Annotated in this window: 58 protein-coding genes and 1 riboswitch (1 of these 59 only partly in view); of the genes, 36 read left to right on the top strand and 22 right to left on the bottom strand. The window is 51.7% G+C overall.

Annotation, left to right across the window (positions count from 1 at the left end; genetic code table 11):
• Positions 1-1577, top strand: partial view of an aminotransferase gene (locus M2118_RS03045; RefSeq protein ID WP_280794498.1) — the 3' portion only. Its footprint begins 1285 nt before the window's first position; the window shows 1577 of its 2862 coding nt (coding positions 1286-2862); its start codon lies off the left edge, out of view; the stop codon is at positions 1575-1577.
• 3 nt (positions 1578-1580) lie between these two features.
• On the opposite strand, the gene M2118_RS03040 is transcribed toward M2118_RS03045, so the two are convergent.
• Complete coding sequence (locus M2118_RS03040; protein WP_280794497.1) at positions 1581-2774, bottom strand: class I SAM-dependent methyltransferase; 1194 nt, start codon at positions 2772-2774, stop codon at positions 1581-1583.
• Between the two features lie 130 nt (positions 2775-2904).
• Between M2118_RS03040 and groES the strand changes: the two genes are divergently transcribed.
• The 9 genes from groES to M2118_RS02995 all read left to right on the top strand — a co-directional run bounded on the left by groES (position 2905) and on the right by M2118_RS02995 (position 10584).
• Positions 2905-3201 (top strand): co-chaperone GroES, encoded by a 297-nt coding sequence (groES, locus tag M2118_RS03035; protein ID WP_110232760.1) that lies wholly within the window; start codon positions 2905-2907, stop codon positions 3199-3201.
• Positions 3202-3328: 127 nt separating this feature from the next.
• Positions 3329-3862 carry a hypothetical protein gene (locus tag M2118_RS03030; protein ID WP_280794496.1) on the top strand — a complete coding sequence of 178 codons (534 nt, stop codon included), beginning with the start codon at positions 3329-3331 and terminating at the stop codon, positions 3860-3862.
• Between the two features lie 172 nt (positions 3863-4034).
• Positions 4035-4985 (top strand): EamA family transporter RarD, encoded by a 951-nt coding sequence (gene rarD, locus M2118_RS03025; protein WP_280794495.1) that lies wholly within the window; start codon positions 4035-4037, stop codon positions 4983-4985.
• A gap of 77 nt (positions 4986-5062) precedes the next feature.
• Positions 5063-5866, top strand: coding sequence for an ABC transporter substrate-binding protein (locus tag M2118_RS03020; protein ID WP_280794494.1), 804 nt, complete (start codon positions 5063-5065; stop codon positions 5864-5866).
• A 243-nt stretch (positions 5867-6109) separates the two neighbouring features.
• Positions 6110-7423: an ABC transporter substrate-binding protein gene (locus tag M2118_RS03015; RefSeq protein WP_280794493.1), complete on the top strand. Its 1314-nt coding sequence runs from the start codon at positions 6110-6112 to the stop codon at positions 7421-7423.
• A 228-nt stretch (positions 7424-7651) separates the two neighbouring features.
• The gene (locus M2118_RS03010; protein WP_280794492.1) at positions 7652-8965 is read left to right on the top strand and encodes an ABC transporter substrate-binding protein; all 1314 of its coding nucleotides are present in this window, start codon (positions 7652-7654) and stop codon (positions 8963-8965) included.
• Positions 8966-9230: 265 nt separating this feature from the next.
• Positions 9231-9620 carry a helix-turn-helix transcriptional regulator gene (locus M2118_RS03005; protein ID WP_280794491.1) on the top strand — a complete coding sequence of 130 codons (390 nt, stop codon included), beginning with the start codon at positions 9231-9233 and terminating at the stop codon, positions 9618-9620.
• 78 nt (positions 9621-9698) lie between these two features.
• On the top strand, positions 9699-9896 hold the full coding sequence (locus M2118_RS03000; RefSeq protein ID WP_280794490.1) for a hypothetical protein: 198 nt from the start codon (positions 9699-9701) through the stop codon (positions 9894-9896).
• Positions 9883-10584, top strand: a complete 702-nt coding sequence (locus tag M2118_RS02995; protein WP_280794489.1) for a Fic/DOC family protein — start codon at positions 9883-9885, stop codon at positions 10582-10584. Before M2118_RS03000 ends, M2118_RS02995 begins: the two co-directional genes overlap by 14 nt.
• A 59-nt stretch (positions 10585-10643) precedes the next feature.
• Here the strand turns inward: M2118_RS02995 and guaA are convergent, their stop codons facing one another.
• The 6 genes from guaA to guaB are packed head-to-tail and all read right to left on the bottom strand — an operon-like array spanning position 10644 to position 17954.
• Complete coding sequence (gene guaA / locus M2118_RS02990; protein WP_280794488.1) at positions 10644-12209, bottom strand: glutamine-hydrolyzing GMP synthase; 1566 nt, start codon at positions 12207-12209, stop codon at positions 10644-10646.
• A complete protein-coding gene (locus tag M2118_RS02985; RefSeq protein ID WP_280794487.1) occupies positions 12206-12736 on the bottom strand; it encodes a DUF3817 domain-containing protein in 531 nt (176 codons plus the stop codon). Before M2118_RS02985 ends, guaA begins: the two co-directional genes overlap by 4 nt.
• Before the next feature lie 9 nt (positions 12737-12745).
• Positions 12746-13504 (bottom strand): SURF1 family protein, encoded by a 759-nt coding sequence (locus M2118_RS02980; protein ID WP_280794486.1) that lies wholly within the window; start codon positions 13502-13504, stop codon positions 12746-12748.
• On the bottom strand, positions 13504-15258 hold the full coding sequence (locus tag M2118_RS02975; protein WP_432418375.1) for a glycerol-3-phosphate dehydrogenase/oxidase: 1755 nt from the start codon (positions 15256-15258) through the stop codon (positions 13504-13506). The genes M2118_RS02980 and M2118_RS02975 overlap by 1 nt, the downstream gene beginning before the upstream one ends.
• 2 nt (positions 15259-15260) lie before the next feature.
• On the bottom strand, positions 15261-16424 hold the full coding sequence (locus M2118_RS02970; RefSeq protein WP_280794485.1) for a GuaB3 family IMP dehydrogenase-related protein: 1164 nt from the start codon (positions 16422-16424) through the stop codon (positions 15261-15263).
• Between the two features lie 27 nt (positions 16425-16451).
• Positions 16452-17954: an IMP dehydrogenase gene (guaB, locus tag M2118_RS02965; RefSeq protein ID WP_280794484.1), complete on the bottom strand. Its 1503-nt coding sequence runs from the start codon at positions 17952-17954 to the stop codon at positions 16452-16454.
• 263 nt (positions 17955-18217) lie between these two features.
• Here guaB and M2118_RS02960 point away from each other — a divergent pair, with 263 nt between their 5' ends.
• The 8 genes from M2118_RS02960 to M2118_RS02925 all read left to right on the top strand — a co-directional run bounded on the left by M2118_RS02960 (position 18218) and on the right by M2118_RS02925 (position 24693).
• Positions 18218-19567: a branched-chain amino acid ABC transporter permease gene (locus M2118_RS02960; RefSeq protein ID WP_280794483.1), complete on the top strand. Its 1350-nt coding sequence runs from the start codon at positions 18218-18220 to the stop codon at positions 19565-19567.
• Between the two features lie 11 nt (positions 19568-19578).
• Positions 19579-20565 (top strand): branched-chain amino acid ABC transporter permease, encoded by a 987-nt coding sequence (locus M2118_RS02955; protein WP_280794482.1) that lies wholly within the window; start codon positions 19579-19581, stop codon positions 20563-20565.
• Positions 20558-21508 carry an ABC transporter ATP-binding protein gene (locus tag M2118_RS02950; protein WP_280794481.1) on the top strand — a complete coding sequence of 317 codons (951 nt, stop codon included), beginning with the start codon at positions 20558-20560 and terminating at the stop codon, positions 21506-21508. Before M2118_RS02955 ends, M2118_RS02950 begins: the two co-directional genes overlap by 8 nt.
• The gene (locus M2118_RS02945; protein WP_280794480.1) at positions 21508-22266 is read left to right on the top strand and encodes an ABC transporter ATP-binding protein; all 759 of its coding nucleotides are present in this window, start codon (positions 21508-21510) and stop codon (positions 22264-22266) included. Before M2118_RS02950 ends, M2118_RS02945 begins: the two co-directional genes overlap by 1 nt.
• Before the next feature lie 105 nt (positions 22267-22371).
• A complete protein-coding gene (locus M2118_RS02940; RefSeq protein WP_280794479.1) occupies positions 22372-22980 on the top strand; it encodes a hypothetical protein in 609 nt (202 codons plus the stop codon).
• On the top strand, positions 22977-23732 hold the full coding sequence (locus M2118_RS02935) for a hypothetical protein (RefSeq protein ID WP_280794478.1): 756 nt from the start codon (positions 22977-22979) through the stop codon (positions 23730-23732). The genes M2118_RS02940 and M2118_RS02935 overlap by 4 nt, the downstream gene beginning before the upstream one ends.
• Before the next feature lie 105 nt (positions 23733-23837).
• Positions 23838-24257, top strand: coding sequence for a hypothetical protein (locus M2118_RS02930; protein ID WP_280794477.1), 420 nt, complete (start codon positions 23838-23840; stop codon positions 24255-24257).
• Positions 24258-24444: 187 nt separating this feature from the next.
• Positions 24445-24693, top strand: coding sequence for a hypothetical protein (locus tag M2118_RS02925; RefSeq protein ID WP_280794476.1), 249 nt, complete (start codon positions 24445-24447; stop codon positions 24691-24693).
• A gap of 20 nt (positions 24694-24713) precedes the next feature.
• On the opposite strand, the gene M2118_RS02920 is transcribed toward M2118_RS02925, so the two are convergent.
• From M2118_RS02920 to M2118_RS02910, 3 genes are all read right to left on the bottom strand, one after another.
• On the bottom strand, positions 24714-26075 hold the full coding sequence (locus M2118_RS02920) for a hypothetical protein (RefSeq protein ID WP_280794475.1): 1362 nt from the start codon (positions 26073-26075) through the stop codon (positions 24714-24716).
• 76 nt (positions 26076-26151) lie between these two features.
• Positions 26152-26826, bottom strand: coding sequence for a hypothetical protein (locus tag M2118_RS02915; protein ID WP_280794474.1), 675 nt, complete (start codon positions 26824-26826; stop codon positions 26152-26154).
• A gap of 115 nt (positions 26827-26941) precedes the next feature.
• The gene (locus tag M2118_RS02910; RefSeq protein WP_280794473.1) at positions 26942-28543 is read right to left on the bottom strand and encodes a TM0106 family RecB-like putative nuclease; all 1602 of its coding nucleotides are present in this window, start codon (positions 28541-28543) and stop codon (positions 26942-26944) included.
• A gap of 199 nt (positions 28544-28742) precedes the next feature.
• Here M2118_RS02910 and M2118_RS02905 point away from each other — a divergent pair, with 199 nt between their 5' ends.
• The 4 genes from M2118_RS02905 to M2118_RS02890 all read left to right on the top strand — a co-directional run bounded on the left by M2118_RS02905 (position 28743) and on the right by M2118_RS02890 (position 32482).
• Positions 28743-29432 (top strand): hypothetical protein, encoded by a 690-nt coding sequence (locus M2118_RS02905; protein WP_280794472.1) that lies wholly within the window; start codon positions 28743-28745, stop codon positions 29430-29432.
• Between the two features lie 49 nt (positions 29433-29481).
• Complete coding sequence (locus M2118_RS02900; RefSeq protein WP_280794471.1) at positions 29482-30306, top strand: hypothetical protein; 825 nt, start codon at positions 29482-29484, stop codon at positions 30304-30306.
• 107 nt (positions 30307-30413) lie between these two features.
• On the top strand, positions 30414-31124 hold the full coding sequence (locus M2118_RS02895; protein ID WP_280794470.1) for a vWA domain-containing protein: 711 nt from the start codon (positions 30414-30416) through the stop codon (positions 31122-31124).
• A gap of 158 nt (positions 31125-31282) precedes the next feature.
• Entirely contained in the window at positions 31283-32482 is a 1200-nt protein-coding gene (locus tag M2118_RS02890; RefSeq protein ID WP_280794469.1) for a DUF2130 domain-containing protein, read from the top strand.
• A 9-nt stretch (positions 32483-32491) separates the two neighbouring features.
• Here M2118_RS02890 and M2118_RS02885 read toward each other — a convergent pair whose 3' ends face one another.
• Together M2118_RS02885 and M2118_RS02880 are read right to left on the bottom strand one after the other, a co-directional pair.
• Entirely contained in the window at positions 32492-34318 is a 1827-nt protein-coding gene (locus tag M2118_RS02885; protein ID WP_280794468.1) for a DUF262 domain-containing protein, read from the bottom strand.
• Positions 34319-34405: 87 nt separating this feature from the next.
• Positions 34406-36346, bottom strand: coding sequence for a sigma factor-like helix-turn-helix DNA-binding protein (locus tag M2118_RS02880; RefSeq protein WP_280794467.1), 1941 nt, complete (start codon positions 36344-36346; stop codon positions 34406-34408).
• A gap of 235 nt (positions 36347-36581) precedes the next feature.
• On the opposite strand from M2118_RS02880, the gene M2118_RS02875 reads away from it, so the two are divergent.
• The 4 genes from M2118_RS02875 to M2118_RS02860 are packed head-to-tail and all read left to right on the top strand — an operon-like array spanning position 36582 to position 43609.
• Complete coding sequence (locus tag M2118_RS02875) at positions 36582-37199, top strand: DNA methyltransferase (RefSeq protein WP_280794466.1); 618 nt, start codon at positions 36582-36584, stop codon at positions 37197-37199.
• A complete protein-coding gene (locus tag M2118_RS02870) occupies positions 37196-38845 on the top strand; it encodes an Eco57I restriction-modification methylase domain-containing protein (RefSeq protein ID WP_280794465.1) in 1650 nt (549 codons plus the stop codon). The genes M2118_RS02875 and M2118_RS02870 overlap by 4 nt, the downstream gene beginning before the upstream one ends.
• Positions 38838-41384 (top strand): GIY-YIG nuclease family protein, encoded by a 2547-nt coding sequence (locus M2118_RS02865; RefSeq protein ID WP_280794464.1) that lies wholly within the window; start codon positions 38838-38840, stop codon positions 41382-41384. Before M2118_RS02870 ends, M2118_RS02865 begins: the two co-directional genes overlap by 8 nt.
• Positions 41385-41428: 44 nt before the next feature.
• Positions 41429-43609, top strand: a complete 2181-nt coding sequence (locus M2118_RS02860; protein WP_280794463.1) for a GmrSD restriction endonuclease domain-containing protein — start codon at positions 41429-41431, stop codon at positions 43607-43609.
• On the opposite strand, the gene M2118_RS02855 is transcribed toward M2118_RS02860, so the two are convergent.
• From M2118_RS02855 to M2118_RS02845, 3 genes are all read right to left on the bottom strand, one after another.
• Complete coding sequence (locus tag M2118_RS02855) at positions 43610-44707, bottom strand: hypothetical protein (RefSeq protein ID WP_280794462.1); 1098 nt, start codon at positions 44705-44707, stop codon at positions 43610-43612.
• A 98-nt stretch (positions 44708-44805) separates the two neighbouring features.
• On the bottom strand, positions 44806-44946 hold the full coding sequence (locus tag M2118_RS02850) for a hypothetical protein (protein ID WP_280794461.1): 141 nt from the start codon (positions 44944-44946) through the stop codon (positions 44806-44808).
• Between the two features lie 69 nt (positions 44947-45015).
• The gene (locus M2118_RS02845; RefSeq protein ID WP_280794460.1) at positions 45016-46752 is read right to left on the bottom strand and encodes a nuclease-related domain-containing DEAD/DEAH box helicase; all 1737 of its coding nucleotides are present in this window, start codon (positions 46750-46752) and stop codon (positions 45016-45018) included.
• 138 nt (positions 46753-46890) lie between these two features.
• Here M2118_RS02845 and M2118_RS02840 point away from each other — a divergent pair, with 138 nt between their 5' ends.
• Entirely contained in the window at positions 46891-47640 is a 750-nt protein-coding gene (locus M2118_RS02840) for a hypothetical protein (protein WP_280794459.1), read from the top strand.
• A 307-nt stretch (positions 47641-47947) separates the two neighbouring features.
• Here M2118_RS02840 and M2118_RS02835 read toward each other — a convergent pair whose 3' ends face one another.
• Together M2118_RS02835 and M2118_RS02830 are read right to left on the bottom strand one after the other, a co-directional pair.
• Positions 47948-48256, bottom strand: coding sequence for a hypothetical protein (locus M2118_RS02835; RefSeq protein WP_280794458.1), 309 nt, complete (start codon positions 48254-48256; stop codon positions 47948-47950).
• Between the two features lie 27 nt (positions 48257-48283).
• Positions 48284-48610, bottom strand: a complete 327-nt coding sequence (locus M2118_RS02830; RefSeq protein WP_280794457.1) for a hypothetical protein — start codon at positions 48608-48610, stop codon at positions 48284-48286.
• 112 nt (positions 48611-48722) lie between these two features.
• Between M2118_RS02830 and M2118_RS02825 the strand changes: the two genes are divergently transcribed.
• Positions 48723-49139 carry an EndoU domain-containing protein gene (locus tag M2118_RS02825; RefSeq protein WP_280794456.1) on the top strand — a complete coding sequence of 139 codons (417 nt, stop codon included), beginning with the start codon at positions 48723-48725 and terminating at the stop codon, positions 49137-49139.
• Between the two features lie 10 nt (positions 49140-49149).
• Positions 49150-49416: a hypothetical protein gene (locus M2118_RS02820; RefSeq protein WP_280794455.1), complete on the top strand. Its 267-nt coding sequence runs from the start codon at positions 49150-49152 to the stop codon at positions 49414-49416.
• A gap of 52 nt (positions 49417-49468) precedes the next feature.
• On the opposite strand, the gene M2118_RS02815 is transcribed toward M2118_RS02820, so the two are convergent.
• Positions 49469-49654, bottom strand: a complete 186-nt coding sequence (locus M2118_RS02815; RefSeq protein ID WP_280794454.1) for a hypothetical protein — start codon at positions 49652-49654, stop codon at positions 49469-49471.
• 280 nt (positions 49655-49934) lie between these two features.
• Here M2118_RS02815 and M2118_RS02810 point away from each other — a divergent pair, with 280 nt between their 5' ends.
• Together M2118_RS02810 and M2118_RS02805 are read left to right on the top strand one after the other, a co-directional pair.
• The gene (locus tag M2118_RS02810) at positions 49935-50501 is read left to right on the top strand and encodes a type IV toxin-antitoxin system AbiEi family antitoxin domain-containing protein (protein ID WP_280794453.1); all 567 of its coding nucleotides are present in this window, start codon (positions 49935-49937) and stop codon (positions 50499-50501) included.
• On the top strand, positions 50494-51462 hold the full coding sequence (locus tag M2118_RS02805; protein WP_280794452.1) for a nucleotidyl transferase AbiEii/AbiGii toxin family protein: 969 nt from the start codon (positions 50494-50496) through the stop codon (positions 51460-51462). The genes M2118_RS02810 and M2118_RS02805 overlap by 8 nt, the downstream gene beginning before the upstream one ends.
• Here M2118_RS02805 and M2118_RS02800 read toward each other — a convergent pair.
• Complete coding sequence (locus tag M2118_RS02800) at positions 51449-52225, bottom strand: hypothetical protein (RefSeq protein WP_280794451.1); 777 nt, start codon at positions 52223-52225, stop codon at positions 51449-51451. The genes M2118_RS02805 and M2118_RS02800 overlap by 14 nt on opposite strands.
• A gap of 40 nt (positions 52226-52265) precedes the next feature.
• Positions 52266-52385, bottom strand: a riboswitch (SAM riboswitch).
• A gap of 243 nt (positions 52386-52628) precedes the next feature.
• Here M2118_RS02800 and M2118_RS02795 point away from each other — a divergent pair.
• A complete protein-coding gene (locus M2118_RS02795; protein ID WP_280794450.1) occupies positions 52629-53882 on the top strand; it encodes an ATP-binding protein in 1254 nt (417 codons plus the stop codon).
• Positions 53883-53918: 36 nt separating this feature from the next.
• On the opposite strand, the gene M2118_RS02790 is transcribed toward M2118_RS02795, so the two are convergent.
• Complete coding sequence (locus tag M2118_RS02790) at positions 53919-54581, bottom strand: hypothetical protein (protein ID WP_280794449.1); 663 nt, start codon at positions 54579-54581, stop codon at positions 53919-53921.
• 34 nt (positions 54582-54615) lie between these two features.
• On the bottom strand, positions 54616-54897 hold the full coding sequence (locus M2118_RS02785) for a hypothetical protein (protein ID WP_280794448.1): 282 nt from the start codon (positions 54895-54897) through the stop codon (positions 54616-54618).
• 130 nt (positions 54898-55027) lie between these two features.
• Here M2118_RS02785 and M2118_RS02780 point away from each other — a divergent pair, with 130 nt between their 5' ends.
• The 4 genes from M2118_RS02780 to M2118_RS02765 all read left to right on the top strand — a co-directional run bounded on the left by M2118_RS02780 (position 55028) and on the right by M2118_RS02765 (position 56526).
• Positions 55028-55417, top strand: a complete 390-nt coding sequence (locus M2118_RS02780) for an EndoU domain-containing protein (RefSeq protein WP_280794447.1) — start codon at positions 55028-55030, stop codon at positions 55415-55417.
• A gap of 1 nt (position 55418) precedes the next feature.
• A complete protein-coding gene (locus M2118_RS02775; RefSeq protein WP_280794446.1) occupies positions 55419-55694 on the top strand; it encodes a hypothetical protein in 276 nt (91 codons plus the stop codon).
• Between the two features lie 159 nt (positions 55695-55853).
• Complete coding sequence (locus M2118_RS02770; RefSeq protein WP_280794445.1) at positions 55854-56240, top strand: hypothetical protein; 387 nt, start codon at positions 55854-55856, stop codon at positions 56238-56240.
• 10 nt (positions 56241-56250) lie between these two features.
• The gene (locus M2118_RS02765) at positions 56251-56526 is read left to right on the top strand and encodes a hypothetical protein (RefSeq protein ID WP_280794444.1); all 276 of its coding nucleotides are present in this window, start codon (positions 56251-56253) and stop codon (positions 56524-56526) included.
• 4 nt (positions 56527-56530) lie between these two features.
• Here the strand turns inward: M2118_RS02765 and M2118_RS02760 are convergent, their stop codons facing one another.
• Positions 56531-56920, bottom strand: a complete 390-nt coding sequence (locus M2118_RS02760; protein WP_280794443.1) for a hypothetical protein — start codon at positions 56918-56920, stop codon at positions 56531-56533.
• Positions 56921-57155: the final 235 nt, after the last annotated feature.

The following is a 57155-nucleotide window of genomic DNA, read 5'->3' as shown; positions in this document are numbered from 1 at the left end:
AGACCATTCCCACCCATGCCACCATCTGGCTGGCTGAAGCTACAGAGTTTTCCACGACGCATGCTCTGGAAATAGCACCCGGAGTAGTGAGTGTCACCGCTGGTGGCCAGACGGTGGAATTCCGTTCGGCACAGATTGCAAGCACCACACTGCCAGCACGTGTCGCTATCACTGTCGCCATGGTCAATGATTCTGTAGATGTTCCTGCCATGGTCAGTGCTGAATTAGCAGCAGGATGGCGAAGCCTGTTCGGTGATCCCTCGCACGCTCTGGGTATTGATCCGAGTCCAACAGCACCGGACCACTTACTTGAGCGTCGTGAAAAAGTCCTTGCTGAAGTGCAAGAGCACTACTACCAGCACCCTCCTCAGATGGAGCGTGGATGGCGTGAATATCTGATGGATGTCAACGGCCGCGTCTATCTCGACATGGTGAACAACGTCGCCTCCGTCGGCCACGCCCACCCGAAGGTGGTCGAGGCAGCGACCAACCAGATGCGGTTGCTCAACACCAACTCCCGTTTCAACTATCACTCGATTACTGAATACGCAGAGCTCATCACGGAGACTCTTCCTCCTGAGCTCGACACCGTCTTCTTCGTGAACTCAGGCTCAGAAGCAGTAGACCTCGCACTGCGCGTTGCCATGGCCTACACAGGTAGAACCGACATTGTCTGCATGCAGGAGGAGTACCACGGCTGGACCTATGCAAGCGATGCGGTGTCCACCTCTATTGCAGATAACCCCAATGCACTGAGCACCAGACCTGACTGGATCCACACCGTGGATGCTGCCAACTCCTATCGCGGTATTCACCGCGATGAAGAAGCGGTGAAATACGCTCCTGAAGCAGTTGAGGTTATTGAGGGCATCGCTCGGTCAGGTAAAGAGATTGCCGGGTTCATCAGTGAGTCTTACTTTGGCAATGCCGGTGGCGTCGCCCTGCCAGATGGATATCTGAAGCAGGTCTATGCCGCTGTTCGTGCGCAGGGCGGTCTTGCCATTGCGGATGAAGTCCAGGTTGGCTTCGGACGCTTGGGTGAATGGTTCTGGGGTTTCCACCAGCAAGGAGTCATTCCCGACATCGTTGCAGTGGCAAAGTCCATTGGTGGCGGTCACCCACTCGGTGCCGTGATTACCAGCCGTGAGATTGCCAACCGTTATCGCACCCAGGGCTACTTCTTCTCGTCCACCGGTGGTTCACCCGTGTCGAGTGAGATCGGCAAAGCAATCCTCGGCATCATCAAGGATGAGGGCCTGCAAGAGAACGCATTGAAGGTGGGAACCCACCTCAAGCAGCGCTTACAAAGCCTGTCAGCTCAGTACCCCATCGTGGGCAGAGTGCATGGCTCGGGTCTCTACCTCGGTCTCGAATTCATTCGAGACACCCAGACTCTGGAACCGGCAACGGAAGAAACAGAAGCCATCTGTAATCGCCTGCTGGAACTCGGTGTCATCATGCAGCCCACCGGGGATTACCAGAACGTGCTCAAGATCAAACCGCCACTGGTGGTTACTCAGGAGTCTGCTGACTATTTCGTGGACATGCTGGAGCATGTCTTGGAGACCGGCTGGTAGTAGCTAGCTCGTCACGCGCTGGGCAAGAAGAGCGACTCTGCGCTCGCCGAGCCTGGTCAAGAACAGCGTCGCGCTGTTCTTTCCTGACAGGCTCAGCCGCTTGCGGAACTCTGCAGGGTCAATGTCGACGCCCCGCTTCTTGATCTCGAGCGTGCCAATGCCTCGGGCCTTGAGTTCTTTGGCCAGCACCTTCACATCGAGGGCCAACTCTTCAACGACTTCGAAGGTGCTAGCAAAGGGTGTGCTCACCTCAACGTCACTGCTCATATAGGCAATGTGTTCATCCAGCATGTGAGCACCAATGCTGCGGGCTAGGTCACCAATGAGGCGTGCTCGGATGACAGCACCATCTGGTTCATAGAGGTACTTCCCCAGTTCGCCGACTTCGGCATCTGCCGAGTCGGCAGCAGAAGTAAGTTCGTGGAGACCATCGGAGTTCATTACGAGTGCAGCACGGGTAATGCCCTCGCGCTTGAGCGGGCCAAACCACAGACCCACCTCAACCACATCACCGTTGACTGAGATCCATTGTGCTTCGCAGTCCTCTGGAATCAGATCACGATCAAACCCAGGGCCGAGCTTAATCCCGGTCGGGAGCTTCGTGGCAAGGCCGAAAGCAAAGTCGAGCGAGGGGGAGTAGTCCTCTGAGCTGGAAAGACGGCTGGTGTTGGTGTGACCGGAGGTTCGTCGTGCTGGATCGAGATACACGGACTCCACATCAGAGAGGTCAGTCTCTTCTGCTGTGTCATGGCTCACTCTTGCTTCGGGGAAGGGCGCCAAGTTATAGGTGGTGATGGCAGCGGTGACTTCATCGGCGTCCACGGCATGAACGTTCAGGCCTGCCCCGGCAAATGCGAGGGCATCTGCACCAATACCGCAGCCGAGGTCGGCCACACTTGTGAGCCCTGCGCGAACATAACGTCCGGCATGCAGGGCGGCCACTGGAAGCCGGGTGGCCTGCTCAAGTCCTGCCTCGGTGAAGAGCATGCGCTGGGCAAAGTCTCCAAACTTGGCTACTGCCTTGCCGCGAAGTTTGGCCTGGGTGAGCACGGTGGCCACTAAAGACGGGGAATTCCCGTCCTTGCGCAGGTTGGCCACCATCTTCAGCACATCCGTGCTGGAGGTGTAGGCGGGGAGAGAGTCCAGCAACGCCACCCCTTCAGGGGTGAGTAATTCGCGAAGTTCTGCGCTCTCCATGGTTGTAAACCTACCAATCCTTGAGCTGGCACTCACATTGCGCGAGTGCTAGTTCACGACGTACACTCGTAGTTAGCACTCGATACGTTCGGGTGCTAATCCCATACTTAGTTCAAGAAAGAGGTCAACCGTGTCGGTCGCCATCAAGCCGCTCGAAGATCGCATTGTTATCAAGCAGGTTGAAGCCGAGCAGACCACTGCTTCCGGTCTCGTCATTCCTGACACTGCCAAGGAAAAGCCCCAGGAGGGCGTTGTCGTTGCAGTAGGCCCCGGCCGCATTGACGACAACGGTAACCGTGTTCCTCTGGACATCGCAGAAGGCGACAAGGTTATCTACTCCAAGTACGGCGGAACCGAAGTGAAGTACGCAGGCGAGGAATTCCTCGTTCTCTCTGCTCGCGACGTTCTCGCAATTGTTGTTCGCTAAATTCGTTTAGCTCTAACTGTGGCTCCGGTTTTCCGGGGCCACAGTTGTTTAACCATGCGCACCTGACCTATCCACAACGTTGTGAATTCCTCGCGGAGAGGTCAGTGGTTGGAACTAAATTCTGACCATGGCATTCAAAAGAGCAGACAAAGTATTTGTTGACGAATCGAAAGAGCGTGGCTATTTCCTAGTGGCTACAAGTTCAGAAATCAGCACACTTCGACATTCAGATAAGGCCTTGAAGAAACTGCTGAAGCCTAGCCAGCGACGTCTTCATTTCAAAAGTGAGAGCGACAGCCGCAGACGTGAAATTTTGTCATTAATGTCCAGACTGGACTTGAGCGTGACCGTTTTTGTTTGCCAGGGGCTTTCTGAAAAAGAGGCTCGAGCCCTATGTCTCAAGGCTTTAATTGGTATGGCGGTTGATTCGGAAATTTTCTCGTTAGTTATTGAGCGTGATGAGTCCATCGTGCAGGCTGATCGGCGAGTGATTGCCGGGATACTCCTGGCGCAAGAAACGTCACTGCCGTATTCGCTTGTAGGTCCTCACGAGCACCCACTCTTGTGGGTAAGTGACGCTGTGGCGTGGTCATTCAACAGTGGGGGTGACTGGCTTCGAAGGAGCAGCCCCATTGTGGATGAGGTAATTTATCTGACTTAAAAAAGTGTGAGCCTGGCTCGCGAACCGTCCGGAACACTGCCAAGCTCTAAGGGCTACTGCCCGCCACTACCTAAATAATAGCTGAACAGAGAAAACTTTTCGACTGTTCATCTCAATCTGTGGTTTCTGAACTCAAGCGGTCGGCATTTATACACAGGAGTAGTCTCGAACTATGACTTCTTCCGGTGCCTCTCTTGTGCCCGAGAAGTTATCTCGCCCAGGCCTGCTCTATGCCTTTGGCGCCTATGGCCTGTGGGGTTTGTTCCCGCTGTACTTCCTCATGCTCGAGCCCGCCACCCCCTTTGAGGTTGTGGGTTACCGCATTCTCTTCTCCCTGATCTTCTGCGCTTTCCTCATTGCAGTGACCAGGAACTGGAAGAAGCTGTTCGCCATCATGGCTCAGCGCAAGCTCATGCTCACTCTCGGTGTGGCCGCAGTGTTGATCTACATCAACTGGCAGGTCTTCATCATTGCGGTGCTGAGCAACCAGATTGTGGAATCCTCCCTGGGCTACTTCATCAACCCCATCGTCACGGTGGTCTTGGGTGTGCTGGTCCTGCGCGAGAAGCTCCGTCCCCTGCAGTGGGTAGCGGTGGGCATCAGCTTTATTGCTGTCATCGTCCTCACCATCAGCTACGGAACCATCCCCTGGATCTCGCTGACTTTGGCCGCATCCTTTGGTCTTTATGGCCTCATTAAGAAGCGCACGGGTGGCGCCGTGGACGCCATAAGCGGTCTGACCATTGAAACCATCTGGATGACGCCGGTGGCGATCATCCAGTTGATCATCGTCTCTAATGTGGTGGGCCTGACCTTCTTTGGTTACGGCATTCCCCACACCTTGCTTCTTGCTTCAGCAGGAATCGTGACGGCAGTTCCCCTGATCATGTTTGGGGCTGGTGCTCGTCGCTTGCCCTTGACCGCCATTGGTTTGATCCAGTACTCCACCCCGGTCTTCTCCTTCTGCATGGCCGTCTTTGTCTTGCACGAACCCATGCCTCCGGTTCGCTGGGTGGGCTTCTTCATCATTTGGGTGGCACTGATCGTGCTCACCACTGACATGCTGCGCAACGGTAAAGCAAACAGGCTTGCTCGCGCAGCCGAAGAGCTCACAATCGAATAGAGCGCGTGCCATCAGCAGGAACTGCCCCTGTGGTGGGTACTGTGGAGCGGTAAGTTGCTTTGACGAAAAGGGTTACCGTGGGATTCAACAAGATTGCAACCGTGTTTGTTGCCGGTGCAGTAGTGCTCGGTATGGCTGCCTGTTCAGGTGGTTCAGCAGTGGTTCCCACCGCGACCCCCACTCCTGTGAAGCCTTCCGGAGACGGCATCCTTCGCATCGGTGACATGACCCCCGTCTCTGGTGATCTCGCTGCATACTCAGCTGCTCAGGCTGCTGGTGTTGACCTGGCTGCTCAGGAAGTCAACGAGCAGGGTGGGTACAACGAGGTTCCTGTTGAGGTCTTGCACCGTAACGCAGGTGACGGTGACCCCACCGCGACCGAAGCAAGCTTCAACGACTTGGTCTCCCGTGGTGTGGACGTCATTATTGCTCCCGCGTCAGCTTCTGTTGTTGCCACCTTGGAAGAACTGGTTGCCAAGAACGACAGCAATGTCGCGATCGTCTCTATTGCGACCAAGAAGAACGCACCCAAGGGTGCGGCTGTGGACGCCATCACCCCTGACGAGACTCTCTCTTCTCGCCTCAAGGTTTCAGACCCCAGTTTGGGTGAACTGACCTACGGTGCAGAAGCCTACGACTTGGCTATCGCTTCAATCCTGGCTGCCACTGTGAGCAAAGATGACGGCGGCGCCTCCATTACTCAGGGTCTGCTCGCTGTCACTCTGCAGACCGGCTTCCCCTGCACCAGCTACGGCATGTGTGTTTCGGCAGTCAAGGACAAGCAGCCCATCAACTTCATGGGCCCCGCAGGCCAGATCAACTATGACGCCACCACCGGTGTTGCCTACTTCGGCAAGACCATCGAGGTTGCCAAGAAGTAGTCCTTCTCTACACAAACTCTCTGCACTAACTCTCAGCACGAAGGAGCTTCGCGCTCCTTTGTGCTGTTTAACGCAATAAATAGGCCAAAAGAGGCCGTTTTCACGCACAATCTTTCGGTATCGAACAGTTTGTTACCTAGTTGTAACCGGAATATGTTGTCTGGAGAAACATCTAACGCCTAGTTTGGTAATACAACAGAGCACGTCGTCGTGCTCTGATCACATTTATCACCAAGGAGTACCATGCGAGAATTTTCTCTTCGCACTCGTGCACTCGGTGGTCTTGCTATTGCAGCTTCGTCAGCACTCGTGCTGGCAGGTTGTGCTAGCGGATCAACCGACGGTGGCTCAAGCGACGCAGCATACGCTGCAGCAACTTGTGCAGCCGACGCAACTAGCGACAACACCTTCAAGGTAGGAACCCTCCTGCCCATCACCGGTAACCTCGCCTTCCTCGGCCCACCCGAAATCGCTGGTGTTGGTCTTGCAGTAGCAGACATCAACGCAGCTGGTGGAGTTAACGGAACTGACGCTTGCCAGTACGACACCGACTCCGGTGACTCGAGCGACATGTCAGTTTCTACCGCTTCGGCAGAAGACCTGATCAAGCAGAAGGTATCGGTTGTACTTGGTGCAGCTTCATCTTCCGTATCCCTCAACGTTGTTGACTCGTTCACTGAGGCTGGCGTTGTCCAGATCTCTCCTGCGAACACTGCAGCAACTCTTTCGGGTTACAGCCCCTTCTACTTCCGTGTTGCACCACCAGACACCGTACAGGGCTCTGCTCTCGGTCAGCTGATCACCGGTGACGGAAACTCGAAGGTTGCATTCCTCGTCTTCAACGACGCTTACGGTACCGGTCTTCGTGACTCGACCGAAGCTTCCATCGTTGAAGCTGGTGGATCTGTTGTATACGGTGCCGCAGGCGCTGGCCAGGAGTTCCCTCCTGCACAGACCACCTTCTCTTCTGAGGTAACTGCAGCACTGGCTCAGCAGCCAGATGCACTCGTAGTTGTCGCATTCGACGAGACCAAGGCAATCATCCCCGAGCTCGTAGCTCAGGGTTGGGACATGTCCAAGACCTACTTCGTAGACGGCAACACCGGATCCTTCGAGAAGGACTTTGAAGCAGGTACCCTCGAAGGTGCTCAGGGAACCATTCCTGGTGCAGCTGCTTCGGACGAGCTCAAGGCTCTCCTCGGCAAGTACTGGTCTGACGTTCAGGGCGAAGATCTCACTGACTTCAGCTACGCTGCAGAGTCCTACGACGCAACCGTGCTTGCAGCTCTCGCTGCAACCAAGGGTGGCGACAACAAGCCCGCAACCATCCAGGCTAACCTGGCTGCTGTTTCCGGTGCTAACGGTGGTACCAAGTGCACCACCTACGCTGAGTGCGTTGACCTGATCAAGGCCGGCGACGAAATTCAGTACCAGGGTCCATCCGCAGTTGGTCCTTTCAACGCAAAGAATGACCCATCCTCCGCGTTCATCGGTATCTACAAGTACAACGATGTCAACGTTCCAGTATGGGCATCCGCTGTTGAGGGTAAGTCCTAAACAGTAAATGCACTAAACAGCACCCCCGGGCTTCGGCCCGGGGGTGCTGTTCTTTTTCACTCTTTGGAATAAGTCCTTGCGTTACAACATCCAACATCCCTGTCTTTACGGGGATGTCTTTTGTTTGGGCTCAAACAAAGCACAGCAAAGAATAAAGAACAGCATAGAGCTGAATTACCGTGAGGGAGGCTTACGGACTGTAAACCGAACTACATATAAAGGAGCAACATGCGCGATCTTTCTCTTCGCACTCGTGCCCTCGGTGGGATTGCTCTTGCAGCCACGTCAGCATTGGTGCTGGCCGGATGCACGAGCGGATCAACCGATAGCAACGCAGATGCATCTGCATACGTTGCAGCTAACTGTGCTGCAGACGCAACGAGCGATAACACCTTCAAGGTAGGAACTCTCCTGCCCACCACCGGTAACCTCGCCTTCCTCGGCCCACCCGAAATTGCTGGTGTTGGTCTTGCGGTTGCAGACATCAACGCTGCTGGTGGCGTAAATGGCACCGACGCATGTATCTACAACACCGACTCCGGTGACTCCAGCGATATGTCTGTTTCCACTGCATCTGCAGAAGACCTCATTGCTCAGAAGGTTTCCTTCGTGCTGGGTGCTGCATCCTCGAGCGTGTCACTCAACGTTGTTGACGCCATCACTGAAGCAGGCATAGTCCAGATCTCTCCTGCGAATACTGCAGCAACTCTTTCTGGCTACAGCCCCTTCTACTTCCGTGTTGCACCACCAGACACCGTTCAGGGTGACGCTCTCGGTCAGCTGATTACTGGTGACGGTAACGCAAGCGTTGCATTCCTCGTCTTCAACGACTCCTACGGAACCGGTCTTCGTGACTCGACCGAAGCAGCAATCGTTGAGGCAGGTGGAGAAGTTGTCTACGGTGCCGCAGGTGCCGGCCAGGAGTTCCCTCCATCGCAGACCACTTTCTCTTCTGAGGTAACTGCAGCACTTGCTGAGAAGCCTGATGCACTTGTTGTCATCGCGTTCGATGAGACCAAGGCAATCATCCCCGAGCTCGTAGCTCAGGGTTGGGACATGAAGAACACCTACTTCGTGGATGGCAACACCAGCTCTTTTGAGAAGGACTTCGAAGCAGGCACTCTCGAAGGTGCTCAGGGAACCATTCCTGGTGCAGAGCCTTCGGACGAGCTCAAGGCTCTCCTTGGCAAGTACTGGTCTGACGTCGAAGGTGAAGAGCTCACTGACTTCATCTACGGTGCTGAGTCTTACGACGCAACCGTGCTTGCAGCTCTCGCTGCAACCAAGGGTGGCGACAACAAGCCCGCAACCATCCAGGCTAACCTGGCTGCAGTTTCCGGTGCTAACGGTGGCGAAAAGTGCACCACGTTCGCTGCCTGTGTTGATCTGATCAAGGCAGGAAGTGACATTCAGTACCAGGGCCCATCTGCAGTTGGTCCCTTCAACGCACTGAATGACCCCTCCTCGGCATTCGTTGGAATCTACAAGTTCAACGATGTCAACGTTCCACTGTGGGCATCCGCAGTTGAGGGCAAGTCCTAACACTGTTCCACCCCGTGGCGTGAACACGTCTCAGTTCACGCCACGAGTTCCTCGCACTTGGTGATTGTGCGGTGATAAATAGTGATGCTCCGAGAAGCAATTCTCGGAGCATCACTGTTTAACGGGGGGGAGATTATTCCCACTCAATAGTTCCTGGTGGCTTGCTGGTGACATCTGTCACACCACAGGTGGGATGAGGGAAAAAATTTCCACAATAAGGAGACCATGTAGTTATTGAGGGCACCTATAGCTCTATCGTCAGCAGATGGATGAATTAAATACTTTACAAATAGGTAAAGTTTCCCGTACCATGATTTATGTGGGAACACACAATGCCAAAGAAGTCCGGGTTTCTTTCTTTGAAGATGTTGAGCTATCACCAGCAGGCTCTCGGGAACTTGCCGCTTCTCAACTGACAAATGATGCACTTGTTCTGCTTCAGACAGCGCTTTCAAGTACTGGAGTCACACAGAAACAACTTGCTGAGAAATTGGGCATAGGAGAAAGCAGAGTGTCTCAAGTCGTCAATGGCGACGGGAATGTGAAGCTCACAACGTTTGCCCGTTATCTGAGAGCATTGGGTTACTCAGTGACCTTAGAAGTTCAGCCGATCGACGTTGGCTCGCCACAGCTTTCTCGGGAAAAGCGAGCATGAAAGATTTCCTCTTGTCAGTCAAGTGCTGGTTGAAATACTGATGAGCGAGTAAAATTGAATCTGACGGGAGGTTCTGTAATGACAACAATTTCTAATGCAAAAGTCCGAGAGCAATCGAGGCGCAAGCTTGTCATTGCACGAGCCATTCACAATGGCGAGATGGAAAATCTCACAGTGAACGAGCGTACCCGCAAGGATATGAATGAGTATGCCCTCGGCCGAATCTCAGTGACTGAACTTATTCAGCGAGGCCGGGCACAGTTTGGGCTTAAATAACTTTGTAGACCCTTACAAAGATCCTGAGACAGGGACCCTAAACAACCTTGTTGGTGCGAGAACAAAAGCCGCCTTGGATCAGGCTGAAGCAAACCTAGTTCCTCTTCGTGAGCTAGAACTGTTCTCGATGGATGAGCTATCAAATGATGCAGGTTCTGAGATACAGCAAATACATCGACAACTATTTCAAGATATTTATGACTGGGCTGGAAAATTAAGAACTGTCGATATTCGAAAAAATATCGAGGGGGCTGAGCCATTCTTAGCAGCTAATCAAATTCCACATGCACTTGGATATCTCGAATCCAATCTTCGAGATGCACAGCAACTCAGAGACCTCAACCGCAGGTCTTTTGTTGAAGAGCTTGCAAAGTTTTATGACGAACTGAACTTTATTCATCCATTCCGAGAGGGAAACGGTCGCACGCAGCGAGTGTATTGGACACGAATTGCCCTGAATGCAGGTTGGGAAATAAATTGGCTCTGCATTACAGGTTCTGAAAATGACATTGCATGTCGCGTCGCTTCAGAACAGAAGAACCTCAAGCCACTTCAAAGAATTTTTGACAAGTCTGTCCGCGAAGTTGGAGACACTTCAGAACAGATGAGCACTTCCGGAATTTCTTTGGGAGGATCGGCGGGTTATGTATCCGCTGAAACAGAGGCTTACGAAGGTTCGTCAGGCTAATGACAGATACAGCTCCGAGCTTGAAGGCTCGGAGCTGTGTCAATTGGATAAGCCTGCGCTTACTCCCACTCAATAGTTCCGGGTGGCTTGCTGGTGACATCCAGCACGACGCGGTTCACGCCAGCAACCTCATTGGTAATGCGGTTAGAGATCTTGGCAAGCAGGTCATAGGGAAGACGGGTCCAGTCTGCGGTCATGGCGTCCTCAGAGGACACCGGACGCAAGACGATGGGGTGACCGTAGGTGCGACCATCTCCCATGACGCCCACAGAGCGCACGTCAGCCAGCAGAACAACTGGGCACTGCCAGATCTCATCATCTAAGCCCGCAGCGGTCAGCTCGTGACGCACGATGGCGTCTGCTTCACGAAGTAGGTCCAAACGTTCCTGAGTGATCTCACCCACGATACGAATACCGAGGCCAGGACCAGGGAAGGGCTGGCGTCCCACGATTTCGTGGGGCAGACCTAGCTCGCGACCAATGGCGCGGACTTCATCCTTGAACAGGGCACGCAGTGGCTCAACAAGTTCGAACTGCAGGTCATCAGGAAGACCGCCCACGTTGTGGTGGCTCTTGATGTTGGCAGTTCCACTACCGCCACCAGATTCCACCACGTCGGGGTAGAGGGTTCCTTGAACCAAGAACTTGATGGGTTCACCATCGGCAGCAGCTTCGGCCATGAGGTCGCGTTCTGCCTGCTCGAAGGTGCGAATAAATTCGCGGCCAATAATCTTGCGCTTGGTCTCAGGGTCACTGACCCCGGCCAGAGCATTCAAGAACTGCTCGCGCACGTCCACGGTCACCAGGCGAATGCCGGTGGCCTTGACGTAGTCTTCTTCAACCTGGCGGCGTTCGTCCTGACGCAGCAGACCGTGATCCACAAAGACACAGACCAGCTGGTCTCCCACAGCCTTGTGAACAATGGCTGCTGCCACAGCTGAGTCAACTCCACCAGAAAGGCCGCAGATGACACGGCTGGTGCCCACCTGAGCACGGATAGAAGCGACTTGGGTCTCAATAACGCTTTCGCTGTTCCAGTCCGCAGGAAGCCCAGCACACTTGTGCAGGAAGTTCTCCAGTAGATCCTGACCACACTCAGAGTGCTTGACCTCAGGGTGCCACTGAACGCCGTAAAGACGGCGTTCGTCGTTGGCGAAGGCAGCAACCGGGGTTGCTTCCGTCGAGGCAACGACAGTGAAGCCAGCAGGAGCGGTGGCGACCTGGTCGCCGTGGCTCATCCAGACAGTCTGAGTCGTGGGCTGACCGCCCACGAGGGCGTGGTCTGCCTTGATGGCCATGTCGGTGGCACCGTATTCACGTCCCCCCGTCTGGGCCACTGTTCCACCGAGAGCCTGAGCCATCACCTGGAAGCCGTAGCAAATACCAAAGACGGGAATGCCGAGTTCAAGGATGGCAGGGTCCAGAGAAGGGGAGCCAGGCTCATAGACGCTGGAAGGCCCACCGGAGAGCACAATGCCCACAGGGTTCTTGGCAGCTACCTCAGCAGCAGAGATGGAGTGAGGAACAATCTCGGAATACACACCAGCTTCGCGAACGCGGCGGGCAATGAGTTGTGCGTACTGGGCGCCGAAGTCAACGACGAGTACGGGCTGGGGCTGCGTCACGCGGCCTCTCCTTTTGCTGGGGTGGGGGTTGAAGAAGATGGGGCATCTTGAGTTGCCAGGAATGCCACGACCTTCTTGGCATAGAAGTGTTCAACGACAAAGGACAGTCCGGGGATGATTCCACCGAGGGCAATGATGAACAGCTTGGCGGCGTTCCAGCGCATCATGGACCAGATGCGGAAGCCGGCGAAGAGGTAGGCAACATAGAGCCAGCCGTGAATAACCAAGATGCCAATAGAGAGGTTGATGGCCTCAACGCTGTCGTTGGGAACAAGAGCCAAGAAGCCTTGTGGGCCAAAGAGTTCAATCTCATAGCCGGGCTCAAGGAAGATGAAGTCGCCGGTGGCGGGATCAATCATGCCGTTGGGGGCAACAAAAGTATTGCTGCGGTAGTCAATGCAGTACTTCAAGATCATCTCTGCCACCAGCAGAAGAAGGAAAGTACCGGTGATGTAGGACATCACCTTGTAGAACTTCAGAGCCTTCGGAATGCGAGGAATATCTGCGGCGCGAGGGGCTAAAGGCATGGCTCTAGTTTACTTTGCCTCGAGGAGTGCTTTTTCTTCGAGTTCCCGCTCGTAGGCGTCTTTCACCAGACGCCACCAGATGAAGAACGCGAAGCCAGCGAAGACAACCCACTCGACGGCATAGAAGATATTCAGCCAGTTGACCGAGCCCTCATTCATGGGCGGGATGGACTCAATGACGTCCAACCCAGCGGGAGCATCATCAGCCACGAGGTAACCCTCATAAACCGGTCCAGCAAAGTCTGGCCACAGGTTCACCAGAGAGGCCACAGACAGCGTGCTCTCCACAAAGGGTCCTTGTTCCCCTTCGGGAACCACAGGTGCTTCGGTGGGCATGAAGCGTCCGGTCACCACAGCAGGCTCGCTGCTTGGAGCGGCATTGAGCTCGTCCTGCACAGCAAGAACAGTTGCCTCGTCAGCAGCCCAGCCCAAAGCAATAGGGAGTGAGCCTTCTTCGGTGAGGAAGCGTCCCACTAACCAGTACCCTGCTTCGCCGTAGTTCAGACGACCGGTCAGCACGGTGTAGGAATCGGGGTAGAGGTAGCCGGTGACTTCAGTCATGTGACCAGAAGCAATCTCGGAGGGTGCAATCCCTGGTTCTTGCAGTTCCACCAAAGGAATGATCGTCTCGGATTCAGCATCAACGGGCTGAGAGGCAATGATGGCGCGTTCGAGCTGCCATTGACCCAGCCACGCAAAAGCAGCTGCAGCTCCCATGACCAAGAGCAGGAAGGCAATCCAGCGGACTTTCAGTGCAGTGCGCAGCATTAGGAAGGCATCTCCGTAATGGTGGGCACGGCTGTGCGAATAGTGTTGGCCGCTTCATCCGTGGTCTGCTGCTCGGCAGCGAACTCAGCTTCAATACCTAGGCGGTAGTTCTTCACTTCTGCTTTCTCAGCAGCAGCATTCCAGCCAAGTAGTTTGCCCATGATCTTGCCCACCACAGCAGCGGCTTCGATGCCCCGATCACGCGTTTCAATGTTGAAACGCGTGCGACGGGTCAGCACGTCTTCGATGTGTAGAGCACCTTCGTGGGTCACGGCATAGGTAACCTCGGCTAAGAGGTAGTCAGGGTTGCCAGGAAGAGACTCTGCTTGCTTGGAGTCAGCTGCGATGATGTCGAGCAGGTCGTCAGCCATCGAGCCGTAGCGGTTGAGCAGGTGTTCCACGACAGACTTGGGCAAGCCCGCACGCGCAGCAGTGCGGGTGCGACGATTCCACGAGGCCTTGTAACCGGCTGCACCTAACAGGGGCACAGATGCGGTCACACTGGCGGGGATGGAACCTTCACCAGCCAATGCATTCAGCTCAGAGACAGCAGCATCCACGGCGTCATTGGCCATCACGCGGTAGGTGGTCCACTTACCGCCAGCAATGAGCACCAGGCCAGGCTTGGGCTTGACCACAACGTGTTCACGGCTGAGCTTGGTGGTGGACTCAGAGTTGCCAGCCAGCAATGGTCGCAGGCCCACATACACACCCTCGATGTCATCGTGGGTGATGGGGTCATCGAGCACGGCGTTCACGTGGTCGAGCACATATTGAATATCAGTGGCGGTCGCCGAAGGATGTGCCTTGTCAAAGGTCCAGTCGGTATCGGTGGTGCCAATGATCCAGTGGCGTCCCCAGGGAATAACAAAGAGAACGGACTTCTCTGTGCGCAGCAACAGACCCATGACCGACTTGAAGCGATCACGCGGAACCACAATGTGGATTCCCTTTGATGCCCGCACGCGCAGCGTTCCACCATCGTGGACAAGCTCCTGGGTTGTTCCGGTCCAGACACCCGTGGAGTTAATAACCTGCTTGGCACGGATGGGGAATTCTTTACCGGTCTCCAGGTCGCGCACGGTGACGCCAATGACCTGGCCCTTCTTCTGCAAGAAGCCGACCACTTCGGTGCGGTTCGCCGCGTGAGCGCCGTTGGCGACCGCAGTGCGAACCAGGTTCACTACATAGCGAGCATCATCGACGCGACCGTCGTAGTAGCTCATGCCACCGATGATGCCGGAGGCGCGCAGGCTGGGTGCAGCCAAGCCAATCTGACGCTTGCTCAGGTGACGGTGGTGTCCGACGCCAGGGCGACGGCCACCGGCATAGGAGAAGAGGTCATAGAGCAGCATGCCTGCACCTACATAGGCACGTTCCCAGATCCTGTGCTCCACGGGGTAGAGAAAACGGATGGGCTTGACCAAGTGGGGGGCCAACTGCTGCAGAAGCAGACCGCGCTCGGTGAGTGCTTCCTGAACCAGGTGGAAGTCGAGCTGCTCGAGGTAGCGAATACCTCCGTGCACCAGCTTGGAGGAACGGCTGGAGGTTCCCGCCGCCCAGTCCTGTGCTTCAACAACACCGACGTTCAGACCACGGGTTGCTGCATCAAGAGCACAGCCAGCACCCACAATGCCGCCACCAATGACAAGAATGTCGAGTTCTTCAGCTGCCATAGCAGCGAGCGCTTCAGCGCGGGTGTGCGCATTGAGCACACCCTGGCCTGTGGCCTGCGTTGAAGCGGTGTCTGTCATGACTAGAGCGTCACGTCGGCAGCAGGTGCAGTGGCAGCGGAGCTACCAGCTGCACTGTAGGGAGCAACAACAACCTCAACGCGCTGGAACTCTTTGAGATCGGAGTATCCGGTGGTCGCCATCGAGCGGCGCAGAGCGCCCACGATGTTGGAGGTGCCATCAGCAACAGCTGCAGGACCAAAGAGAAGTTCAGACAGCGGAGCAACCTGACCCACGTGCACGCGGTTACCGCGAGGAAGCTCACCGTGGTGTGCTTCGTGGCCCCAGTGCCATCCGCCACCAGGAGCGTCTGTTGCTCGAGCAAGAGCAGAACCCAGCATGACGGCGTCAGCACCGCAGGCGATTGCCTTCACCACATCCCCAGATGTGCCCAGGCCACCATCTGCGATGACGTGGACATAGCGTCCACCGGACTCATCCATATAGTCGCGACGAGCACCCGCAATATCTGCAATGGCGGTAGCCATCGGTGCGTGAATACCCAAAGAAGCACGTGTGGTCGTGGCAGCACCGCCACCAAAGCCAACTAGAACACCAGCAGCACCGGTGCGCATCAAGTGCAGGGCTGCGGTGTAGGTGGCTGCGCCACCAACAATGACAGGAACGTCGAGTTCATAAATGAACTTCTTGAGGTTGAGAGCTTCGGTCTCCTTGGAGACGTGCTCAGCTGAAACCGTGGTGCCACGGATCACAAAGAGGTCAACGCCGGCGCTGACCACGGTTTGGTAGAACTCCTGGGTGCGCTGAGGAGACAGCGCAGCGGCCACGGTCACGCCCGAGGCGCGAACCTCGGCCAGACGCGCTGTGATGAGCTCAGCCTTGATGGGCTCGGCGTAGAGCTCCTGCATGCGCTTAGTTGCGGTTGCAGCAGGGAGTGAACGAATCTCAGACAGAACGGGAAGGGGGTTCTCGTAACGAGTCCAGAGACCCTCAAGGTTCAGGACACCCACACCACCGAGCTTGCCCATGGCAATAGCGGTCTCGGGGGAGACCACGGAGTCCATGGGGGCAGCAAGGATAGGAATCTCGAACTGGTAGGCATCAATGCCCCAGCTGACAGACACATCCTGTGGGTCACGGGTGCGACGGCTAGGGACAACAGCGATGTCATCGAAGGCAAAGGCGCGACGAGCACGCTTTGAGCGCCCGATCTCAATTTCAGTCACTGTGGTTCCCCAGACGTTCTTTCTGTATTACTTACGGTAGTTCGGTGCTTCGACAACCATCTGGATGTCGTGCGGGTGGGACTCTTTCAAGCCCGCCGCGGTGATGCGCACGAACTTACCGTTCGAGCGGAGTTCAGCAATGGTGCGAGCGCCCACATAGAACATGGACTGGCGCAGGCCACCAACAAGTTGGTGTGCCACAGCAGAGAGAGGCCCACGGTAGGCCACACGGCCTTCAATACCTTCGGCAATGAGCTTGTCATCGCTGGGGACGTCCGACTGGAAGTAGCGGTCCTTGGAATAAGAGGTGCGCTCGCCGCGGGTCTGCAGGGCACCCAAGGAGCCCATTCCGCGGTAGCTCTTGTACTGCTTGCCGTTGTCGAAGACCAGGTCGCCAGGGCTTTCGTCGCAACCGGCAAACAAGGAACCCAGCATCACGGACTCAGCACCGGCAACAAGTGCCTTGGCAATGTCGCCTGAGTACTGCAAGCCACCATCGGCAATAACAGGAACACCAGCAGGACCAGCAGCCTGGTAGGCCTCCCAGATCGCGGTGACCTGAGGAACACCAACACCAGCAACAACACGAGTGGTGCAGATAGAACCAGGACCAACACCGACCTTGATGCCGTCAGCACCGGCGTCCACCAGTGCCTGTGCACCGGAACGGGTTGCCACGTTGCCACCGATCACATCGATGTGAGCAAAGGAAGGGTCAGTCTTGAGCTTCTTAATAATGTCCAGCACACCAGCGGAGTCACCGTTGGCGGTATCGACAACAAGGACGTCCACGCCGGCATCGCGGAGTGCCTCCGCACGCTGCCAGGCGTCTCCGAAGAAACCAATAGCGGCACCGACGCGCAAGCGTCCAGCTTCGTCCTTGGTGGCGTCAGGGTACTTCTCGGACTTGTCAAAGTCTTTGGTGGTGATCAAACCAGTGAGCTTGCCGGCACCATCGACAATGGGCAGCTTCTCAATCTTGTGCTTACCCAGCAGTGCAATAGCGTCGTCTGCAGAGACACCCACGGGGGCTGTAACCAATGGCATCGGGGTCATCACTTCACGCACGGTAAGGCGCTGCTTATCTGCATCAGAAACAAAGCGCATATCGCGGTTGGTAATAATGCCAACCAGAGTGCCGTCAGCATCCACAACAGGAAGGCCGCTCACGCGGAACTGACCACACAGGCCATCAACCTCAGCAACAGTTGCCTCAGCTGTGGTGGTGACCGGGTTAGTGATCATGCCGGACTCAGAGCGCTTGACCTTATCTACCTGGTCAGCCTGGTCCTCAATAGAAAGGTTGCGGTGCAAAATGCCAATACCGCCCTGGCGGGCCATGGCGATAGCCATGCGGGCCTCAGTCACGGTGTCCATGGCTGAAGAGATCAAAGGCTTAGAAAGGGTGATGCGGCGGGTGAAGCGAGAGGCAGTATTTGCCTCGCTGGGAATCACGTCGGTGTGCCCAGGAAGAAGCAGCACGTCGTCGTAGGTAAGTCCAACAAATCCGAATGGATCGTTCTGGGCCATGGATCCCTCTAGTTTCTTAATCTATTTGTCTGATATGCCGGGCAATTTTCCGCGCCGTTACAGTAATGCAACTCCCCTCAAGCTTAACGTGTTGGCGCAAGGTGTCATTCCCCTACTAAAGTCTTATGCGGTCGTCAATATCGCGCATGGTTAACAAGTGCGACATAATCGACACGTATCGTCTGTCAAAGTCGACATACGGTGTAAGTAAATGGAGGGTAACGCGTGACCAACAGTTCGGTTGCTCTCCCTATGGAGGTGCAGTGGTAAACACAGCTTTAGCGCGCCGCTCCAGCCCAAAAAGCCTGCGAGTCATCTTTGGTGTACTCCTGGGTCTGTTGGTTCTCTCGTTCACGCTGGGTACGGGTGCTCCCGCTGCTCACGCTGCTAGCGACGTTTGCGTCGCTGACACAGCAACTGCGTGCTTCAACGGAACCATCAAGGGTGTTGGAGAAGGCGTCAAACTAACTATTGACGGCAATGGCGAAAGCATTGTCGTTGAGACCGACAAAGACGGTAAATGGAACGCTGCGGTTACCACCGCTGGAACGTACACAATTACCCTCGATGAGAAGACCCTGCCTGCAGGCGTCACCGTCAAGGGTGACGCTGTCCAGGAGCGCGAGATTACCCTTGGCTTCGTCAAGGGCGCCATCTTCGCGGTAGATGGTGCAACTGGTGAGGGTGCCGACAACGGCCAATCACAGGAACAGATTGCAGCAGAAGGCTTCAACTGGGACCGCCTCGCACAGCAGGTTGTTTCCGGTCTTCGACTCGGTCTCCTCCTTGCACTGGCCTCTATTGGTCTCTCGCTCATCTACGGAACTACTGGTCTCTCCAGCTTCTCCCACGCTGAGCAGGTCACCCTCGGTGGTTTGCTGGGTTACACCTTCGCCAACGTGCTGGGTCTGAACATCTTCCTCACCATCGTGATCGTGGTCATCCTGACCGGTGCCACCGGATACATCCAAGATGCGGTGATCTGGAAGCCACTACGTAAGAAGGGCCTTTCCCTGACCCAGATGATCATTGTGACCATCGGTCTGGCACTCGCCCTGCAGTACACCTTCCAGATGTTCTACGGTGCCTCCACGGTCCGTATCCTCATGAAGAACCCTGAGACCTTCACCATCGGCCCCGTCACCTTGACCTTCGAGTCACTGTGGGCAATGGGCCTCTCGGTTATCGTTCTCATCTTGGTTGGTCTCTTCCTTCTCAAGACCCGCACGGGACGCGCAACCCGCGCCGTATCGGACAACCCTTCGCTTGCTGCGGCTTCCGGTATCGACGTAGACCGCATCATCCGTCTGGTCTGGGTCATCGCCACCGCACTCGCTGGTCTTTCCGGTGTCATGCTCGGCCTGGTCCTCAACGGCATTAACTGGCAGACAGGTATGCAGCTGCTGCTGCTCATGTTTGCCGCAGTTACCCTCGGTGGTCTCGGTACCGCCTTCGGTGCGCTGGTCGGTTCGCTCATCATCGGTATGACCGTAGAGCTCGCCAACTTCGTTGTACCTGGTGACTTCAAGTACGCAACAGCCCTTGTGCTTCTGATTGTTATCTTGCTGGTTCGTCCGCAGGGTATCTTCGGTCGCAAAGAGCGGATTGGTTAAGGAGGACAGTCATGGATATGTGGATTAAAGTTCTCTATGACATGTCGGCGAACATGATTCTGCCGACCACCGCTGCCTTTGCTATCGCAGCAATTGGTCTGAACGTTCACTTCGGTTTCACCGGTCTGTTGAACATGGGTCAAGCGGGCTTCATGCTCATTGGTGCTTACGGATTCTCCGTTGCCACCATTGCTGGTCTTCCCTTCTGGGCAGCCACACTGGTCACCATTGCAGCCGGTACCATCTTCGCTTTGCTTCTGGGTATTCCAACCCTGAAACTGCGAGGTGACTATCTGGCCATCGTGACGATTGCCGCGGCGGAAATCGTCCGCATGATCGGTCGTGCTTCGGTACTGAACTCCGTCACTGGTGGTTCTAACGGTCTCCCCGGTGAGACCTACCGCAACACCTTCAGTGCCCTGTCTCCCTTCCCTGATGGAAAGACAGCATTCCTGTGGTTCGACTTCGACAACACCGGCGTTAACGGATGGTTCATCCGTATCGTCGCGTGGAGCCTGGTTGTTATCTTCGCTGTTCTCGTATGGCTTCTGATGCGCTCCCCTTGGGGCCGTGTTATCAAGGGCATCCGTGAAGACGAAGATGCTGTTCGCAGCCTCGGCAAGAACGTCTTCGCCTTCAAGATGCAGGCCCTCATCATCGGTGGTGTCCTCGGCGCTATCGGCGGTATGTTCTACGTCCTGCCCACCTCGGTCCAGCCAGATGCTCTTGGTCGTAACATGACCTTCCTCATCTGGACCGCGATGCTCTTGGGTGGTGCTGCCACCATCTGGGGCCCCGTCCTCGGATCGGCGCTGTTCTTCGCTCTGCGTATCTTCATTCAGGGCACCGTGGATATCCTCATCCCCGATGCCATCTTGAACACTCAGCAGACCGAGCAGTTCTCATGGATCATGGTTGGTGTCGCACTGATGCTGCTGGTGATCTTCAGGCCTCAAGGAATCTTGGGCGACAAGAAGGAGCTGAACTTCAATGTCTAATGCGACCAAGAAGACAGCAACAGAAGCTCGTGCAGAGCTAAAGACTGTCAAGCAAACTCCTGGAGCCTCAAAGCCCGATGCCATCCTCGTGGTCGACAACGTCGTCCGTGACTTCGGTGGTAACCGTGCTGTTGATGTTGATCACTTAGAAGTCCAGCGCGGTGTGATCACCGCACTGATCGGCCCCAACGGTGCCGGTAAGACAACCTTCTTCAACCTCATCACCGGATTCGACCAGCCATCCTCTGCAAAGAAGATGTTTGGTGGACCCTCCGCTGACAAGGCTGCAAAGTGGTCCTTCAACGGCAAGCTGCTCGGTAACACCGCAGCAGCCTCCGTTGCGAAGAGCGGAATGGTTCGCACCTTCCAGCTGACCAAGGCGCTGTCGCGCCTCACCGTGATGCAGAACATGCTTCTCGGTGCCAAGGATCAGCGTGGAGAATCCTTCCTTGCTGCTTTTGTGAAGCCTCTCTGGGCAGCACAAGAGAAGGCAAACATCGCCAAGGCCGAAGATCTTCTCAAGCGCTTCAAGCTTTATGAGAAGAAGGAAGACCTTGCCGGTAGCCTCTCTGGTGGTCAGAAGAAGCTCCTCGAAATGGCCCGCGCTCTCATGAGCGACCCTGTCATGATCATGCTCGACGAGCCCATGGCTGGTGTGAACCCTGCACTGACTCAGTCACTGCTTGGCCACATCCAGTCGCTGCGCGACGAAGGAACTACCGTTCTCTTTGTTGAGCACGACATGCACATGGTTCGCCACATCTCAGACTGGGTTGTCGTCATGGCAGAAGGTCGCGTAGTTGCGGAAGGTCCAGCGGACACCGTGATGAGCGACCAGGCTGTTATCGATGCTTACCTCGGAGCCCACCACGATACCGACCTCGGCGATGACGCATTGCTCGAAGAAGGCGCAATGGATGCTCCCAAGAAGGAGAAGAAGTAATGGCTGAAGCAAAGAAGACTGGCGTCGAGCCAGTACTGCGCGCCGACAACCTTGTTGCTGGTTACCTCCCCGGTGTGAACATCCTCAACGGTTGTTCCATCGAGGCTTACCCTGGTGAGCTCATCGGCATCATCGGCCCTAACGGTGCCGGTAAGTCGACACTCCTCAAGGCACTCTTCGGTCTGGTCAAGATCCGTGAAGGTTCTGTCACCCTCAACGGTGAAGACATCACAGGCTTCAAGACCAACAAGCTGGTTCAGATGGGTGTGGGCTTCGTGCCTCAGACCAACAACGTCTTCCCCAGCCTGACCATCCAGGAGAACCTCCAGATGGGTCTGTTCCTGCAGCCCAAGCGTCTAAGCGAGCGTCTCGACGCCATCTTCGACATCTTCCCCGTGCTCGCTGACCGTCGTCAGCAGAGCGCAGGATCGCTGTCCGGTGGTGAGCGTCAGTCCGTCGCTATGGCTCGCGCCCTGATGATGGACCCTAAGGTCCTTCTTCTGGACGAGCCATCTGCTGGTCTGTCTCCAGTTCGTCAGGATGAGACCTTCATTCGCACACGCCGCATTAACAAGGCTGGCGTCTCGGTCATCATGGTGGAGCAGAACGCTCGTCGTTGCCTCCAGATTGCTGACCGTGGATATGTTCTCGACCAGGGACGCGATGCCTATACCGGCACCGGCCGCGAGCTGGCCGATGACCCTAAGGTCATCGAGCTCTACCTCGGCACCCTGGCAAAGGATGTTGACGCGAAGTAGTCACAAAGAAACTCATTACTCGCCCTCTGCACACGTGCAGAGGGCGAGTTGTTTAACGCCGAGAAAATAATTGACATATATAGTCCGATATCAGACAATATATGTATGTCTCTCACTGTTTCACAAGCTGCCCAACAAGCGGGCATCTCAGCTAGGCAAGTGCGCAGAGCAATTGAAGAAGGCATTCTCTCGGCTGATCGAGTAGGCGCGAGCTACATTATTCAATCCCGACAGTTACAGGCGTTCTCTAGGATCAATCACCGAGGACGCAACTGGAGTGCAGAAACTCAGAATGCAGCACTATCTCTCCTTTCTGGAACCAATGTGGAAGACCTTGACAGCACAGAGAAGAGCAGGCTGAAGAAGCGGGTAGCGACCATGGCGCTACACGCGCTTATTGGTCAGATCATGAGAGGGCGATATGCGCTGAGGAGATCGGCTACCTCAACTACTCTCAATGATCTTGATATGGCTGTACTTCCTGAGCTGGGACTTTCAGCCAAAGGGGGAAACGCTGTCCTCATTGCTGAAAACGCATCTAGTCGTGCACGTGAGCTACGACTGGCACAAGACTCCACAGGTGACATTGTTGTTGTCGAAGGAACTCAAGCACACCGTAAAGTACTCGAAGCATGTGCCCTCTATATCTTCGGAGATGTGAGAGAGCATTCTGCAGCGCAAACCTGGTTAGAGGAGCTTCGGGGAAAACTGTGACGGAACGTGAGACTGTGCATCTTGATGCAACGGGGAGTGAATGGCTAGAACCACCCTGGCCTGTTGCGTTTGAACTTGCACGTCTTCTTCCACAGAGGTCGTGGACACTTGTCGGTGGTCTCATGGTTTCTCTCCACGCACAGCTGGCAGGGTTGCCTCAACCACGAACAACGACAGATGTCGACAGTGCATTGCATCTTGAAACAGGAGTTATTTCATTTGCTCAGACTGCAGCGTTGCTGCAGAGCGCAGGATTCATCCTGAATGAAGAAACTAAATTCGCGTACCAATTTGAACGAAACATCGGAGATGAACTACAGCCGGACAAAGTTGATGTTCTTTGTGCTGATAGGTATGTAGCGAAGAACAAGCCTGCTTATCTGGGCAGGCCCCTATTCGGGGTTGCTGGGGGAACCCGGGCGCTTAAAGAGACAATCAATGTTGAGCTCGAGACGGGAGACGGGACTGTTTCACTTGTCATTCCCAGCGTGAGAGGAGCGCTAGTCCTCAAGGGTGCCGCATACCTGGAAGACTCACGTGACAAGATGCGTCATGCTGAGGACGCAGTGTTGTTACTGGCATGCCTCACAGATACAGATCACGTTCTGAGTGGGTTGAGTAGCGAGAGTCGCAAGCGGGTCAAAGCAATTGCAACAGTGTTGAACCAGAGCACATTGCCTTGGGTAAACCACACTCAACTCGTTCAATCTCTGGCGAAGGAAGCACTAGAAGCTTTAGTTGGGAAACTGTAACGCTGATAGTTGTCATTGACTCCCAGTAGTCATAGACATAAAATGAGTTAGTTAGGTACTCGATGTACGTCACGTACGTAAATTACAGAAACGTGGAGATAGCCAATGTCGATCGTTGCCGACTACCCCAGCTTCAGTAGCGCTCGAGAAAACCTCAAAGAAGTTCTTGATGCGACCGAGCACGGGATTTCTGTCTCTGTTTCCAGGCAGGGCAACGTCTCTGTGGTGCTGCCTTTGGACCGTTTGCGTGACTATTTCTTCCGAACAGTCAGCCCACGTATTTCCATCTTCACGGAGAACACTCTCACCGTCGCCCTGATGGTAGATAGTCCCTTCGCTGCTGAAGGAGTTGACCTAGACAGTGCATTAACTGATCTCATCCTGGTATTACGGGAGTATGCAGCTGACTGGGATACCCGATTGAAGGATGCCCCCAACCACCAGCAATACTGGGCGCTCGTTCAACTCGTGAAGTATTCAACAGACGAACAGCTACGCGAATGGTTCGAGACAGGTGGCGAGTAACACCTACCCACCCGCAGATCGAGAAAGCCACGATGCTTTCTGTCGGACCGAAGGGTGGACTCTTGTTCGCGGTGCCACGGGGAAACCCGTCTCACACCACAGGACCTATGAAATAACACTGTGGGACGGCAGAGTACTGCGGACGCGTATTTCCAGGCCCATCAACACTTCAGAATATGGACCACACATGTGGTCCCATATTCTCAAGCAACAACTCGAAGTCACTCAGGAAGAATTTTGGAACTGCGTTCGGGATAAAACTCTTCCTGACCGTGGCTTTGCTCCCATGGAGGCACCGCCACAGAGCCTGCCGCTCTTCCTGCTCAGAGAACTCATGCGACTAGGGGTGAGCGAAGCAGAGGCCCTCAGGCTCACTCCGGCAGAAGCTGCTGAGAAGCGAGCTGAGCTCTTGGCTCACAGCAGCGATTCTGTGTGAGGCATTCAGTGCAACTGGATTTACTCAGATCTTTTGAGCTTGGCTGCGCGCTCAGCAATCCACTTAGAGCCTTTACCTAAGGCTTTCTTTGATTCTTCGAGAGCCTGCTTAGAGGCATCGAGAGCTTGCTTGGATGCCTCGTGGACTTCTTTAGAGTTCTGAACAGCATCTTTGGCGGAACTGAGAGCTTTCTTGGACTGCTCCAGCGCTTTCTTAGAGGCCTCAACGGTCTTTTTGGTGCCGTCAACGGTTGCAGTACCTATACGCTTTGACGTTTCGACAACGTCGTCACGAAGCTCTAATGCAGCTTCCCCCCACAGACGTGCTGTGAGTTCTTCTCGATTCTCACCAATCTCCATAACCCGCTGGAAGTCCTCAACACGAGAACCAATTGTGTTGCTTGCTTTGATGACAGCGGGGGATTCAAAGGGATTGAGTAATAACTTGCCGTTGGCGTAGGCGCCAAGGGCTTCCACGCGGGTAATCAGTCCAGCCGTGCTCGAGGTAATGAGGTCCAGCCGTTGCTGACGAGCTGTATTCAACGCTGTCCTGTGGCCTTCAACGTCTTCTGGGTTGGAATCTAGCACTCGGTCGAGTTCCAGGACTCCCACAGCGTCATTGAGCTGTGAGCAGCGAGCCAATACAGCCAACCATTCCGCAATGGGCTGCTGCGCATCTTGGGATGCCTTCACCAGAGCAGCAATGCTCTTCTCTTTCCCGAGCTTCGTGGAGATGTCATCGAGTTGAAGAAGAACATAGGCCTGGGTGCGAGCCAGCTGGAACGAGGTTGCCTGAACCTTGGACCAGGTCACATCAGAGACCTTGCCCATCTGAGCACGGATGGTCATGGCCTCGTCAATGACAAAACCCACACCGATCATGTCCGCAATGACAGAATCCTTCTGCACACGAATGATGTCATCGATCTTGGCATCGATGACGGCCAGATATTCAGCAATCTCATCAATGGATTGCTGAAGAGCCATCTGGGTCATCATGCCGGAGACGTTGGCCAGCACCATAGGATTCGCAAAAGCTGCACCTGGTTTGACGAACTCAGCTATGCCTGTGATTTTGCTCTTGTCGCCGGTGAAGATGCCACGGACAAGCTTGTCCGTGGAGCCTTTCATCATGCCGGAAGTTTTCATTGCTTTGGCAGATTTTTCAGAGAGTTTGACCCATCTGCCTGCGTTGAGTGAAGCCTGAGCAATCCCGTTTACTGCCGATGAGGCCTTTCCAGCAGCCCCTGCCACACGAGCCATCTCAAGCGGACGCGCGACCAGGCCTTCCCTCTTGAGAAAGAGGTCTAGTTCCTTGCCCTCGCCAAAAAGTGCAATTCCTTGTCCATCGCTGACGATGTCAAATTCATGTTCGTCAGTCACGACTTCTCCCCGTTTTCAGCAGCAGAAAGAATTCTCTGCTTGTCCAATGTGTTGCAGTGTTTGTGCAAAGTGATACCTAAGGCGTTGAACTCGGGCTCGGAGTTTCAGATGTATTTGACGAATCTGAGGTCTCACTTGGTGCTGGTTCTGCGGGTGTTACAGGAGCTGGCTGAACTGGAGGCGTTGGACCTTCTGGTGTCTGACCGTTGACGCACTGCATGTATTCAGCAGGGATAGAAACCCACTCACTGAACTGGCCAAACACTTCTGCTCTGTAGGCAGAAGCTCCTCCAAGTGGGGAGTAGCAATATGAGTTACGAGTATCCTCGCTCCACACCATGCCGATAGATCCAAAGGTCTGGCCACCATTGCAGTAGCCGGCACTACCAGAGGACTTTTGTTGGCCGTTGTTTCCCCAAATAGTCATGGCAGCACCTGCTCCGGAACCGTTGCCGGTGCAGGGGCCCACATAAACAAAGGTGACACCTGTGGATCTCACGTTTGCCGTGAGACCAGGAGCCACATCTTGGAGTGTTACTCCATTACCGAGGTCATGGTCACTCATCACGTTGGCAGGCGAGTCACCGGTGCTGGGCGCAACTGTTGGCTTTGAGGTGGGAGTCGCAGAGGCTGTGGCCGCCACAGGTTCCGACTGCTGCAAGGCTGGAAGGGCCACAGCGACTGATGTGACGGCAACTGCACTCGTTGCGGCAAAGATGCTGAGTGCAGCTGGTATTGAAAACTGAATCATGATTCCCCCATAAGAACTTTAGTTCAAAGCTAGCTGGAGGCACAGACAGCGTTCATTTGGTGAAGATGAAATGACATGATGAGGATGGCTTAGCTCGGTGTAATTGAGAAGCTCATTATGCACTCAAGGAATCTAGCCAATTTCGCAATTTCAACATTGAGTAACAGTCATAGCGGTTGTATTGCAGAACGTCTTCTCTGATCTCATCTGCCGTTTCACCGAGTTCAAGCACTTCACCATTGAGTGTCCGGTGGTAGTCGTCATATCGAGTGATGGAAGCAGTTGCGTTCTTTGTTCCAGTTCGCAACTCTTTGCCCATATACAAAGGCTCGAGCTGCTTGATCGAGAAACCTGCAAGCCCGTGTGAAACCGCAGACGTAACAGTGGACTTCAGATCAACAAACTTTCCAAGATAGAAAATATCCTGAAGCTCCATGATGAACTTGTTTTCCTGAAATACAAGCTGCTTCAAGGTCGTAATTTCAAACGGCGAATAGTGGTAGATGTGAGCATCTGGGTATTCCCGAAGGTGGTCCATGAGATTCATCATGAACAGATACAGCATGTTTTCTTCGTCATCTCGGGAATCTGCCCACAGGTATTGAAAAAGCCCATCTTCTGATTTCCTGAAGGCCTTGAAATCTAAGGGAATCTTCGAATACAGCCCATAGAGATACGCGATACCTAAACGGTTGCTGCCTTCAACATAAAAAATCGGATCAGTTTCAAAGTCGAAATAGAGATCCCCTTCGTTCTCAGGAGGAAGGGCAGAAATCGCTGCAGGGTTCTCAACCGAAATCTGGGGGTCATTAGTTTCGATTGCCCGCCACTGCCGCTGAGCTTGTGTGGTGAGTTTCTGCAATGTGCTGGGAGTGATGTCCACATTCTCTGATGAAGCGAGTTGGGCTAATTCAGGAATTCGATTGATCCCTGCAGCCACAAGGACGTTGCGCTTAGAGGGGCCTAAACCTGCAACATAAAGCAGGTCTCCTGGATCTAATTCTTTTTGTTCCACACATGACGCACACTCGCCACACACTTTGTAGGCATCTGACAACCAAGCGATGGGAAGAGGGTCTGCTCTGCGTTCAGCTTCTACCTTGTTGAGACGATCCAAATTCAGGTCGAGACGTGAATATATGTCAGGAAGAAAGTAGGTGCTTTCTTTAAGGTTCCCATGCACCAAGCTGGCGGTGTCATGCACCGGAATGCCAAGCCTCTTCAAGTGGCGCGCGTAGGAAGCTAACTGGAGGTCGTACACGTGCAATTTGTCGCTGAGGGCAAGTTTTGTATCTAGCACTTGATACGCCCAGACCCCGTCGATTTCAACAAACTCGAGGAAGTCTGCAAAGCCGGTGTATTTGCCATCAAAGAAGGATGCTTGGAACACAACGGGCCATTGCTCTTTGAGGGCATCCGCGGTCCGCGCATCCATGGTGGTGAGCTTCTCTAAACGAGGGAGATCTTTGGGAAGGTCTTCATCAGAGACGATAAAAACATTCTCTTTGCCATAGTGCTCCTGCAGTGTGGTGAGAAAGTACCGCTCATGGCGGTTACCTTGCCTTGCGCTGTATTGCATCATGGCATCAGTTTCGGGAGGAACGATGTTTCCTTTGCCCAGCTTGCTATCGAGCTTTCGGACATAACCCCATTGGCATTTCACCCAAGATGTGATGTCACTGGGTGAGTAGATCACCTCGCCATTGATTATTTGCATAATTCCCCCATTACATTTCCTGTTCTTAGGCTGTCGTGAGAATGCGTCGTTGTCAAAGAATATTCAGCGGGGAGATTGTCCGTAGTTCCGCATATTGTTTCTCGCGGAGGGAACAATGAAGGTTTATTCATTTCAGGTGCAAGACAAAGACCCCGAATGTCTCACATTCGGGTGCGTTGCTGACAGCTTCGAACATGCGATGTTGAAGGTTGAAAAAGCTGGCTACAGCTCTGTTCTATTGATGGAAGCCCGTGAGCTTTCTGGATTTGAGATAGACGAGGTTGTTGATCTCGACATCTTGGCCAACCCCTTCCTGGGCTCGGAATGGCTTCCCATCGTTGATGCACTTGCTCCACGCATCACACGAGATGGCGTGGGCCGCAGGTGGGGGCTCAACATCGTGACTGCTCCCTATAACTGGGGCTATAACGAACCTGGGGGAGAGATCGAGTTTCTCCAAGCCATCAACGAAGGTGATGGTTCCCTCCACCTCGAGCTGGGAACAAAAGACATCACGGTCTCGGGCAATCAGAAGGCACTCGACTATCTCGCTTTTAGCGGGTGGACAGAACCAAAAGATGGCCTCCCGCTTCACTTCAAGGTCCTGGAACCTGGCTGGAACCCAAAGTATGCGTTACAGGTGGCGTTGCAAGCCATGACTACAGTCTTCAAGGTCACTGCACAGGACATCTTCAAACCTGAGGGCCTGATGATCAGAGGTGCACTTGATGAGGATCTCTTTGATTGGGGAGTGTGGAATGGCCCGTTTGATATTCAAGGATGGGCATTCGCGCTGAAGGGGTTCCATGAACTCAGTCAGACCGAGCCAGATGAAGAAACTAAAGCTCGGGTAAGAAAAAGGGCGTTTCCAGGAAACGATGCTGAATAACAAGATTTCTCAAAGCACGTGTTCAAAACACCAGAGGTAGAGTGAAAACATGGGGAAATCTTTCAATGTAGTCCGAGTGGCCACGCCAAGTTTTGAGTCTGCAGAAAACCAAGAACTTCTTGAGAATGTAGCTTTGTCCAAAAAACTTCTTGGGGATCAGCTCGATTTTGGCTGGGCGTTGCCTTCCGCATTTCGAGCCTTAGCAAATCCGCTTGCACCTGTTTCTCTTCCGAGGAAGCCAGATTCACGGAAAGACATATCTGGGGCTATTGCATATTGGCATAGCCTTCAATGGCTTCTGATTTATCGATTGGGCTGGGCAAACCCAGGTAAAGGGATGTCTGAGTTGTATCTCTACCTCTGCATGCCACATTCAGAGCTGGACATACTCAAAGTGATTGGTCAGATGGATGACACCCTCATCTTGATTAGGGATGTGTGGTTCAAGGACGGTTATCTAGAGAACTACATCGCCTGGTCGGGAGGCATCAACCAGTCATATCTTTCGACAAGCTCTGAGGAATCGACCAACAGTATCTATTCGATTTCCGATGAGGAGTCATCAGTGTTCCTGAGCCGCTCCCCAGCGGGGCTGCACTTAGAGCCACAGGGCTGGCATTACTTCCTCAGGAACGAACATGAAACTGTTGCAACTTACTCTGTTGTAACTAACGAGCAAAGAAATAAAGCCACAGTGATTATTGACAACGCATGGGGCTGGTATGACGCATTGTGTGATGTCGGTGTCACGATGCAGCTAGATGAATTGAGCGTTTACGTGAAATCGATTGGATTCATGGGGGACTTTCGATTCTCTGAACAAACAGGCCTGTGGTACACCGGGTCACATTATGTTCATTTGATGGGGAATTAGCCTCTTAATTTTCTTGGAGGTCATGTTAATGACTTCAATGTCAGTGGGTCCCTGCATACTCATCTCTACACAGACAGCGCCGGGCTGAATGTGTAGAGGGGAACATCTTGACCGATCCGAATTACACCGCACTGCTCCTTATTGTTGACCGCAGTGGTTCCATGGAGTCCATCAAGCTAGACATGGAGGGCGGCCTCAACGCACTGATCGCGGACCAGCTTGCTGAACCAGGTTTGCTGACTGTTGATCTCTTCACCTTCGACACTGAGGTGAAGCACGAGTGTTCGTTGACCGACCCTAAAGATCTCCAGATCAAGATTGAACCACGTGGTGGCACTGCTCTCTATGACGCCATCGGTATTGGGGTGACAGAGTTTGGGCGCTCACTTGCAGCTATGCCTGAACATGCTCGCCCAGAAACAGTGCAGGTCATTGTTGTCACCGATGGTGAAGAGAACTCTTCGGTCGAATACAAGGCTTCTGCCATCAAGAAACTGGTCCAGTCCCAGAAGGACGACTATAAGTGGGACTTTGTCTTCCTCGGGGCTAACCAGGACGCCGTCCTGAACGGCATGGATCTTGGCTTTGATGCCGGTAGCGCACTCACCTTCGCACCTGGTGCTGGCGGCGTTGATGCATCAGCTAAGAGCATGTCCCGTTATATGACGGACGTTCGTCGCAAGCAGAAGAAGCTCTTCCTTGCGGAAGAGCGCATTGCAGCCCTTGAAGCCGAAGCAGATGAACAGCGCCGCAAAGAAGCAGAAGAGCAGGCTCGTCGCGCAGATGACCAGCAAGGCCCTGACGCAGTAGCGAGCTAGTAAGTTCCAAATAGAGCAGCACCTCCTGGGGGAAGGAGACTGCTGCTCTATTTGGTTTCATACACATCATGCTCTGAACCCTAAGCTGGTGGAAGGTTCAAAGGGGAACTCACACCACATTGTGAGCTTGCGTGATTTATTGGGAGGAAATGATTCACATGCATGAAATCGTGTGTCCACACTGCAAGACTGCGTTCACCATCGACGAGGCGAACTATGCAGACATTCTCACCCAAGTTAGAACTCACGAGTTTGAGGAAGAGATAGAAAAGCGCCTCCAGCTTGCAGCAGAAGCCAAAGAAACAGAGATCGCGCTCGCGGAAGCCAAAGTAGCTGAAAAGCTCAAAGCTAAGGTCGCCGAAAAAGAGAACGAGATCCAACGCCTTGCCGCAGAGCTCGGTTCTGCAGAGACAGAAAAGAAGTTGGCTGTCACTCAAGCCCTTTCCAAGGTCGAGAAGGAGCGTGACGACTTCAAGCACGCGGTTGAGCGCGCCGAGCTGGAAAAGCAAATGGTTGAGACCGCTCTTAAAGACAAATATGAAACCCAACTCAAGGATCGTGAAGATCAAATTGAGCGTCTGAGAGATCTCAAGACGCAGCTCTCCACCAAGATGCTCGGTGAAACTCTCGAACAACACTGTGAAGTTGCCTTCAATACCATTCGCCCCAGCGCTTTCCCCAATGCCTACTTCGAGAAAGACAACGAAGTTAAAGAAGGCAGCAAGGGTGACTTCATATTCCGAGAACTCACCGATGAGAACGTGGAAGTCACGTCCATCATGTTCGAGATGAAGAATGAAGCTGACACCACGGCCACCAAGAAGAAGAACGAAGACTTCTTCAAGGAACTAGATAAGGACCGCAACCTCAAGGGTTGTGAATATGCCGTCATGGTTTCCATGCTCGAAGCAGACAGTGAGCTCTACAACACTGGCATTGTGGATGTTTCTCACCGCTATCCCAAGATGTATGTGGTCCGACCACAGTTCTTTATCCCGATCATTACATTGCTACGCAATGCAGCAATGAAGTCCGTGGAAGACCGCACAGAGCTTGCCCGCATCAAAGCACAGAACATTGACATCACGACCTTCGAGGACGACCTTGAAGCATTCAAGTCGGGCTTCTTCCGGAACTACGAACTTGCCGCTGGCAAGTTTGGCAAAGCCATCGAAGAGATAGATAAGTCCATCAAGGCACTTGAGAAGGTCAAGGAAGAACTCAAGGGTTCAGAGAACAACCTTCGCCTAGCCAACAACAAGGCTCAGGACATCACAATCAAGAAGCTCACTCGAGGAAACCCCACGATGGCAGCGAAATTTGCTGAGGAAGCAGATTTATCTCTTGATTCAGAGTGAACTGATCAATTAATTGCCGGTATAGGAACTGACTGATCCGGGAGTTCCTTCGATATTTTCAGGACGAGTCAATGCAACCATTGCATCAGCCAACCAAGCAGTCCGCTTATCAATAAGATCTGCTGTCCAGTCGGGAAGAACTGAGAGATCCTTATTCATTTGAATAAGTGAGTTCTTAAGCCCATTCAGAAGGCCGTCATTTTTACCGTTAACCTTGTCTGTCCAATCGGCATTGCTGATAGAGATATTTACTTCGAATTCCAGGATGCTGAGGTTTCCCCACTTCTGTACGAAGTCGTCATATGTGGGTGCGTTGGGGTCGCTAGGAGTTCTTTCAGCAACCTTGGTGAACCAGCTGGAACCAATCGCTGGGTTCTGGGGTGCTAGATGTTCAACATGCAGTTTGGACTGTTGGTAGTTGAACCCTACGGGCTGGATTGCGAAGTTTGCACGCTTGAGTGCATAGAAGACAAGATCACGTCGTGCTGGGTTTTCAATCATGTAGGAACGAACAGCATCATCGCTGGGCAATGAGGACATGAGGAAGCTGATGGCTGCATCAATGGCTGAATCTTCGGCTGCCATTGTTCCCTGATTGTCAGTGAAAAGCAGGTCGCTTGCCTTCTGGTACAGGGTTTCAAGTTCTTGAGCGTTACGACCTGTGAGGATCCACCTAAATGCCATGATTTCTGTGGCTAATGTCGCTTTGAGCTTCGCTTTGTTAGTGAAGCTTCCGAGCATGACGCGTAAGAGGAAAACTCTGTGGGTCTCTGAGAAGAGATTCAGACGAGCATTAGCGTCATCAATTGCCGAATCACCGAAGTTTGAGGAATCTCCCAAAAGCTTTGCGTAGACGTTTGCAGCGCTTTCAATTTCGTTGAGGTTACGCATAGCGCCACCATCACCGTATTTAGCAACCCGGTCGCTAAAGAGCTTGAAGATCTTTTGCGCTTGAACTTTGGATACCTGCGAAGAGAGCAAGAAGTGACGTAAAAACTTTGTAAAGGGGTAGTCGCCGAGGGTTGAAATGGAGTCATCCCATTGCTTGAGAACCTTAGTGATTTTGTCTGAATCTTTGGCTGCAACATTTCTGAGAGTAAAGTTTTTCAGCAAATCGCTTGGGGTGAGTCGAAGACCGCGTTCGTTGAGTGTTTCAAACAAAATGTAGGCATCATCTGCTGTGTACATTCGGATTTCAAGAAGTCGGAAACCATTTCTCAAGGCATTGATCAAAGAGAAAAGCTGGCTCTTCATAGCATCTTCATCCCCAGCGTTGGGCTTGAGCCAGTCATTTAGCCTTTTTTGAATTCGCGAATATGCAGACCGAAGTTCGGTTGTTGCGCGCTTTTCATCAGTTGTCAGGCCCTTGCCGCCAGGATTAAATACTTTCCGATTGACTGAGTTCATTGGCGCCAAGATGTGAGTCTTGAAAACATCCTGGATCTGATAATTGGCAATGTAACTGTCATGGATGAAGTCGTCATGCTTCAACATCTGGGTCAACAGCATGTCCAGAGGAAAATTGTGTCCTTCTTTTACAAAGTTCGAGTTTGTAAAGGATTCAAGCTGGTCTCGAATAATGCACAACAAAATAATGGTGGTAGTCAGACGCTGCTGGCCATCAATAATGCTGAGGTCTTTCTTGTCTTCAAGAAGAACTACAGGGCCGAAAAAGTGCTCGCTACCTGGATCCAAAGCAAGGTTGAATACATCCTCGAGATATGCATCAATCTGGTCGGTCTTCCAAGCGTAATTACGCTGAAATGGGGGGATTGTCAGAGTGACATTTCCACTCAGTATGTTGTGAAGTGATTTTTCACTGGCGTCAATTTGCATGTTTCCCCCTAGAAAACCTGTTGGCTGTAGCTAAGTTGATCACAGTTTGAAAACGTGATCAAGTTACTTCTAAAACTAGAGATGCCCTTAAGTAAGTGTCGTTATGTACTTCTCAAGCAGTTCAAGGAGTTCTGTATCTTTTCTAAGACGCATCAGTTCCATGATTTGATTCCATACGCTGTTCGTTGGAAGACCAATTGCAGGAGCAATACTCTTTCGAGATACTTCACTGCCTTCTGGGAGTAAGCAGAGAGCAGCAATTTTTTTTTCAAGTGATGAATCGTCGACAAGGACTTTAGATATTGAGACGGTATCGCGATCAAAAATTAAGACAATTTGATCGCCAGTCTTCGCGTAGATGTCGTTAAGGAGTACTCGGATACTTGATGCACGTGGCTGGCCGCCACCCCAATTGACAGCAAATTGAGCTGTGTGACCTTCAACGTCCCACTGTCTACTTTCCCCGGGTTGAACACCAATTGCCTGAGCAAATGCGCCAGAGAGCATTATCCCACTACCGCGTAGATGTTCACTATTTACACAGATTCGAAATGCCAACTTCTCGTCAACAAAATAGAGGTTGCGAACACGGTTTACGTTTCGGTTAACACCTTTGCGCTCTTCAGCCAAGCTGACTTCATCCCCATGAAGTTGAAAGGGGAACGTAGCGGCGTATGTGCGAATGCTATTTTCAGCTACCCCGTATTGCTTTGGGAGTTCCTCTAACAACTGCAAAAGTGAAACTGTTCCTTCTGCCTCCACACGCCGCTTTATTACATTTTGGATACCGTCATATACATCGAGCTCCCAATCAGGGAGCCCCCAAGATTCTGGACCTACGCGGACAATCCGACTGTCTTCTGCGAGACGAGTTGCGAGATTTCTTTTTGGCTTCCCTGGTGTAATTGCTCCGCAAAGAACTTCGATTGGGGCAGGCGAATTCTTGTTTTGCAGGTATGCGATTGCTAATTCAGTCTGGCTTTGAATCTTTGGAGAAAGCAGCAGGCCCTCAAAGGTTTTGTATTTCCTTGTGATTGCCCACTGAAGTAGTTCTTTAGAACTGCTTGATCCCCATGAACTATAAATAGTGGCAAAGTCAGCAAGTTTTATGAATCCAATTCCTTCTGAATTAGATTCGAATATTTCATCAAAACCCTGCTGTACTTTCTCTGCTCCGGATCCAAAAATCCAATTATCTTCAATTTCTAAACCGTTGATTAGAGCCGGGAGAAGTCCCCAACCTCTTAAATTGAATGGTTCTAGCCTTACTTCTAGGCCAGGAAAAGCTTCAATCAGGTTGCTACTCGCTGAAATTTCTCCAATGAATAACCTGACCTGGGGCAAGAAAATCTTCATATCTTCAGAATTCTTAACCCAGTCTTTGATTTTTTGGAACAACTTCTTTTCAATTTGACGCACTCTTTCGCGCGTGATGTCGAATACAGCCCCTACATCATCAAGAGTTCTTGGCTTACTGCTTGAAATCCGATCAACCAGGATGAGCTTTTCTCGGTCGTCTAAAGAACCTAAAAGCTCATATATTGCTTCCGAAAAAGGAATAGTCAATTTAGAAGAATGTTGCTTATGCGCTTCTCTATTGTTACTTTCAATCCCGATTTGTTTGAGACACTTCTGGATCAAATCGAATAGGAGTGATCGTGAGTTCGCGATTGCAAGATTGTCGATTGAATATAAGTCTTCAAAATTCGTGTGGGCGATCATCCCAAAGGGATAGTTCGTTTCGTTGAAGGTAATGTCCTCGCCAAATCCTGTAACTGTTACGACAGAGATATTCGACCAATGGTCAAGCATCGGAAAGATTTGTTCAAGTGAACGGTTTCCGAATCGTACTTCGATCAGTCCGCAGAGTTGTTCAACGCGAGCATCAATGTTCTGAGGAGTCTGATCAATAGGTTCGAGCCATTTTGAATAGTTGGCTAACTGCGACTCAGGTGAATCCTGAGTGGGAAGTAATTCAGATAACCAAGGGAAAAACCCTTCCCATGATGGTGTTTCTTTATTGTCCACCGTAGATTCCCCCATTAAAGCTGTTTGGCGGGCATCCTCTCAAGCTCAATGCTTGGGAAAGCCCCTCACGCGCGCCGCTATTACATCTTCAACTTATCTCAGCAGTGAGGTGTGACCTGGCTAGATTGAGCTTGGTTTTGAACTTCAATTATTCATTCGAATAATGTCCAGACATGAAATCCCACTGGGGATGTCCGTAGTAGCCGATAACCTTATTCCTGGAGGCGAGGGGAATATGGACTTAGTAAAATCTAAGCAACGTGTTGCAGACCATGGTGAAGTCTTCACGCCTCAATGGATGGTCGAAGACATGCTCGACCTCGTTAAGCACGAGTCCGAGCGCATTGATTCTCGCTTTCTAGAGCCTGCATGCGGCTCAGGGAACTTTTTAGTTGCAGTTCTTAAACGCAAACTCAGCACGGTTGAGACGAAATACGAAAAGAACGATTTCGAAAAGCGCCACCACGCACTCCTTGGGCTGATGTGCATTTATGGAATCGAACTGTTAGAAGACAACACAATCGAGTGCCGCGAAAATCTGCTAGAGGTTTTTTCCTCAACGCTGAAAATCGCCAAAGAGTCTGACTTGTATAAAGCAGCGTCAAATGTGCTTGAAGTAAATATCTTGCAAGGGGATGCCCTCAGCATGACTCATCCAGCCGGAGAGCCCCTGGTCTTTCCCGAATGGGCTTACTTAACCAAGGGGAAGTTTCAACGTCGTGATTTCCGATTCGACAGTTTGACTCAACGGTCTTCTGTTGAAGGTTCGCTTTTTGAAAACTTTGAAGAGCACGAGATCTTCACACCAATCCAGACTTATCCACCCATGAGCATTGAGGAGTTGGGGAATTGACTCAAGCAGAATTTAAGTTCCGTCGGGGAAACCCAGACGTCCTAACCAGCATTGCGAATCTCTCTAACGATGAAGTATTCACGCCACCAGAGTTCGCCAACCGAATGCTGGACACGCTTGAGGAAACTTGGGCTAACTCAAATGGCGGAGCAAACATCTGGGAAGACAGTTCTGTCACCTTTCTGGACCCCTTTACTAAGTCAGGTGTATTTCTCCGAGAAATTACTGAGCGACTCACACACGGTCTTGCCAAAGAGATTCCTGACCTTCAAGAACGTGTAAATCACATTCTGACCAAACAGGTTTTTGGCATAGGAATTACTCAGTTGACAGCGCTCCTAGCTAGAAGAAGTGTGTATTGCTCTAAATGGGCTAATGGTGAACATTCCATCGCTACTGCCTTTGATAATCCAGATGGAAATATCTGGTTTGAGAGAACAGAACACACGTGGGTTGGCGGTAAAGACAAGATCATTGTTGTCAATGCAGATGGGGTTGAAGAAACAACCACTATTGACGGTAAATGTAAATATTGCGCAGCGAATCAGCGTGATTATGACCGTGAGTCAATGGAATCTTACGCATACCCATTTCTTCATACTGAAAATCCTAACGACTTACTGAAGAAAGAATTCGGAGCTGAAGTGAAATTTGACGTTGTTATTGGCAACCCTCCCTATCAACTTGGGCAAAGCGGCGGCGATTCCGTTGGAGGTTTTGCTATGCCTATCTATCAAAAATTCGTGGATGCCGCAAAGTCACTTGATCCTCATTTCATAACCATGGTTACTCCGTCCCGCTGGTTTGCAGGCGGCAGAGGACTTGACGATTTTCGGGCTCAAATGTTGTCTGATCGCCGGTTACGAGTTTTGATTGATTTCCCTGACCCTTCTGAAGTCTTTCCAGGCACGCGTATCGAAGGTGGGGTTTCATATTTCCTTTGGGACGCCTCGTGGAAAGGCAAATGTGATGTCGGAACGATTATCGGTAAAGAATTAACTGCGCCAATTCAGTCTCGTTTTTTGAATGCGTATGACATCCTCGTTAGAAGAAATGAAGCAATCCCAATCGTTGAAAAAGTTCTACAAAAGTCAGAAGAACTTGGATGGGGTAACTTAAGCACCCGTTTTTCACCCATTCAACCATTTGGTCTTCGAACAAACTTCAAAGGTAGTTCAAATCCGAAAGGAATTCCTGACCCAATAATTCTCTTTGAGAATGGAGGTAGTTCATTTATCTCTAAGGCTGCAATTCCAAAAAATTCAGCTTGGGTTCAAAGACACAACGTTTATATTGGGCGCGCATATGGAATGGCTGGTTCACCCCCTCACCAGATATACAACTCACCTATCGTTGCACCTGATTACTCCGCATGCACGGAAACATACCTTATAGCTGGTCAATTTGAAGACGTCTTAAGCGCAAAAAATTATGATAATTATTTACGGACAAGGTTTGTTAGATTTTTAGTTTCTCTTCGCAAAAATACTCAAGACATATACAGTAACCGCTTTAGTTTTGTGCCTGATGTCCCACTCGAGATTAAATGGACTGATGATATTCTTTATAAAAAATTCGATTTATCAAAGGATGAGATCGAGTTTATAGAGGCACTCATTCGCCCGATGGAGTTGGACAATGAGTAAAACTGAGCTTGAACTTTTCCCCGAGAAAGTCGAATCTCGCCTTCGTATCTACGGTTACACAATCCAAGACGAGCACCATAAGGGCCAGATCAAAGTTGGTCAAACCACTCAAGACGTAAAGACTCGTGTAGAACAGCAGACCAAGACTGCAGCAATCCAGAACTACACGATTGAAATAGATGAGCTGGGAGAGCGTCGAGATGGCTCCCTTTTCACAGATCATGATGTTCGTGCACATCTGAAGAGAAAAGGCTTTGAAAACGTTCAGCTGGAGTGGATGCGCTGTTCTGTTGAAGACGTCAAGACTGCGATTACAGAGCTCCGAGAAGGTGTCAAGCTCACTGGCACCCATCACCTCACTTTTGACATGCGAGAAGAGCAAGCACAAGCTGTCGATGCAACCCACGCGTATTTCAATTCAGTGTGGGCTGAAAACATGAATGCAGTCCCTAGATTTTTGTGGAACGCAAAAATGCGTTTTGGAAAGACATTCACAACTTACAAACTTGCCGAAAAGATCGGTGCAAGGAAAATTCTTGTTCTCACATTCAAGCCTGCAGTTGAAGATGCGTGGCAAGCGGATCTAGAAAATCACAAAGATTTTGACGACTGGCAGTACTTCTCAAAAAATGTAGGGCAGGACCCAACACAAGCAGACCCACAACGCCCCGTCGTTTACTTTGGATCTTTTCAAGACCTACTTGGAAAAGATAAAGAAACTGGCCTGATGAAGCCAAAAAACAACTGGATCCACGAAACAAAGTGGGACCTAGTTGTATTCGATGAATATCACTTTGGTGCTTGGAGGGACAGCGCCAAGGAGCTCTTCGAAGGTGAAGAAGCAACAGTTGTGAAGGCAGAGCTTAAGCAAGAGTATGGCGATGACCAAGAAACTTTTGAGGAAGAACTCGAAGAACTGGGTGGAAAAGAAGCAGACTTCCTCCCCATCACTACGCGTGCCTATCTCTATCTTTCAGGAACTCCCTTCAGGGCTCTTTCCTCTGGCGAATTCATAGAAGAGCAAATCTTTAACTGGACTTACACAGACGAACAAAAAGCAAAGAAAAAGTTTTCGGAGAAACACCCCGACAAGCTCAACCCTTACGCATCACTTCCTGAGATGCGCTTGTTCACCTATCAAATGCCTGATGAAGTACTCTCCATCGCTAGCCAGGGGGAGTTTGATGAGTTTGATCTCAACGAATTCTTCAAGGCGAGCGGAAAGGGTGACCAAGCAGAGTTCAAATATAAGACCGAAGTTCAAAAGTGGCTTGAAATTATTCGAGGTTCCTATACCCCACACATTGCAGAGAACCTCCAGCAAGGAAGTAAGAAACCACCATTCCCATACTCTGATGTCAGGTTGCTTCCATACCTGCAACATTCATTCTGGTTTATGCCAGATGTTGCAGCGTGCGATGCAATGGCGAATCTACTTTCAGAAAATCACAATGTGTTTTGGCATGGTTATACCGTCCTGAATGTTTCAGGAACCAAAGCAGGTATTGGCCTTGAAGCGCTTCCTCCTGTGCGTAAAGCCATCGGAAGTGGCAACGACTCGAAGACTATTACTTTGTCATGTGGAAAGTTGACAACCGGAGTTACAGTTCCGCAGTGGTCTTCAATCCTGATGCTGAGAAACTTAAAGTCTCCAGAATCATATTTCCAAGCTGCTTTCCGGGTTCAGTCCTCTTGGTCAATAAATAACCCCAACGGTGATGATCCCAACCTTGAAGAAATTAAAAAACCTGTTTGTTTTGTTTTCGACTTCGCACCGACTCGTGCACTTCGACAGATCTCTGATTACGGAATTGGACTGGCACCACAAGAACCAAATCCAGAAGTCTCAGTCAAGGAATTGATTGAATTCCTTCCCGTTCTTGCTTACGACGGGTCACATATGACCCAGATCGACGCAGGTGGTGTTTTAGATATGGCTATGGCTGGAACTTCTGCCACTTTGCTCGCCCGTAAATGGGAGTCTGCTTTGTTGGTCAATGTCGACAACGCAACTTTGAAGAAGATCTTGTCTAATGCAAAGGCACTTGAAGCAATTCAAAACATTGAGGGCTTCAGATCACTCGGTGACAACATCATCGAAACCGTGATCAACCAGAGTGAAAAGGTGAAGGCCACTAAAGCCAAAGAGGGCGATTCCCTTACAGATAAGGAAAAGAAGGAACTCTCTGCAGAAGAGAAGGAATATAAGTCAAACCGTAAATTGATTCAAGAAAAATTGATCAAATTTGCTACACGAATCCCTGCATTTATGTATTTGACTGATTTTCGTGAAAATACTCTTCAAGACGTCATTACTAAGTTGGAGCCTGATCTATTCAAAACAGTCACAGGTCTCACTGTCGAAGATTTCAATCTTCTTGTGACATTAGGAGTGTTTAACTCAGCACACATGAACAATGCTGTGTTCGCTTTCCGCCGTTATGAAGATGCTTCTCTTTCATATACGGGTATCGAATCCCATGACGGACTGCGTCAATACGGTCTCTATGACACTGTCATTGCAGTAGAGGCAAATTAGTCAGCTTGTATGAGAGCTGATTCGACTGAAATTAGGTTTTGCTTATGCTTACTGATGTAAGAACTCCTCATGACATCTTTTTCACCCCACAAAGGCTGTTGGTGCCCCTTTTTCAGCGGCCCTATGTGTGGTCGAAAGAGGGTCAGTGGGCACCTTTGTGGGAAGACGTAAAGCGGGTAGCTGACAAGGTTGTGCTCGGTCAGCAACCCGTTCCACACTTCCTGGGTGCAGTTGTCCTTCAACAGCAGCCTTCAGTAATTGGCAACTTGGCTGTTCGAACTGTCATTGATGGTCAACAGCGGTTAACTACCCTCCAACTGCTTATCGATGCCGCCCATGCCAGCGTTCAAGTTAAAGGTTTTGAAGCCATTGCAAAGCAGTTGGAAGCCTTGGTGGAAAACGCTGAATATTTCACCCAAGAACCCGAAGAAAAATTCAAGGTTTGGCCGACTAATCGTGACAGAGCTGCATTCAATGAAGTGATGTCTGCTGAGCTGCCAATTGATTATTCCTCATTGAGCAATGTCAATAGCAGAATGGTGGAAGCTCATTCATTCTTCTACGGACAAATCAATGATTGGCTCGGAACGGACGACACTTTAGAAGTTCGAGCAAATGCTCTGGTTTTGACCATCAGGACACTTTTGCAAATCGTAGTTATCGATCTGCTCGCTGATGAAGACGCTCAGGAGATTTTCGAAACCCTAAATGCGCGAGGAACCCCCCTTACGGCAGCAGACCTCATCAAGAATTTTGTATTTCAGCGTCTAGAAACAACACCAAAAGGTGCGGAAGCTGCCTACCACCAATACTGGCAACAGTTTGAAACTCCTTTTTGGGAAAAAGAAGTTTCAGCCGGTCGCATCAATTACACACGAAGTTCGTTATTTCTAACCCAATGGTTAATTGCCCAAACCTTGGTAGATGTTCCAGCTAGAGAAGTATTTGGACAGTTCAAAAGGTTTGTAACAGACAGCGAACTTCCGGTTGAAGACTTATTACCAACCCTTCACAAGTCATCTGAACTTTATAAAAACTTCTCTGATGCTGCATCAAACCCTTCTGGATCGCTTTCTCGTTTAGAACTATTTGTATATAGAACGCTCTCTATGGACTCGCAAGTAGTGCGACCAATTTTGTTATGGCTTGTAGATCCTGAAAAATCAGAAATTCCTCAAGTCCAACTCGACAAAGTTTTAGTTACGGTTGAAAGCTGGCTCGTAAGAAGAACAATCGTCCGCGCTTCAACCAATAACTACAACAAAGTCATTGTTGACTTACTTAATGAGCTTGCATCTCATTCACGTGATGATGCTGGTGTTATCGCAGAAGCTTTCTTTGCCCGTCAAACGAGCGTCAATTCCTATTGGCCTGGCGATGAAGAATTAAAGAATGAGCTTCTTACGTCTCCCATATATAATAGAATGGCCCGAGCTCGTCTGCGAATGATTCTTGAAGCAATTGAGGATGAACGACGGGGATGGTTTACGGTTTCAGGAAAAAATCCAGCTAGCGAACAGCCAATGATTAGAGGCTTCTGCTCCATTGAGCACGTAATCCCTCAGGATTGGCGAGCGAACTGGGATGAAGATGAAGTTGATGAATACGGGGTACACCGCGATGACCTTGTTCACACCCTTGGAAATCTAGTTCTGCTTACACAAACACTTAATAGCAAAGTTTCTAATGGGCCTTGGCTTGGTGAAAATGGAAAACGAGAATCTTTTATTGCCTCTGCGACATTGTTGACCACTCAAGATGTAATCAACAACGGTGTCTCTGATTGGACGGCTAACGATGTTCATGAAAGAACCACTTCACTCGCTAACGACATTCTCAGAATTTGGCCAGTTCCAGCTGGCCATAAGGGTGAGATTGTTGGAAAGCGAGAAAAAACAATCTACTCAATCAAAGTTGCTGACCTTGTTAACGCTGGATTGATCTCGCCTGGCACCGTTATCCGCGCTCGTGTCTCTTCCCATTTCGGCAGAGAGGCTCAGATCAGCGAGGACGGTGGAATTTTCGTTGATGGCAAAAGATTTGAAACTCTCAGTGCCGCTGCAAAAGCAGTGACTGGGTCTTCCTCAGAAGCGGGCTGGTGGTTCTGGCTAGTAGATCCTGAGGGAGATCGATCTTTCATCGATCTTAGGGAGACCTATTTTGAGTCACTTCAAGTAGCTTCAGAGTTTGGTTCTTCAGAATCTGACGAGCTAATTGAAGAGTAGTCACTGCCCTATTTCTCTAAAGATTGTCTTGACCACATTTGCCCAGATTCTGGGCGTGTGGTCGAGAGGCTGGTAGCCACCGGCTCCTCCGATAAGGACTCGGCCTTGGGAGTAGGCGTTAGCCCACTCAGCAACCTTCTTGGCTGCCTGGGTGAAGCCCTCATAGGTGTAGTTGTTGGATGAACCGAGGTTGCTTGTCCCGCCGTGTCCATCTGCACCTGCTGCAAGAAGGATCACGTCAGGCTTGTAGCGCTTAACTACTTCTTCAATCTCGTCATTGAGGAGCTCAAGCAGTACTTCGTCCCCAGCACCATTGTTAATGCCCCAGTTATATATGTGGCGTTCTTCATCGTGGGCAGAGTGGTTCTTACCCGCACGGGACAACTCACGATTGATGGTTTCTGGATCACCAGGGTAGATCGAGTGGTTGTGGATGCTTAAGGTGGGAATGCTGGTGCCTTCCAAGAGGTGCTGAACGCCATCGCCAGCATGAATATCCCAGTCCAGGTAGAGAGGCTTCAAGCCAGCGTTGTGAAACTCAACTGCGGCCCATGCCATGTCGTTGAACACGCAGAACCCAGAGCTGTTGGCATATTGAGCATGGTGCTTAGCGCCCTGGGGGTTGAAGCCCACATTGAAAGCACCATTGATCATGCCCTCGACCAACATTTGGGTTCCTGCAAACATTGTGGCTGCGGTTTGACCCATCCAGGTTTTGTTACGTATCCATTCATCGCTCACGCCGTCATCGATGACGGCGGAGACATAATCCAGGTCATGGATTGACTCAATGGCAGCGCGGACATGCTTCATGTCCGCGGTTGCAGGATCAATCACGCTGACGGCATTACCGAGCTCTTCAACGAGCATCTCCGTAGCCAATTCAGCACGAATGGGGTTGGTGGGGTGGGAACCATCTCCAGAACCGAGCTGCCATTGCAGGTAGTCGGGGGAGTAGGCCACGTGAAGTGGAGCAATAGAGCTTTTGGACTTGTGCTGAATAGATTCTGGAGTGTGAGTAATAGCGGTGACCTTTCGGAACGTTACAGGGTCTGGTTGTAACGGAATACTGATGTTGTTTATTCCCGATTGATCCATGTGCCAATCAGGTAGAGGAGTCCAACTCCTAATGTGAAGGTGATGGGGCCGGCTGAAGCCAGCCCGTTCATCACGTCGTAACCGGGCATGATTACCGGTTAACGGAGCGTGCCTTTGTTCTGGGCACCAGAGATGACGCGAATGCCGTGTGAAGAGTTAAGGATGATTGGCGAGGTCTCAACGTTGCCAATTGGCTCTGATAGTCGTTTGAGATCGATCTCGGGTAGTGCTCCGGCCATGTTTCCCCCTCAGGAATTGCTACAAGAAGGAGGATACGGATACCCACTGACATTGTGGGTCGAGCAGTATTAATCCAAGCGGGCTGGGTCTACAGAATTTCCAATTAGTACGCACTCATACTTAGCTCTCGTAATCCCCACATAAAGCAACTCATCGAGTTGTTTGTGAAGGCTTGAGGCAAATACTTTCGCTTTTTCATTCACATCTGTAATGACAACTACAGGTGACTCCAAGCCCTTGAACTTGGCAATCGAGCGCCAGCGAATTTTTCCTTCAGTGCCCTCGATATCGAGCTGTGACAGGAGTGTGCGCTCGTCGGCATTACTAGCCCCACGCTCAAGCAGTTGGCCGACGGTGGAGTTCGTCTCTCCGAATGGGCTCAGAATCACGATGTCCCTGGTGTTGTAACGCTCAAGGAGTTTTCTGATTGTCGTTGCCAGGTGTTGAGTTTGTTTGTCATCTGAGCTGGTGACAATGTTCAGGCCGCCTTCGAATCCTTCTGGGATTCGGTGGCGGGCAATGTCGGTGTCGATGTTGATGATTCGAGGAATCATCTTGGCAAGTTCGGGGACTGTTCTGCAGTTGGTGCGAAGTCTCACATGAACCGTATCCGGCATGATGAGCTTCATGCGGGTGGCAGGGTCAATCGTCTGTTGACCTTCGCGCATGATCTGTTGATTGCGGTCACCAGCCCAGACGATAGAGGTGTCTGCCAACTTCTTCACATTGCACAAAGCAAGAACTAACTCAATGAGTTTGAGGTTGGCAGCTATGTCTTGGAACTCATCCACGCAAAGCGCTTCATAGCCACCTAGTGCAGGATTCTTCTCCAGTGCCTCAAGTGCTTTCTGGGGGAGCTCCACTTCAAACCAATCCGTGTCAGCACCTTCGGGGTTGGTATCTAGCCCACACATCTCCAACATGAGGGTGTTTAGGTCCTTCACGGTGATGTTGGGCCGGTTGAGGGTCAGAGCGAGTTCTTCCGCCATCATGTAGTTCCAGCAGGTTACGAGGGTTCGCTTGCCTTGCTTGGCATATTTCCTGGCCGCCTCTGCGAGAAGGAAGCTCTTTCCTGTGCCTGCCCCGCCATCAAAGTAGATGTGGTTGTTGTATTCGACGAGTTCCATGATGGCCAGCTGCTCATCGAGCATCTTCTGCTCGACTTTGTAGCGGGTCTTAGCTAGCTCTTCGGCGCTTTCATAACCGCGAAAGTTAGACAGTAGTGCTGAAGCCATGGCTTCAGCACGTTCTGCCGTGAACGCTGCGGGGTCGTAATTGACCTCGCCGTTGTCTGCGAAGAAACTGATGTGGTTTTCTAAGAGCTTTTCTATGGCTTGAACTGGCTTGTCTTTGTCTTCTGAGAGCCCGAGCTCCCACTCAAAGAACTGCATGTCTCCCACAGAGTTGTTGACGAACTGGTGGCGGGCGATGGATGTGAACCACAGCATGCGGGCAAAGGGGATGTCGTTGATGTTCTCATCGTGCTGCTTGAGGAAACCTCTGATGTTGGACCGTGCTCGAGAAACCTGTTGGAGGGGATCCTTGGTGGGGTTGGGGAGTTTATCTAGGTACCAATTGCCATCGGTGTATTCGACATACTTGGGGCTCTTAGTCTCGATAGCCACGATGCCTTTACCCGGGACGAAGACAATGAAGTCTGCTTCACCTTCTAAGGAGAACAAGTTATGGGCCAACTGGAGGGAATGAATCACAATCCAATCAGGGCGGTCGGGAATGCCCTCAAATGCTGTGAAAACTTCACGCTCTGACCTATTAGTTCCTGGCTTCGCGCCAGGTGGAATCATGGTGACCAAGTAAATCCCCCCTTGCATAGAAACTACCCCAACAAAGTTTTACTTGTGGGTTTCAATGTTTCTCTTGATTCTTCAAGCCTTATTGCGCGGGGGTAGTCTTGTATTAGTCAAACAAATGGGGGAAATATTATGACTAAGCGATTTGTCGCGCTATTTGCAATTCTCGGACTGGTTACAGGGTTGTCTGCCTGTTCGACGGGACCTTCTTATCCCAAAGAAGTTGTAGAAGGATACTTCTCAGCTATCAATGAAAATGACCCAGCAGCTGTTCTTGCTGCTCAAGAGTTCGCTGCTCAAGGTTCCAATGCAGATGCTTATGTGATTGAACAAAGCGCCCATAAACAAGCACAATTAGATGGCGGCTCGCTTGATCAGACAAAAACTGTCACTGTCTTTGAGCAGGACAAAGTCTTGCTGTGCGTGGAGGGTTACGACGAGCCTGAGGTTAAGAAAGACGATTTTTGCGCCACATATACGGATCTTATTTTCAAAGACGGAAAGCTATCTGACTTTAGTGCAGGTGGAAAATCTCTCAACGGCCGTCTCGCTCTAGGTAGCGGGGAGCTCACTCCAATTGGTGAAATTGGTACAGCACGCTACATCTCTTCGTACATCACCATTGCAGGGGACCTCGTCATTGTTGTTGAAATTACTTCTACAGCTGGTGATCTCTCGCTTCCTTGGGATGCAACTTACCTAGGAACAAATGGCCGCCAGGTTTCTGTTTCCTTCACGGACGGCCCTGGAGAACTAGCAGCAGGACGAGTCGGCAATGTTGCTTATAACTTCATTGGGGCATCATTTGGTGGTGCGCTGGAATTGAAATTCTATGACGCCGACTACAACGAAATCCCTATCTCTATCCAAACTCAGAAATAACGAGTCTTCGGCATCTAGCTAAGAACTTGTCCGTGACAGAAACATCTGTTGCGGACAAGTTCTTTCTTACTTAACCTGCAATATTCCCTTGGTCGAGTTCCCCAGGGCGTTTGTGGATTTTGATGCTCCTGACCCACATAGGGTGAACTTTGTTCATCACCTCAATAGGTATCACAAGTGGCTCTCGCCACAGTTGTGGATCTGTAAGCCCTCGAGCTTGTAGCCAACCACCCATGCCGTCCAGAACAGTCTCGAACTCGGGGCTTTCTTCTTGCAGTTGCTTGACCAAGCCTTTGAAGATCTTGGCTTAAGCGCTGCGGGCCTTGTCCCAGATGACATAGCTGGCTTTGTCTTTCTTGCGGCTAGGCCAGCCCAATTCTTCCATCATGTCCTGGGCTGCCAGCATCTCAGGAAGAATCTGGTCTGCCTCAAAGAGAATCTCGGTCCGTGCTCCACGACCTGTGTGTACAGGTGGAAAAGCTACGGCTTCCGCAATGATCGAGGGTGATTCAAAACGGCGCAGGAGCGTCTTATGAGGAGCGATTCTCCAGCCGGTGCTGACTCCAAAAGTGAAGTCTTTCAATCCATACAGTTCTTCATCTGACCAAACAGTCATTGTTCCCCTCCTTCATGGGATGAATAGTTATGCGTAACCCGATTCCCATTCGTAGAGGGTCACGGTGATGGCTGCGTCATCCCACACGCCACTTCGTATTTGTGCAGTTATTGCTTCGATGTCTTCTTTGAATCTCCAGAGCTCCAAACCGTAGCTCTGGATCTGTTCTCGGTTGAGATCAACGAATTGCTTCAGAGTGAGCTTGGCAATCCAGTCGGTGTAACTGGGTTCATCTACTCGAGTAAAAAGTGGGTTCCCGGTTAGAGGCCGTGGGTTCCACCACCACAGCTCTCTCGAGAAGAGATTTTTGTCGTTGACGTCTCTCACGACTAGCGACGTTCCCAGTGCAGGCATTGATGCCTCCTTACCCTCCGGTAATTCCAGACTCGCATGACCCACTGACATTTCCTCCCCAAGCAGGTTTAGCCATTGCTTATCCACACTGAGGTTCTGTCATGCCTGTTCTGTGGCATCCCCTCGGCACACTCTCGTGATGACCTTCCTCAATTTTTCTCACGTGCGTATCTTTGAGGAATTCCTTGCTCACGTCCTCACAGGTGAGGAGGGTAATGCTGAGAAGGGTGGTCATCTTTCAGGGCTGCGCCGAGAAAACAAGACTGAATTCCCACCCGAGTGGGATGAAGAGCACATACGTCACGCACTGGAAAGTGTGTTGGCATCTCCTCAATATGTGGAGATTGTGGGGTACAAAGTGGTGTTGAGTCGGATCGTTGCTGGAGTCAATATTCAGGTTGTTTTGATTTCTCGCCAATCGGCACTGATGCCTTTCGCGGCATACCCAACAGGTGGTCCCGGAGTTATTCAAAACATCATGGGTGTTCAACACCCACTGCCCCTCCACAATCCCAGGAACGGAAGATAAAATGACTGTCATGACCGACCCTATGACCGCAGCTCGGGGAATCTTAACCCTGCTGAGTGAAACTGTGCCCGAGAGTGATCTCACTCTTGCCAGAGAGACACTCGAGTTCGGCTATCCGCGGCTGGCAGTCTCTTGCGGCATATCCGCAGCTCACCAGGCCAATGCCTCGGTTTCTGAAGATATTCGTCATCTCGTTATCCATGAGTTCTCGTGGCCTGAAGATGAGCTGGCAGATGTTCTCAATGAACTGGAACACATTCCGCTTCGTGCGGCATAACTGTGGAGTACTGTGGGCGGGGAACATCCCGCCCACAGTACTTTCTCACTGTCTAGGGGTTCAGATCTGGGGTCACCCAGTGCGGTTCCAAGAGCTCTTTGGTCAGCAGCTCTGGCTCTTCACCAGCCCTGTAACGCTCTAACCAGTTCGTCCACTGCTGGGCATCCAGCCGGACGAACTGGACATTGTTCAGGCCCCAGGTTGTCGCTCTAGGAGCTGTGTTGTTCATCTCAGGCACGAGATGAAAGCTACGTCCTGTTTCTCGGAAAGCACCAGCCACCCATAACCCTCCCCAATGATGCGGTCAGAGTTGTTATCCACATCGGTGCTCAACTCGTGCGTGAGGAATAGTTTCGGTCTCTAGTCTCAGGTGATGACGATAGTCGAATCTTGTCTCGAACAATCCTCTGTAGATTTCCTTCAAGATGGCTTCCTCGCACAGCCTCACGAGCGTGGAGGTATTCATCTCGATGGCTGTTGGACTGTCAATAGTATTACGTTTCCGTTATACTATTGACATGAAATCGAAGCAGTTAGCACGGGATGTGCTGTGGAACATTGCAGAGTTGCAGCACGGGTTTGTGACTGCTCAGCAAGCGGTTGAGGCGGGAATCTCCACGCCGGGACTGCAAATGCTCGTGCACCGGGGGACACTAGTTCGCCAGGCACATGGCGTGTATCGCTTTCCAAAGTATCCCGTTAGTGAACATGGTCAGAAAATACTTGCTGTTCTGTGGACAGGAGTACCTGAAGCAGTGCTTTCCCATGAAACCGCTCTTGATGCTTATGGGCTGACAGATATCAATCCTCACGTGATACACCTGACGGTATCTCCACAACGCAGGATTCGCCGCACGGGGGGCGAAGCTTATGTTGTGCATTATGAAGATGTTGATGCCGCCGAGAAGGGGTGGTGGGAGGAGGTCCCCATAGTGCTAGCTTCGAAGGCAATAGAGCAGTGCATCGAAGGCGGTACACCGACCTACCTTTTGCGACAAGCACTAGAGAATGGCCAGAAGCAGGGCTATCTCACCACTGGCCAGCGAGAGGCATTGCAACTCAAGTTAGAGGCGCGTCATGAGTGAGGATGTTCTCCCCTCAAGAGTGGCCGAGATGCTGGAGGTATTGCCAGCCAAAGATAAGCAACCCGCTTCGGCAAAGGTTTTAGATGCCTGGATCTCTCACGCGCAAGGTCAGCTCGGTATCGAAGCACAAGGCGGGAGACTTGGCTGGTTGATTGCATCTTCCGTCGCAATTGCTGCGGTTCAACGTGCGTTAGATAGTGACGGGCGTCATCTCTTCCTCCTCAAGGGGGGAACGCTCCTGCAACATCGACTGAATTCGGTAGCACGAGCGACCAAAGACATCGATGGGCTCATCCGAGGTGACTTGGATGCGTTCTTTGTCGCGCTTGAAGGCGCACTTGCACTGCCATGGGGGCCCATTTCCTTGCGTCGTGGGGAAGTAGAAGAAATTCATGTGCCGACAAAACTTATCAATCCACGGAGATTCAATATCTATTTGGAAATTCGGGGTGTGACTTGGCGAAAAGTTGTTTTCGAAGTCTCTCCTGATGAAGCTCGGATTGGGGAAGAGCACGAACACGTCATTGCCCCGCCCCTCTCCGGCTTTGGTCTTCCAGATTCTGAAGTTTTAGTCGGAATAGCCCTGAAATACCAGATCGCTCAAAAGCTGCATGCCGTCAGCGATCCACACGAACCCCCAGGCTATATAAATGACCGCCCCAGAGATGTCATAGATTTACTGCTTCTGCGTGACTTGGTTGATGTAACAGGACATCCGACACTCGACGAGCTTCGCGAAGCTGCAGTTTCAGTATTTACAGCCCGTTCTACAGAAGCTGCACTGTCGGGGCTACCCGTGCGTCAATGGCCGCCTGTGGTTACAGCACACGACCACTGGGCGCAGGATTACTCGCATGCTGCTGCTTCTGCAGAATTTGACCTCAGCCTGGCTGACGCAATTGAGGAGTTGAACCTGTGGGTTCTCCACATAGATTCAGGGCTAGACGCTACTCATTATTAACACCGAGGTCTTGCTCAATCCAGTGAGGTGCGAGGATCTCTTCAGCCAAGGCATGAGGCTCTTCACCAGCCTGGTAACGCTCTAGCCAGTTCGTCCACTGCTGGGCACCCAGCCGTACGAACTGGATATTGTTCAGGCCCCAAGTTGTGGTGATGAGACTGTTCACTTGTCCCCTCTTGTGGAACTTCCTCACCTGAGTGTTGAGAACAACAAACTCTTCAGGGGTGAACCCTGAAGCTCTGAACTCGAGGGCTAACTCAATCCAGGTCTTACTGTTGGTGATGCCGGTCTTCCTGGCATGGTTGTCATGCAGAGCCATGATGGTTGCACCCAAGAACATGGGAGGGAACCGCAGCGTGGCTGCGGTCCATTCTCTGCGTTCATGTTCGGTGCAATCACCCCAGTGATCCTTAGTGGCCTCGCTTTCGCGTTCAAGGTTTCTCTTGTATTCCACAATGTCCACCAAGGTGTTGCGCTGCAGTAACCACTCGTAGGCGCTGAGCCCCTGGTCGTCCCAGTGTCTGGCCACAGCAACCCAGAGCCTATTCATGACAATGCCATCACGGCCATAGAGCTGCATGTTTTGTTGCTTGCCAATGTTGTTCAAGTCTGTGGGTGGGTTATCCAAGAGAGCATTGCTCCACAGCCTGCGCTCATGTGGCGGGATTGGTCCCCAGAGTTGTTCTCTGTGTTGGCGGAGATCTCTGGAAAGGGGTTCTTTCTCTCCTGAGACTCTGCCTAGGCGGTTTTCGGGTGCGGACATTGCTGCCTCCTTGTTGTTGTGGAGGCAGATGTCTCTGCACTCCATTGACTTATCCGAACTGCAGTTGCAGTTCGGATCCGTTCTTCCCCTAGGGCACCCCACTCAATGGTTGGGGGTTGCCGGATAGCTAGCTAGGTACTTGGCGCTATCGCTCTGGAACGTGGGATTAAGTATTGCAGGGGGTACGGACATTCCCTCCACACGTTTTCGCAGACGCTACTTTTCACGCAATTGGTATCTAGCGGGCACCAGACGGTGCTGCTTTATTACTGTGGCGTTAACGGCACCGTCAAAATGTGCGCGGCTGTGGCTATCTCAGCTGGGTTTGCAGCGATAGATATAGCGTAGATTTCAGATTAGATAAAATGTAGATTTCAATTTAGATAAAGTGTAGATTAATAACATGAAAGCGCACCGTTCCAGAGTGATCGACTCTGAGCTACATACAGAGCTCACAGTCATGGGCGCTGTGCTGCTAGAGGGGCCCAAGGCAGTTGGAAAGACCCAGTCCGCTTCCCAGGTAGCCCAGACCACATATCGACTTGATATGGATCGGGCGGCTCGGACCATGTTTGACGCAGACCCAGGACTGCTCTTTGACGCTCCGACTCCCATTCTTTTTGACGAATGGCAAGAACTTCCTGAACTTTGGAATGCGGTTCGCCGTGCAGTGGATGAACACAGCGAGAGAGGGCTTTATCTCCTCACAGGGTCTGCAACTCCTCGTGATAACGCAAGATTGCATCCTGGGGCTGGACGTATTAGTCGCATCATGATGAGACCAATGAGTTTGTTTGAATCTGGACACTCAACGGGAGAAGTCAGTCTTGCTTCAGTACTAGCTGGACACACCCCACAAGCTACTCCGAGCACAATGAGTGTGCGCGAAATTATTGAACGAATTGTCATTGGCGGATGGCCCGAAGCAGTAGAACTAGATGAGAATTTGGCACGGCGATGGATGGGAAACTATCTCAAGAACGTTGCTGAGGTCGACATCCCCGCTATGGGCCCGCGTCGCCAACCAGCAAATCTGAAGCGCCTGCTATCTGCCCTTGCGCGAGGAGTGGGAACTCCACTCAAACGAGCACCACTTGAGGTTGAGGCCGGTGGCGAAAGTGGACCAATCGCATCTGAAACGCTCAACAACTATCTCGATGCTCTTGAAAGACTGTTCCTGATCGAGACTCTCCCCGCATGGCGGCCTCATATGCGTTCACCATCGCAATTGCGCACATCAGCAGTGCATTACTTTGTTGACCCTTCCATTGGACCTGCGGCTCTGGGGATAGGAACTTCTGAGCTGTTAGCAGATTTGCCGGCTGCAGGGTTCCACTTTGAAGCTCTGGTCATGAGAGATATTCGCGTCTATAGCCAGGCTCTTGATGCCTCACTCTCCTCGTGGCGGGACACAAAGCTCAACAAAGAAGTTGACCTCATCATTGAACTTCCCAACGGATCATGGGCTGCAGTAGAAGTGAAATTAGGAGAAAACGCAACAGACGCGGCTGCAGCATCACTTCTATCTTTTGCAGAAAAGGTTGACACAGCACGACATGGCAAGCCTGTTGCTTTGATCGTCATTAACGCTGGAAGGTATACCTATCGTCGCCCTGACGGTGTACTTGTCATCCCTATTTCCGTGTTGGGGCCATAAGAATGTTCCAGGCCTTCACTGATGACTAAACACAAATTATGAGCAACCAGGGATGAGATCCCGATCTGCGATTGCTCTGCGAAGGTTCTCTTCTGCTCTGGCTAATTGTGACTGGTTGTCCAGAATGCGTTGACGCTCGAACGCTATTTCCTCGTTCGAGTCAACGCGGTAAGCGGCAGGTGTTCCGTCTGGGTGCCATTGGAATACTTCAATAGGACGGTAGGGGGCTGCCAGGAGTTCCTCGAGATGAGCGGTGTTACTAGCGATGGCTGCATGTGTTCCGTTGACCTCCATTTGGGCATAGTCAACTGCTTGCTGTTTCGTTGCACGAATGCTGTCGTAGTAGGCAAGTTCTGCTGGGGTGTAGGCGCAGGTTTCCACGCTCAGCGTTGAACGTGGAGTCACGGTGGTGGTGTTCCCTGGAGCAGAGGTATCGCTTTCTGTTCCTGCTGCAGTTTCGGGTGTGAGTTCTGCAGGTCCTGTTGTGTTGGAGTCGGTGGGTGACGGTGTTTCTGTTGCCGTCACTGTGGGCAGTGTGATGTCTCCATTGCTATAGGCAATAGCACCGGTGACGCCGCCGCCAACGAGCACGACGGCTGCGATAAAGAGGCCGTATACCTCGGCGCGCGATGCGCGCCCTCCCGTTACTGAACGTAAGCGTGCTGTGGTTCGTTGTGTTTTCTTGACTGATGTATCCATGGTGTTGTTCTTTCCCCTCAATGAATATGTGAAGTTAGTACTCTTCTTCGTGGTTCCACTCAGCGTCTGGATCAAACCCTGACCCGTATTGGGTCTCGGGATACCCGGTCATGGCTGAGTAGCCATGGGGACCGCTGTAGTAGTCCCCATTGTTCATGCCATCAATGTTGTCGCCGTCGTTCGACGGCGTCACCTGGGTGCTGCCCGGTGGGGGCGGTGTAAACATTGCTTTCACGATCGCAACGAAGAAGTAGATCACTCCCCATGCAGCGGCACCAATACCAGCAATAAGCAGAAAGCCTGCAATAAATTCCATAGTTGTTCCCTCCAGTTGTGACTGTAGAAGGGGGTACGGACATTCCCTCCACATCCAGAGGATGTTCTTCCCTCTCCACACTCTGAATTCCTCAACGAGGTGTGGTCAGCACAACAGCAACAATCGCGGGATGACCTTTCTCGATTACTCCCATGTGACGCTCACAGACGAGTTCATTGCTCATGTTTTGTTCGGTGAAGAGGGAGACCCAGGAAAGGGAGGACACCTCTCTGGGATGAAACATGAAAATAAGACGGAGTTCCCACCAGATTGGTCACAAGTACACATTGTGACTGCTCTTCAGAGCGTGCTGAAACAGCCGGACTTCGTTGAGCTGGTAGGCGCCAGAGTTTTCTTGAAGCGCATCGTTGCAGGCGTTGAGATCAGAGTTGAACTTGCTCCATATAAGTCAGCGCTTATTCCTTTTGCTGCCTACCCGCTCCGCGGACCAGGAGTTATCCAAAATGTGATGGGCGTTCAGGTGCCGAAGCCCTTCCACAATCTTAGGAACGGAAGATAATATGACTGTCATGACCGACCCCATGATTGCTGCACGAGGAATTCTTACTCTCATCAGCCAAACAGTTGACGAGGAAGACCTGACTCTTGCTCATGAATCACTCGATTATGGCTATCCTCGGAGCGCGGTTTATTACGGTGTTGCAGCAGCACGCCAGGCAGAGGCCCCCATTGCAGAGAACATTCGCCAACTCATCATTCATGAATTCGCTTGGCCAGAAGCAGAACTCAAAGATGTCATGGACCTACTCGAACACATCCCGCTCCAAGCGGCATAAGTGAATCTAATTTGTGGGTGGAGCTGACGCTCCACCCACATCTACTTAACCCGTGATGTTGGCTGCGCCAGCTCCTCCACAGGAGGAGCTGCGAGGTCCGTGCGCACAGTAATGAGTTAGCCGGGTTTTTGCTCGCTGAGCTTTTCTACTCTGTGGCGCATGGCCTTCGAATCCTTTGCGCATGTTCCGGTTACTGAGGAACTCCTTCGGCACGTATGGGAAGGAGAGAAAGACTCCATCAAGGGCGGCCATCGTCACGGGCTTAGACGCGAAGGAAAGACTGAATTTCCTGCACATTGGGATCTCGCGATGGTGGATGCCTCTATTCGTGCAGTTCTGAGTCTTCCGGAGAGCATCCGGGTCAGAGGGCCGGAGCTCATCTGTTTCCGTCAAGTTGGAGACGTACTACTGAAAGTAATTCTTCGGAGTAATTCGGCGGGGCTGTTCATCTTCACTGCGTATCCGGTTTCAGGACACGGGGTGATTATCAACCAGAAAGGGAAGGCAATTCCTTGTCCACTCGATTTATCTGTTTTGGAGTTTTAGTATGAGATTTATGGACAATAGTGAATTCGTGGCCCGGGCGCTTAGAGATTACCTGCGCCCATTGGTGGGCGAAGCAGAGGTCACGCACATTGATAGTGATATCAATGCAGGTGAACCGGATGCAGGAATCTTCACTGGAATCAGCATTGCTCAGCACTTTGGAATTGCACTTCCACCGATTTTTCGCGAAAAGATTGTCGAACTGGGAAAGTTGCCCCTGAATTGGGACGTCATGCTTCTCGAAGACTTTGATGCCTTGCCAGCCTTTTGGCAGCAGGCTTCATAACCCTTTAGTTCAGTGCCACCAGCAATGTGCAGATGGTGCTGATCAGCAAGACAGGAACCCAGGTGTTCCTTTCCTTCTTGCTGCGTGAGATGGAATTCATGATGAGCCCTGCCACGGTGAAGCCAAACCAAATCCAGTTGACCACGGTGTTCCAGCTGGGGTCTAACAATGTGGGAAGCACCCCGGCCTGAGCAAGGTAGTGACCTGCTTGGGCAAGCATGATGACGACAGATACTGCTGCGCCTACTCGAAGCTGCGTGGGGAGGGGGCCCTTCTTCTGGCCACCCATTGTGTATTCACCCCAGGGTGCTCCGGCAACGAGTGCTATCTGGAATGCGAACACTCCTAGAGAGATAACAACCACAATCAGGGACGCAACGGTAACAACGTTCATGGCTTCAGTCTAGGAATCAGCTCAAGCTCTCGTCCACAATCTGGGTAACAGGGGTCCTATCCACGGAAGTGGGAACTGTTGCTACTAGGCAATACCTGTCTTCATACTCTTTACGGATGTTGTTTGAATCCTTTGCGCATGTCCCCATTACGGAGGAACTCCTTCGGCACGTGTGGGAGGGGGAAGAAGATCCATCTAAAGGCGGCCATCGCTATGGACTTGGCCGCGAGAGGAA

The organism is Aurantimicrobium minutum, assembly GCF_029892845.1.
Lineage (GTDB): Bacteria > Actinomycetota > Actinomycetes > Actinomycetales > Microbacteriaceae > Aurantimicrobium > Aurantimicrobium minutum_B.
Note: the sequence above shows the minus strand (reverse complement) of the source record. Positions and strands in the feature narration are given on the sequence as shown.

Excerpts from the sequence above, each read along its gene's own strand:
- M2118_RS02900 (WP_280794471.1), top strand. The coding sequence starts at position 29,482 with ATGGGGAAATCTTTCAATGTAGTCCGAGTGGCCACGCCAAGTTTTGAG.
- M2118_RS03030 (WP_280794496.1), top strand. The coding sequence starts at position 3,329 with ATGGCATTCAAAAGAGCAGACAAAGTATTTGTTGACGAATCGAAAGAG.
- M2118_RS02835 (WP_280794458.1), bottom strand. The coding sequence starts at position 48,256 with ATGACTGTTTGGTCAGATGAAGAACTGTATGGATTGAAAGACTTCACT.
- M2118_RS02955 (WP_280794482.1), top strand. The coding sequence starts at position 19,579 with ATGGATATGTGGATTAAAGTTCTCTATGACATGTCGGCGAACATGATT.
- M2118_RS03040 (WP_280794497.1), bottom strand. The coding sequence starts at position 2,774 with ATGGAGAGCGCAGAACTTCGCGAATTACTCACCCCTGAAGGGGTGGCG.
- M2118_RS02865 (WP_280794464.1), top strand. The coding sequence starts at position 38,838 with ATGAGTAAAACTGAGCTTGAACTTTTCCCCGAGAAAGTCGAATCTCGC.
- M2118_RS02820 (WP_280794455.1), top strand. The coding sequence starts at position 49,150 with ATGACCGACCCTATGACCGCAGCTCGGGGAATCTTAACCCTGCTGAGT.
- M2118_RS02985 (WP_280794487.1), bottom strand. The coding sequence starts at position 12,736 with ATGCCTTTAGCCCCTCGCGCCGCAGATATTCCTCGCATTCCGAAGGCT.
- M2118_RS02800 (WP_280794451.1), bottom strand. The coding sequence starts at position 52,225 with ATGTCCGCACCCGAAAACCGCCTAGGCAGAGTCTCAGGAGAGAAAGAA.
- M2118_RS02940 (WP_280794479.1), top strand. The coding sequence starts at position 22,372 with ATGTCTCTCACTGTTTCACAAGCTGCCCAACAAGCGGGCATCTCAGCT.
- M2118_RS02915 (WP_280794474.1), bottom strand. The coding sequence starts at position 26,826 with ATGATTCAGTTTTCAATACCAGCTGCACTCAGCATCTTTGCCGCAACG.
- M2118_RS03015 (WP_280794493.1), top strand. The coding sequence starts at position 6,110 with ATGCGAGAATTTTCTCTTCGCACTCGTGCACTCGGTGGTCTTGCTATT.
- M2118_RS02840 (WP_280794459.1), top strand. The coding sequence starts at position 46,891 with ATGACTAAGCGATTTGTCGCGCTATTTGCAATTCTCGGACTGGTTACA.
- M2118_RS02950 (WP_280794481.1), top strand. The coding sequence starts at position 20,558 with ATGTCTAATGCGACCAAGAAGACAGCAACAGAAGCTCGTGCAGAGCTA.
- M2118_RS02810 (WP_280794453.1), top strand. The coding sequence starts at position 49,935 with ATGAAATCGAAGCAGTTAGCACGGGATGTGCTGTGGAACATTGCAGAG.
- M2118_RS02830 (WP_280794457.1), bottom strand. The coding sequence starts at position 48,610 with ATGCCTGCACTGGGAACGTCGCTAGTCGTGAGAGACGTCAACGACAAA.
- M2118_RS02775 (WP_280794446.1), top strand. The coding sequence starts at position 55,419 with ATGACTGTCATGACCGACCCCATGATTGCTGCACGAGGAATTCTTACT.
- M2118_RS02805 (WP_280794452.1), top strand. The coding sequence starts at position 50,494 with ATGAGTGAGGATGTTCTCCCCTCAAGAGTGGCCGAGATGCTGGAGGTA.
- M2118_RS03000 (WP_280794490.1), top strand. The coding sequence starts at position 9,699 with ATGACAACAATTTCTAATGCAAAAGTCCGAGAGCAATCGAGGCGCAAG.
- guaB (WP_280794484.1), bottom strand. The coding sequence starts at position 17,954 with ATGGCCCAGAACGATCCATTCGGATTTGTTGGACTTACCTACGACGAC.
- M2118_RS02925 (WP_280794476.1), top strand. The coding sequence starts at position 24,445 with ATGTGGTCCCATATTCTCAAGCAACAACTCGAAGTCACTCAGGAAGAA.
- M2118_RS02885 (WP_280794468.1), bottom strand. The coding sequence starts at position 34,318 with ATGCAAATTGACGCCAGTGAAAAATCACTTCACAACATACTGAGTGGA.
- M2118_RS02790 (WP_280794449.1), bottom strand. The coding sequence starts at position 54,581 with ATGGATACATCAGTCAAGAAAACACAACGAACCACAGCACGCTTACGT.
- M2118_RS03005 (WP_280794491.1), top strand. The coding sequence starts at position 9,231 with ATGGATGAATTAAATACTTTACAAATAGGTAAAGTTTCCCGTACCATG.
- M2118_RS02910 (WP_280794473.1), bottom strand. The coding sequence starts at position 28,543 with ATGCAAATAATCAATGGCGAGGTGATCTACTCACCCAGTGACATCACA.
- rarD (WP_280794495.1), top strand. The coding sequence starts at position 4,035 with ATGACTTCTTCCGGTGCCTCTCTTGTGCCCGAGAAGTTATCTCGCCCA.
- M2118_RS02975 (WP_432418375.1), bottom strand. The coding sequence starts at position 15,258 with ATGACAGACACCGCTTCAACGCAGGCCACAGGCCAGGGTGTGCTCAAT.
- M2118_RS02780 (WP_280794447.1), top strand. The coding sequence starts at position 55,028 with ATGACCTTTCTCGATTACTCCCATGTGACGCTCACAGACGAGTTCATT.
- M2118_RS02905 (WP_280794472.1), top strand. The coding sequence starts at position 28,743 with ATGTTGAAGGTTGAAAAAGCTGGCTACAGCTCTGTTCTATTGATGGAA.
- M2118_RS02875 (WP_280794466.1), top strand. The coding sequence starts at position 36,582 with ATGGACTTAGTAAAATCTAAGCAACGTGTTGCAGACCATGGTGAAGTC.
- M2118_RS02795 (WP_280794450.1), top strand. The coding sequence starts at position 52,629 with ATGAAAGCGCACCGTTCCAGAGTGATCGACTCTGAGCTACATACAGAG.
- M2118_RS02850 (WP_280794461.1), bottom strand. The coding sequence starts at position 44,946 with ATGGCCGGAGCACTACCCGAGATCGATCTCAAACGACTATCAGAGCCA.
- M2118_RS02890 (WP_280794469.1), top strand. The coding sequence starts at position 31,283 with ATGCATGAAATCGTGTGTCCACACTGCAAGACTGCGTTCACCATCGAC.
- M2118_RS02765 (WP_280794444.1), top strand. The coding sequence starts at position 56,251 with ATGGACAATAGTGAATTCGTGGCCCGGGCGCTTAGAGATTACCTGCGC.
- M2118_RS02860 (WP_280794463.1), top strand. The coding sequence starts at position 41,429 with ATGCTTACTGATGTAAGAACTCCTCATGACATCTTTTTCACCCCACAA.
- M2118_RS03010 (WP_280794492.1), top strand. The coding sequence starts at position 7,652 with ATGCGCGATCTTTCTCTTCGCACTCGTGCCCTCGGTGGGATTGCTCTT.
- M2118_RS02945 (WP_280794480.1), top strand. The coding sequence starts at position 21,508 with ATGGCTGAAGCAAAGAAGACTGGCGTCGAGCCAGTACTGCGCGCCGAC.
- M2118_RS02760 (WP_280794443.1), bottom strand. The coding sequence starts at position 56,920 with ATGAACGTTGTTACCGTTGCGTCCCTGATTGTGGTTGTTATCTCTCTA.
- M2118_RS02855 (WP_280794462.1), bottom strand. The coding sequence starts at position 44,707 with ATGGATCAATCGGGAATAAACAACATCAGTATTCCGTTACAACCAGAC.
- M2118_RS02770 (WP_280794445.1), top strand. The coding sequence starts at position 55,854 with ATGGCCTTCGAATCCTTTGCGCATGTTCCGGTTACTGAGGAACTCCTT.
- M2118_RS02930 (WP_280794477.1), top strand. The coding sequence starts at position 23,838 with ATGTCGATCGTTGCCGACTACCCCAGCTTCAGTAGCGCTCGAGAAAAC.
- M2118_RS02845 (WP_280794460.1), bottom strand. The coding sequence starts at position 46,752 with ATGATTCCACCTGGCGCGAAGCCAGGAACTAATAGGTCAGAGCGTGAA.
- M2118_RS02785 (WP_280794448.1), bottom strand. The coding sequence starts at position 54,897 with ATGGAATTTATTGCAGGCTTTCTGCTTATTGCTGGTATTGGTGCCGCT.
- M2118_RS02980 (WP_280794486.1), bottom strand. The coding sequence starts at position 13,504 with ATGCTGCGCACTGCACTGAAAGTCCGCTGGATTGCCTTCCTGCTCTTG.